The following is a 54526-nucleotide window of genomic DNA, read 5'->3' on the forward strand; positions in this document are numbered from 1 at the left end:
GCACGGATCTCCTTGAGGATCTCCTCGGCGATCGTTCGATCGCGTTCGGAGAGCGTTTCCTCCATCCCCTCGAAGTGCTTGCGGGCTTCGCCAATCGACATTCGGTTGACTGCCGTGATCGGGGTGTCGTCGACGAGCACGGAGCGCGATTGCGGCTTCAGGCGGGTTCCCTCACAGGCTGGACAGGTCGTCACGGCCATGTAATCCTCGATGTGTTCGCGCGTCGACTGCGATTCCGTCTCGACGTGACGGCGCTGGAGATTCGGGATGACGCCCTCGAACCGCTTTTCCTTGCGTCGAACGCCGTTTTTCGTTCGTCGCTCGAAGACGACCTGCTCGCGGGTACCATAGAGGAACTGATCGCGAACGTCCGGATCGAGCTCCTCGAAAGGCGTCTCGACGGAGACCCCAAAGTGCGCTGCCACGGAGTCGATCCGGGTGCGGTAGTACGACCGGTTGTACGACCATGCCTCGAAGACGTCCGTCAAGGGCTTCGAGGGGTCCTGGACGACCAGATCCTCGTCGACTTCCTTCGTCGAGCCGATACCTTCACACTCCGGGCAGGCGCCGTGCGGGGAGTTGAACGAGAACGATCGGGTCTCGATCTCCGAGAAGTCACTGTGACAGTGGCTGCACGCGAGCTCCTCGGAGAATTCAACGACGAGACGCTCCGTATCGTTCGCCTCGCCGTCCGATCCCGATTTCGACGTCCCGGCATCGCCGGTCGATCCGGCCAGATCGCCGGTCGATCGCGCCGTCGATCCGCCGAGGGCGTCGGCCGCGCCAGCGGGCGGATCGGGGACGATGACCTTGAGGACGCCGTCGGCCTCCTCCAGGGCGGTCTCGACGGAGTCGGTGATTCGTGATCGTTCCTCCTCGCGGACCGTGATCCGGTCGACGATGACGTCGATCGTGTGGTCGTAGTTCTCATCGAGTTCCGGATCGTCGAACGAGAGGTCGTACCGCTCGCCGTCGACCTCGACGCGGGCGTATCCCCGCGAGGTGAGGTCGGCAAAGAGGTCCTCGAAGGCGCCCTTCTGATCGCGGACGACCGGCGCTGCGATCTTCGCTCGCGTGCCTTCCGGGAGTCCCATGACTCGACGGACCATCTGCTGGGCGGACTGTTCGCCCACCTCGCGCCCACACTCCGGACAGTGCGGGGTTCCCACGCGGGCGTACAGGAGTCGGAGGTAGTCGTGTAGCTCCGTGACGGTCCCGACCGTCGAACGGGGGTTGTTGGCGGCGTTCTTCTGGTCGATCGAGATCGCAGGCGAAAGCCCCTCGACGCTTTCGACCTGCGGTTTGTCCATCTGGCCGAGAAAGTTGCGGGCGTACGCCGAAAGCGACTCGATGTATCGTCGCTGTCCTTCGGCGTAGACCGTTTCGAAGGCCAACGACGACTTGCCCGACCCCGAAAGCCCAGTGACGACGGTGAACTGCTCGCGCGGGATCCGGACGTCGAGATCCTTGAGGTTGTGCTCTTCGGCCCCTCGGACCTCGATGTAGTCTCTGCTCATCGTATACCCCTCGTTGCTTGCGCGCGCGGGAATACCCGTCGGTTGGTCCTCGCGTCGAGCCCCGAATGTTCGTCGCGTCGAGTCTCCGATCGTTCGTCGGGGGATGTCCTGGGGACTCACCGATTGACTCCGGCCGGAGTCACGATCGCTCGCTCACGGGCAGACGGTTGAACTCCCTGGAGAGTTGGGAGGCAACCTCCGAGACGATCGCGACCGCGAGCGGTCCGGCGATCACTCCGATCGGACCGATCGTGAGCACGCCGCCGACGAAGCCAATGAAATAGAGGCTCGCGGCGAGATCGGCCGTCTCGGCCGCCAGCCGCGGCCGGATCGCGATGTCCGGAAGCCACCCGATTAGAAGTCCCCCCACGAGGAGGATCGCGATCGCCGAAATCGTCTCGCCGGCAACGACGTGAGTCCCCGCCAGTATGGCCACGAGCAGGCTCGGCCCCAACACAGGGACGAACTGGAGGACGCCCGCGACCGTCGCAAGCGCGACTGGCGAGGGATACCCGAAGATGACGAAGATGGGAAGCGCGATCAGGAACGTCCCCACCCCGGTCGCCGCCTGGACGACGTAGATCCCGTACAGGGTCCGCTGTGCCCGCCGGTGAATGGCAGTGGCCAGATCACGATAGCTTGGTGGGACGAGCGCGATGATCGCCTTTCGGGTTCGCTGTTCGTAGTAGAGCACGGAGTACACGACGAACGTGAACAGCGCGAACTTGATGAGCAACACCGGCATCGCGGCGGCGATCAGGGTGGCCACGTCGATCAGCCAGCCCGTCGCCTCGGCTATCACTTCCTCGGTTACGAGCGTCACTGACCAGCCGGCGATCTCGATCGGGATCATCTCCGGCGCCTCGTTGAGGTATCCGATCACGGCATCCAAACGCAGGAACAACACGATCCCGAGCGGCGCAAGGAGGACGATCGTCCCGAGGAACCCGACGAGGGTGGCGACGATCGAGGCAATCCGTCGTGATGCACCGTGCTGACGGAGCGACCGGCGGACGGGTGAGAGCACATACGCGACGGTGATCGCGAAGAAAACCGTCGCTGCGACCTCCCACAGGAGGAGCATGGCGATCGTCGCGGCGACGACGAGCAACCCGCCGAGAATGGACCGTCTCTGTGTCATTGTTTCACACTGAACGTCGAGCTATTAGAAGAGTCGGTCGTTCGGCGGATCCTACTCCACCGACACGATGAGCGCCTCGACGTCCTCCTCGTAGGTCGTCGGGTCGGCGGATAGCGCCTCCGAGTCGACAAGCTCCTCTGCATCCGGTCCTCCCTCGGGAAGCCCCTCGTCGATCGCGGTCGTCAGGCGCTCGATGGGGTAGGTCCCTCCGGCGAGAAGCACGTCCCTTCCGTCATGCCAGACCGCCACGCGGCCCTCCATCTCGACCGTTCCCGTGACCTCCTCGGTGACACCGGGTGCGATCTCCACCGTGGACGCCGTCGAGAACGACGCGCGGTAGGTGTATACAGTCGCCTCGTGGCCGGTATCGATCTCGAGGGTTCCCTCGTTCGTTCGGCGGATGTCCTCCAGCCCCGCGCTGGCCAGTTGCCTGCGGAACGCCTTGTCGGCGGCGGTCTCAACTTGGGACATCACTCGATCGCGTCCGATGCCGAACGGAAGCCGGTCGAGTCCGGGACGGAGATCGACCCGCGTGGCAAACAGAACCACCGGCGAGCCGTCCGAATCGAACGTCTCGGCTACGGCCGCCGCGACGCCCCGATGCTCGTACGCCAGCGTGTGTTCGAGTGCCGTGACCGTAACCGGTCCCACTTCCCGTTCGAATATCGTCCCGCTCGATTCGTCGACGAGTTCCCACTCCTCGATTCGGTCGTCGGTCACCTCCGGCGGCGGTACCTCGCCGTCGCGTCCCCCCAGACAGCCCGCGAGACCGACGGTTCCGATCGCGCCGGTACTCGCAAGCAGCTTGCGTCGTGTTAGCTCCGACATCATCGGCCCGATTCGGAGGCGCAACGGATAGCCATGTCGGTCCCGAAAGTACCCCCCCCGGAGGCGTCAAGCGGGGCGCTCGGAGCCACGTGGCCTCTCATCGACCACCGAAACAACCGGATAACCGATCGTCGTTTCGATTGGGGACCCAACGAGGGCGCCGATGTTCCGATGAAGAATCCCACGAGGACGTCGATCATCGTTCGGTTTCCCACCGCAGCGAGTGTCGCAATGGCAACCGGAGCGGCAGTCGGTGGCTGGACGAAAACTGTTTCCACCCGCCCCGCCATGTTCCGCATATGCGAATCGCCGTGCCCAACAAGGGGCGTCTCCACGAGCCGACGATCGAGCTGTTGGAACGCGCTGGTCTCCACCTCGAACGGACGGCCGATAGACAGCTGTACGCCGATACCGTCGATCCGGACGTCTCAATCCTCTTTGCGCGTGCGGCGGACATTCCCGAGTACGTCCGCGACGGCGCGGCCGATCTGGGGATCACGGGGCTCGATCAGGCCGTCGAATCGGGTGCCGTCGTCGAACACGTCGAAGGGACCGACGCTGATGGTGCCGGAGACGGTCCCGGCGCGTCCGGAGACGAGGCCCTCGTGGACCTCCTCGATCTCGGGTACGGCTCCTGTCGGCTCGTGCTTGCGGCCCCGGAGGACGGCGAGATCGAGTCGGTCGCCGACCTGGAGGGCCGAACCGTCGCCACCGAGTTCCCGGCCATCACCCGGTCGTACTTCGAGACGGTCGGCGTCGATGCCGAGATCGTCACCGTCACCGGCGCCACGGAGCTGACTCCCCACGTCGAAATGGCCGATGCGATCGTCGATATCACCTCGACCGGAACGACCCTGAAGGTGAACCGGCTCGCGATCATCGACGAGGTGCTCGAGTCATCGGTCCGGCTGTTCGCCCGCCCCGACGTGGTCGACGACGGAAAGGTCCAACAGGTGACGACCGCCATCGAGTCCGTGCTCGCGGCCGAGGACAAACGCTATCTGATGATGAACGCGCCGACGGCGAACCTGGCTGCCGTCAAGGACGTTCTCCCCGGGCTCGGCGGGCCGACCGTGATGGACGTCGAGGCCGACGCGAACGGCGACGGGATGGTGGCCGTCCACGCCGTCGTCGACGAGGGCGACGTCTTCTCAACGATCACCGACCTGAAGTCGGTCGGCGCGAGCGGGATCCTCGTCACCGAGATCGAGCGACTCGTCGAGTAGCTCAGACCTCCTCCGTCTCGTTGCTCTCGGTCTTGTCGGCTTCGGTCTCGTCGGACTCGGTCTTGTCGGTCTCGTCGGACTCGGTCTTGTCGGACTCGCTATTGGACTCGGTCTCGTCGGATTCGTTCCTGTCGGCGTCGCTTCTACCGGTCACTAGCTCGGGAGCCAACACGGTGGGATGGATCCGCAACACGCCGGTTCGCTGTTTGACCCACCACGCGATCGCTACACACCCGACGAGGACGCCACACAGCCCGAGCAATCCTCCCTCGGGGCCGAACTGTCCGCCCGAAAGAAACGTTGGACCGGCCACCTGCGTCTCGATCACGGTTGCGGGGACCGAGAGCCCGGAGACCCCGAATCCGAAGACGGCCCCCTGCGTGAAGTTCCACGTGACGTGGACGCCGATCGGAATCGCGAGTTCACCGGTGAGCACGTACCCGAGCGCGAGGAACACGCCGGCCAGACCGATGATCGCCGTGGAGAGTGACGTCGCGTTCGGGTTCATGGCGTGGAGCACGCCGAAGACGCCCGAGGAAACGGCGACGGCAAGACCGACGGCGACCCGCTCCCCGACGAACCGCAACCCCTCCACGAGATTCGTGAGCAACCACCCGCGAATCAACAGTTCCTCGTAGATCCCGACCGCGAGAAACAAGACGAGAACGCTTGCGAACGCGCCCGCGAAGCCCCCGGTCGAGACGAACGTTCCACGTGGGACGTACCAACCCGCCGCCCACCCGACGAGGAAGATCGCCGTCTGGAGGAGCGCACCGAGTACGAGTCCGAAACCGCAGTCGATCCACCAGGCGCGATCGATGCGGAGGCCGTAGTCCCCGAACCGCCGTCGATCGATCGTTCGAGCGATGATCACACATCCGACGACCACGATCGCGAGGCTTCCGAGGCCGCTCACGACGAGCGCGGCCGTCCCGCTCGGTGCCGATACCGGGAGCCGTCCGACTCCAAGTGCCGTCCCGATCCCCAGGAGTCCGAAAACCACGATCGCAAGGACGACTCTGATCGGGAGGCGGGGACGCCGTTCCTCGCCGTTCCAGACGATGGACCGAAGCCAGGCGACCGGACGCATGGCCGTGATTCCCGCGCCAAAGGGTAAAAACCTGTACCCGATCGAGCGGTCGCCCTGGCTTCGCTCATTCCGGATGGTTCGGGTCGTCCGCTCACGTCGCCTGGCTCGACGCTCGCCTCCGGGATCCCCGTCCGGTCACGCCGGTCGGCTGGCGAGCAGAATCGCGATTCCGACGACGATCACGGTTATCAACACCGTGATCACGAAGTGGATGAACGTGATGAGCGCGGTCCCTCGCGGCGGCTGGCCGTAGGCCCGATGGATGGCGGCCCCGTCGAGCAGGAGCGCGACCGGGACCGTGAGTGCTGCGGGAAGCGTGAACGCGCCCCCGACGACGCCGACGGTTGCCGGGAGCGGCCCAACGAGGAGGGCCCGTTTCGGGTCGACGTCCCCGAGGACGTTTCTGGCAGCCAGATGGGCGGTGACCGACAGCCCGAGCGCGAAGAATACGAGCGTTCCGAGAACGGCGATCGATCCCGACCCCGACTGAAGAAGCATCACGTAGTTATTGGCGGCCGGAGGCTAAAGCACCCGCGTTCCTCGGCGGTTGGGATCGCGTGCCGTGACCGTCCGATCGTCCAGGGCCGTGACCGTCCGATCGTCCAGGGCCGTAACCGTCCGATCGTCCAGGGCCGTGACCGTCCGATCGTCCGGTCCGATCATTCGGTCCGATCACCCGAGTAGGCCGAGTTCCTCCAGCCGTTCGACGATGACGTCGACGGCAGCCTCGGCGTCGGAGGGTTCTTTCCCGCCGGTGATGACGAGCTTCCCCGACCCGAATAACAGCGCGACGACGTCCGGCTCGTCGAGCCGGTAGACGAGCCCCGGGAACTGTTCGGGTTCGTATTCGATATGCTCTAATCCCAATCCGATCGCGATCGCGTTCAGATTGAGATTCTCGCCCAGGTCCGCGGACGTGACGATGTTCTGGACGGTTATCTCCGGGTCTTCCTCTACCGGGATGTCGAGGGCTCGAAGCTCCTCGAAGACCATGTTCAGGCTCTCGTGGACCGCGCTCGTGGAGTTCGCCCCGGTACAGACTATCTTCCCCGATCGGAAGATGAGCGCGGCGGATTTCGGTGATTTCGTTCGATACACGAGTCCGGGAAACTGTTCGGGATCGTAGTCGGCGCCCGCCAGATCCATCGCCACGCTCTGGAGGTCCAACTCCTGGCCGATCCCCGTCGACGCAACGACGTTCTCGATGGTGATCGTATCCTTCGGATCGGTCATCAACGGTCTAACCGTCGGCGCTTTCCTTTATAAAGCTTCGTCGTCGAAGTTCATCGATCTGGTTCCTCATTAGCAGATGTATGGCCCGTTCCGGTGGACCGTGGCGGACGAGGGGGCTGTCCCGGTGGAAACGCTCTTGTATGTGTGGGCTGTTATCACGCAACGATGCCAGACACCAAATCGGGCCGCGAGAAGAAGGGGAAGGACAAACGCCACCAACTGGAGCACCGACTCGCGAAACGCGAACTCACCGCCGACGACGAACCCCCCGAACCGGAGGTGAGCGAGGTAGATATCCTCGCGGACGACGTCGAGGACGAGACCTGACGATTTCGAGATCGGACCGGCGCGTTTTTGTGATGAGTTTGCTCCGGTTAGTTCCATCTCGGACCGCCTGTCCCTCCCGTTGATCGCTGCAGTGCGTTGACAGTCGTAGTGATCAGTGCCCTCAGGCATGGTAGTCAGTATCATTCTTAAATCCGGGGGTGAACCGTCGCCCCACTGCAGCTCGATTCGTGATACATATTAACATGGTTTCGGGACGATCGGGCTTCCGTCGGCCGATCGATCCCCGATCTCTTCGCGATCGAACCGGATACAGTCTCCGACTGTTGACGAAGCCTTTATATAGAATCACAATCAATCTTCGCTCGTCTATGAGTCAACGAATGCAGCAGGGACAGCCGATGATTATCATGGGCGAGGATGCCCAACGCGTCAAGGACAAGGACGCACAGGAATACAACATCTCGGCGGCACGCGCCGTCGCCGAGGCGGTTCGGTCGACGCTGGGACCGAAGGGGATGGACAAGATGCTCGTCGACTCGATGGGCGACGTAACCATCACGAACGACGGGGTCACCATCCTCCAGCAGATGGACATCGACAATCCGACGGCGGAGATGATCGTTGAGGTCGCAGAGACCCAGGAGGACGAGGCAGGTGACGGCACGACGAGTGCTGTCGCGATCGCTGGCGAACTCCTCAAGAACGCCGAGGACCTTCTCGAGCAGGATATCCACCCGACGGCCGTCATTAAAGGGTTCAACCTTGCGAGCGAGTATGCCCGCGGAGAGATCGACGAGATCGCGGAAAGCGTTGACTCCGCGGACACCGACTTGCTTCGGTCCGTCGCAGAGACTTCGATGACGGGCAAGGGCGCCGAACTCGACAAGGACACCCTCGCGGACCTCGTCGTTCGCGCCGTCCAGGCTATCACCGTCGAGGCCGAGGACGGTTCGCACGTCGTCGACCTCCAGAACCTGAAGATCGAGACGCAGACGGGACGTCCCGCGAGCGCCTCCGAGCTTCTTTCGGGTGCGGTAATCGACAAGGATCCCGTCCAGGACGGAATGCCCACCGACTTCGAGTCGGCGAACGTCCTGCTTCTCAACGAGCCGATCGAGGTCGAGGAGGCCGACGTCGACACCTCCGTCTCGATCGAGGATCCCGACCAGCTCCAGCAGTTCCTCGATCAGGAAGAGGAGGAACTCCGCGGAAAGGTCGACCAGATCGTCGAATCGGGTGCCGACGTGGTCTTCTGTCAGAAGGGCATCGACGACCTCGCCCAGCATTACCTCTCCCGTGAGGGTATACTCGCAGTCCGTCGGACCAAGAAGTCCGATCTGACGTTCCTCAAGAACGTTCTCGATGCCCCCATCGTGACGGACCTCGATGACCTGTCCGCCAACGATCTCGCGACGGGATCGATCCGCCGCGACGCCGACGACGAGCTGTTCTACGTCGAAGGTGGAAACTCACACGGCGTCACGCTGCTGCTTCGCGGCTCGACCGACCACGTCGTCGACGAGCTCGAACGCGGAATCAACGACGCGATCGACGTCGTCTCGACGACGGTCGCCGACGGTCGAACTATCGCCGGCGGCGGCGCCATCGAGGTCGAACTGGCGAGCCGACTCCGTGATTACGCGGACTCCGTCGAGGGTCGCGAACAGCTCGCAGTCGAGTCGTTCGCTGACGCGCTCGAACTCGTCCCCCGCGTTCTCGCCGGGAACGCCGGCCTCGACTCCATCGATCTGCTCGTCGATCTGCGTGCAGCCCACGAGGCGGGCGACCAGCGCGCCGGCCTCGACGTCTTCACTGGCGACGTCGTCGACACCTTCGACGCCGGCGTCGTCGAGACCGCTCACGCCAAAGAGCAGGCGCTTTCCTCGGCCACCGAGGCCGCCAATCTCGTGCTCAAAATCGACGACATCATCGCAGCGGGCGATCTGTCAACCTCCGGCGGCGAGGAGGAAGGCGGCGCCCCCGGCGGCGGCATGGGCGGCATGGGTGGCGGCATGGGCGGCATGATGTAATTCGGTCGGTTACGAACTCAATCACGCCGCTCGTGTTCGGCTCTCGCTGAATCGTTCGATCGACCGACCCGACGCACACCTCGGCCCGATCGATCGACGATTTCGATCGATCTCCGTTTCTGTTCGACTTCCGTTCTCGTTCGATGCCACTCGACTTCCGTTCTCGTTCGATGCCACTCGACTTCCGTTCTCGTTCGATGCCACTCGACTTCCGTTCTCGTTCGATGCCACACTACTCACCGGCACGGCTACGCGTCGGAGCTGTCTTGCGTAACGGAACGGGGTTCCGAACGATCCCGTTGGCCCGGGCTCCTCAAGTAGCCGTCCGTCGAATATCTACATATGGACACGTTACTTCTGGACGCGACGGTCGTCGAGAAAAACGCACGGATGGACCCGTTGATCGGCGCGATGGAGGATGCCTTCGCCGCCTATGAGCGCGGTGACGTTCGGATGCCGGCGAAATCCTATATCGATCTCCCACAGTACGAGGGCGACTTTCGGTCGATGCCGGCATATCTCGACGCCGGCGACTGGGACGCGGCGGGGATCAAGTGGGTGAACGTCCACACACGCAATCCCTCGGAATACGGTCTTCCGACCGTGATGGGGACGATGATCTACTCCGACCCGGAGACGGCCGTTCCACTCGCGATCATGGACGGAACCGAGTTGACGAGGAATCGAACTGGCGCGGCCGCGGCGGTCGCGACGGACCATCTTGCGGTCGAGGATGCCCGATCCATGGGGATCGTCGGCGCGGGCGCACAGGCAGACACCCAACTCGAGGCGATCGCGACCGTACGCCCGATCGAGGAGGTGGTGGTCTCCGATCTCGATGAGGATCGCATCGAGCAGTTCATCGACGCCTTCGAGAATCAGTTTTCGGTCCGCGCCGGCACTCCGGCGGAGGCGGCCGCCTGCGACGTCTGTTCGACGGTTACGCCGGTCAAGGACCCGATCGTGACCCGCGAGATGGTCGGCGACCGGACCCATATCAACGCCATGGGCGCTGACGCCGCGGGCAAACACGAGCTTACCGACGACCTCCTCCTCGATGCGAAAGTCGTCATCGACGATTTCGAACAGTGTACCCACTCCGGGGAGATCAACGTCCCCTGGAGTGCGGGCATCCTCGATGAGGGGGACGTATACGGCGAGATCGGCGAGATCGTCGTGGGCAAAAAGCCGGGGCGAATCGAGGACGACGGGATCACGATCTTCGACTCGACGGGACTCGCGATCCAGGACGTCGCGGCAGCACACGTCGTCTACGAGGCTGCCCATGCGAACGACGACGGTCATTCGTTCGACCTGCTCGGACTCTCGGAGTGAGCGAAATCCCGCGTCGATCGGGAGCGGTGCCGGCCGTCCGCCTGAATCGTCTCCGGCGGAACGCGGAGGGCGTCTGACGTAAGAACTAATGCGGTCTCGGCGGCATTAGATGGTATGGGAATCATGAGTAAGATCCTCGGTGGCGGGGGCAACCGATCGGTCGACGACTACGTCGAACTTGATCTCGACGATTTCGGCGACGCCCACAGTGAGGCCGGGGTACAAGTCCACATCGCCGAGATAAGCGACAAAGGTGACGTCATCCCGATCAAGGACGCCGTTTACGACGGCGATTTCGTTCTTGCCGATATCACTCGTCACTCTACCTCCGATCGCACCGTCGAACACATTATCGATGAACTCCGTCAGGTCGCGGACGAGGTCGATGGCGATATCGTCCAGAAGGGCGACGACCAACTCATTTTGACGCCAACCGGGATCTCGATCTCCAGACAGAAGCTGGAATAACCGTCGTCGACCGCGGCGGATCGCACGATATTTCCCGGTAACCCGCGGATGAGTTACTGAATGTCGAAGCCAGTCCTACTCACCGGAGCGGGGGGACGGGTCGGACAGGCCATCCTCCGGGGAATCGGCACCGAGTACGACTGGCGACTCCTCGATCGTGAACCCCTGGCTGCAGAGCGGGTTCCCGACGACGTCGCCGACAGTGACCGCTACGTGGCCGACGTCACGGATTTCGATTCCGTCAGAGAGGCGATGGACGGCGTCGGAGCGGTGATCCATCTCGCTGGCGACCCGCGGACGGACGCTCCCTGGGACAGCGTGCTCCGAAACAACATCGACGGTACGCGGACGGTCCTCGAAGCGGCCGTCGACGCCGGCGTCGATCGCGTCGCGTTCGCCTCCTCGAACCACGCCGTCGGCCACTACGAGACCGACGACCGCACGCCCGGGATGTATCGGAGCGACGACGACTACCGTCTCGACGGGACCGAGTTCCCCCGCCCCTCGAACCTCTATGGCGTCTCGAAGGCGACCGGCGAGGTGCTGGGACGATACTACCACGACGAGTTCGGGATCGCCGTCGTCTGCGTTCGGATCGGCAATCTGACCCAAGACCACCCCCCACGCGAGTACGAACGCGGGCAGGCGATGTGGCTCTCCCACCGCGACTGTGCCCACCTCTTTGACCGGTGTCTGCATGCCGAGTTCGACTTCGAGATCGTCTACGGCATCTCCGACAACGACCGCAAGTACTACTCCCTCGAGCGCGCCCGCGAGGTGCTCGGTTACGATCCGCAGGATAACTCCGCGGAGTACACCTTCCAGGGCGAACCACGAGACGGCGGGGACGGCTGAGGCGCCCCGGATCGACGATTCGTCGTCGGTCTCACTCCTCGCTTTCGGCGTCGTCGCCGACCTCGTGGACGTGTCCACATTCGGGACAGCGCGTCTCCTCCCCGCGGACCCGCTGGCTTGACTCGCGGACCTCGCGCATCACGCTGGATATCCGCTCTTCGGCCTCGAGTTCGTCCTCGACGGCGAGATCGACCCCCTCGACTTCGAGAAGGAACTTCGCGATCTCCGTCACCTCGTACATCATCTCATCGACGTCCTCGGCGGTGAAGAAGCCGGACATCGCGCCGTACAGGAACGTCGCTCCCGCCTTCGTCACCTTCGTCTCGAAGGAATGACGCGCCTGGTTGACCGCCTGGGGCGTGTAGGTATCGGTCATGAACGGCACGAGTTCGGGGAGGTTCTCGCCGATCTTCGTCATCTCGACGCCCGTCTCGGTCCGAAAGTCCGCACAGAGTCTGGCGATCGCCCACTCGCGGGCAGTGATGTAGGTTCGATCGCGTAGAAATTCGTTGACCCGCTCGTACTGGGCGCCGTCCATCTTCTTGAACCGTTCGTACTTGCGCACATCCAGCGGGACGTCGGCCGATTCGGCTTCCTCGCTGGCCGTCTCCTCGTCGATCGTCTTCTCGCCAGTCGTCTTCCCCTCGGCTGCCTCCGTGTCCGTTATCTCTCCGGCAGTCGCTTCTCCGGCAGTCATCTCCCCGTCGGTCCCCGTCTCCGGATCAGGCGAGCCCTCTGAGTCGCCCGTCCCCTCGCGATCGACCGACTCCGACGTCCCGGACGCCGCACCCTGGTCCTCGCTCATACGTTCGTTAATCCGACCGGCGGGCAAAAGCGTTCCCCGTCCTCGGTCCGACTCCTCACTCCGGAATCGTCGTTCGTGGGGAGCCGGTTCGAAGCGACCGAAGCGTCGTCACGACGATCGCACCGGCGACGGCCACTGCGGCACCGAGCACCATCAGGAGGCCGGCCGTTTCCATGATCTCGATCCCCAGGTAGCTACCGATCTCGCCCACGGCGACTGCGAGCGCGCCGGCGAGCAACATTCCGCCGAAGTAGATCTTGATGCCCTCCGCATCGACGACGGCCGTCGCCGCGGACCCCAGTCGGGCTCCGAGCGCGCTGCCGAAAAGCAACGGGACGACGATCCCCAGATCGACGCCGCCACTTTGGCCGTAGAGGTAGCTCCCGATTCCGCCGGAGAAGACGATCTCGAAGAGGTCGGTTCCGACGGCGACGGGCACCGGGGCACCGATCGCGTAGATCATCGCGGGCATCCGGATGAACCCGCCGCCGACCCCGAGCAGCCCCGAGAGGAGCCCGGTCGAGAACGCGACGGCGGTGATCACCCACACCGAGACGGTGACGTCCCCGCGCAGAGTGACCATCGGCGGGATCCGGACGGTCTGCTGGATGCGCTTTGCGATCTCCGGAGGCTCGTGGCCCATGAGGGAACCGTCCTCCGTCTCCTCGCTCGATCCGTGGCCGACACTTCCGGAATCGTCGTCATCGTCGTCGGAAGAAAGGGCCTCCCGAGTGACCATCAGACCGATTCCGCCCAAAAGCAGGACGTAGGCGACGTTAATCACGCCCCCGGCAAGTCCGAGGGTCTCCAGGTAGAAGACCGTCATCCGACCGGTCTCGATCCCGATCGTCGTACCCACGATCATCAGTCCGCCCAATTTGTAGTCGACCTGACCGAGGTCGTGGTGTTTGAGGGTCGCGATCACCGCGGTCCCGAAGACGAAGGCCATTCCGCTTCCGACCGCCACGCTCGGCTTGTAGTCGAACATCAACAGTGCTGGCGTGACCAGGAACGACCCGCCCATGCCGAAGAATCCGAAGAGGATCCCCACGACGAGTCCGAATCCGACGAAAAGCGCCGCCATCTCGAGTGTCGTTCCGAGGATCATCATCTCACTTGCTACCAATCTCGTCACCTCCCACGAGCGCTTCCATTATAGCGGGGCCGAAGAGCCGTTCGAGCCCAGCGTAGCCGACGTACAGAACGATCGCTTCGAGGAGGATCGTCGCGATCAGCTTGGCTGCCTGCGGATCCCAGGTCGGCACCGAAAGTCCAGCCATTACTCCACATCCCCCGATTGACGAACGGTCGTTCGTAGTTCGTACATTTTTGCTCACTTCCACGTATCTGCCTAAGGAATATAACGGTTGTGGGTTGACAGTACAATACTATATCTCCGTAACTCCTCTCCAACCACCTATAACTGACCCATAAGTTTTCATGGCGGAACCAGTCCGTCGTCCATCATGATCGCTCCGTCAATACTCCCTCGTCGTAGCCGTGATCTCCCGTCCCACTCCGCGCCCCTTCAGGCGCCATTCAGTTGCTGCTCGGGTCTCACTCGTCGTATGAACCAGTCCGTCACTACTCGGTCGTCACTCACGAATCAGTCTATCTCCGCTCGGACGTCTCCGTTGCTTCCGTCGAGATCGATCTTCCGACGGAGCTGCACGGATCGGTGATTCCTCTCCCGGAGAATCGTCTCGTGTGCAAAAATGGCGTCGTTATTTTCGTTCGCTCCCGCCCGATTTACGGGTGGTTTACGCGGTATATTCGCCGATCAGCGATCGGAGTCGATCTTCCGGCTGGGCGCCGACGATCTCCTCAACCTGCTCGCCGTCCGCAAACAGCACGAGCGTCGGAACGCCACGGACGCCGTAGGCGCTTGCTAGGCTCTGGTTGGCATCAACGTCGACCTTTGCGACCGTCGCATTGGTATCGGCCGCTAGCGTTTCGACGATCGGTTCGAGCATCTGACACGGACCACACCAGTCGGCATAGAAGTCCGCGAGCACCACGCCACCCTCCTCGACGAGTTCATCGAGGGCGTCCTCGCTGCCGATGTGGACGGGTTCATCGCGGGATACTCCATTCGAATCGGATCCTGATCTCGTTGCCATCGTCGTCGGGTAGGCGGCCAGCGAAGTTAAGAGTTTTGGGTAATATGGACAATATAGGTGATCACGATCGCCGTTTTCCCACTCCCGATCAGCCACGCCACTCGTCCGTCGTACTCTCGGGAGATCGCTCAACAATCATGGTATCTTACCCGTCTACTGTGGTCATCACTGGACGTTCGATCGAGTACGTTCGGCCGATATCCGAGCGGATGGATTTGTTGCAGCCTTGTGCGATCTCTACACAAGCCTTTTAACCCCTCACGACGTACAAATCAATAGATATGCCAGATTCGATGTCGGAACAGCTCCAGCGGGACATGGAATGTGAGGGGCTCTTAGAGTGTTTTCATGGCCTCAAACAGCTCGACCAGGAGTGCTTTCGTGCGCTCGTCGACGCCGAGGAGCCCCTGACCGTCGACGAGGTTGCCGAGACGGTCGATCGGGAGCGATCGACGGCCTACCGTGCGATCCAGCGCCTGCTGCAGACGGGGTTCATTCAAAAGGACCAGGTAAATTACGACCAGGGCGGATACTATCACGTCTACTCGCCGACGGACCCCTCGAAGATCGCCGACGATCTCCAGCGGATGCTCAACGACTGGTACGCCAAGATGGGCCAACTCATCCAGGAGTTCGAAACGAAATACGAGGATATCGAGACTGCAGCACCCGTCGAAAGCTGATCGGCGATCGATCGCTTCGTCCCGTCTCGAACGTCTCCTCGTAGTCTCCGATTCAACGTCCCCGCTCCGACCGTCATCCCTTACCGATCAATGACTACAGATCCACACGCGGACGCCGCGACGCACCGTTCCAAACTGGTTGATCTCGCGTGTGAACTCCTTGCGGTCGATACTTCGAACCCGCCCGGTGCGACGCGTGCGATCGTCGAGGTGATCGAAGAACATCTCGCGGACGTCCCGGTCGAAACCGAACGTTTCGCGGTCGATCCAGCGAAGCCGAACCTCCTCGCCCGTCTTTCCGGTGCCGCCGACCGGACCTTCCTATTCGTCGGCCACCTCGATACGGTTCCTTTCGACGAGACGGAGTGGACACGCGATCCGCTCGGTGAGTACGTCGAGGCTTCTCCGGAGGGCCCGGAGGAGGATCGGATCTACGGACGCGGCGCGACCGACATGAAGGGGGCCATCGTGTCGATGCTGTTCGCGCTCCGTTCGTTCGCCCGCCCCGACCACGAACCGCCGGTCGATATTTCTTTCGCGTTCGTCAGTGACGAGGAGGTCGGCGGTGACGCGGGACTCCCCTCTCTTCTCGAACCCGATCGGATCGCCGACGGCTGGCTCGACGCCGACGCCTGTCTCATCGGCGAACCGACCGGCGATCGAACGCGCCACTCCGTGACCGTCGCCGACAGGGGAAGCATCTGGCTCACCCTCGATGCGACCGGCGACGCTGCCCACGGCTCGCGGCCCGTTCTCGGGGAGAACGCCATCGATCGGCTCTATGACGCCGTCACCGTCCTTCGAGAGCGGTTCGGCTCCCGCCAACTCGATGTCGACGCCACAATGGCTCCGATCCTCGAAGAGTCGGTGGCTTACTACGCGCCCACGATGGGCGCCGAAACCGCCCGCGATCTCTTTGAACGCCCCTCGATCAATCTCGGCACGATCGAGGGGGGCGATGCGATCAACACCGTTCCGGCCTCAGCGCGCGCGGAGATCGACGTTCGGCTCCTCGCCGGAGTTCACACGCCGACGATTCTCGAGGAGATCCGCGAGTGCGTCGGCGCCTGTGCGGGCGTCACGATCGCGGACGTCTCTTGGAGTATCGGTACCGCCGAGGCGATCGACGGACCGCTCCCCGAGGCCGTCGCATCAACCGCCGAGACGGTGACCGGCGAGCGCGTCTACCGACGGAGCGCGACTGGGGGAGGGGACGTGAAGACCCTCCGAAACGCCGGGATCTCCGCCGTCGATTTCGCGATCGGAACCGACACGGTACACGCCCCGGACGAGTTCATCCCCGTCGACGCTCTCGTCGAAAACGCGGAGATATACGCGCAGGTTCCCGCGGCATGGGCGGAGACGATCGAGGATTCGGCGTGAACGCCTTCCGTTTCGTTCGTCGTTTGGACGAATAGATATTGTGCAATACACACAAGATTAATACGCGGGGCGGGTGTAGCTTTGAACAATGGATGCAACGACGAAGTCGGTTGAGACGCCGGCCCTTTCCGAATCGCCGCTGATCGATTCGACGGGGGCGAACGACCGCCGATCGACCGACGGGATCGACCTTGCGATCCGGTCACGATCGCGGGTCTCGAACGTGGAGGGCCGATGACGCCGCTTGAACTCCGTGCCGACGTCCCCGCGCTTCACGAATCCGTCTATCTGAACTACGGGGCACACGGTCCAAGCCCGGAATACGTCGTGGAGGCGGCCGAATCGTTCCTTCACACCCACGAGTACGACGCGCCGACGCGAACCAATCCCTACGGTACGGCTGCCGAGGCGTTCGATCGGACCCGGGAGTCCGTCGCCGAGTACGTCGGAGCCGACCCCGCGGAGATCGCGCTCACCGAGAGCACGACCGCCGGGATCAACGCCATCGCGGGCGCGATCGACTGGCAGCCCGATGACGTCGTCGTTCGAACCGACCTCGAGCACCCCGCCGGAATTCTTCCTTGGCAGCGACTCGAACGGGAGGGTGTCGAGGTTCGCGTTGTCGCCACCGAGAACGGTCGAATCGATCTCGATGACTTCGCTGCGGCGGTCGCCGACGCTCGTCTCGTTTGTTTCTCCGCGATCACCTGGACACACGGGACTCGACTTCCGGTCGCCGATCTCGTCGCGATCGCTCAGGAGGCGGGCGCGTTCACGCTCGTCGATGCGGTTCAGGTACCCGGACAGGTCCCGATGGACGTCACGGAGTGGGGAGCCGACGCGGTCGCTGCGGCCGGCCACAAGTGGTTGCTCGGCCTCTGGGGCGGCGGATTCCTCTACGTCGATGACGACGTCGTCGAGACGCTTCATCCCCGCTCGCTCGGCTATCGAAGCGTGAAGACGCCGACCGCGGATCCCTACGAACTCGCCGCGGGTGCCCGTCGCTTCGAGGTCGGAACCGCGAACCCGGCCACACACGTCGCGCTTCGGGAGGCGATCGAGGTCAATACGGAGGTCGGTATCGATCGGATCGAGGACCGCGTTCTCCGGCTTGCGGGCCGGCTTGCTGACGGCATCCCCGCGGACCGACTGGTAAGTCCCGCAGACCCAGAGTCGGGACTCGTGACCATCGACGTCGACGACCCGGCCGCGACCGTCGAGCGACTCGCCGCCGAGGGGATCCGGGTGCGCGATCTCCCGTTCCCTGATGCGATCCGGGCATCCGTCCACGCGATCAACATCGAGAGCGACGTCGATCGACTACTCGACGCGCTGGAAGCGGAGTGGTGAATTGATGTCTTCGAGCGACGTCTCCGACGACGGTTCGGACGATGACACCGTTCGTGTCTGGCTCGTCGAACGAACCTACTCGGACGACGAGCAGAACATGGTCATCCTCGTCTATGCGACGATCGACGGGGATCGGTACTTCCGCAAGGAGCGCGCGCTGACGAGTTTCACCGACGTACGTGAGACGACTGCCGCGATAGTGGTCGATCCCGGGAACCTTGGCCGCGTCGAGGATCCCGCGCTTCGCGATCGTTATTCGGCCGAGGCGTCGCGAATGGCCGCCGACCACGACCCGGACGACGTCGTTTAACTCCGGACCGTTTCTTCCCGGTTCGAAACGTCACCTGATCGCGGGATCGCCGCCTCACACGAACGCCAGCGGCACCATCACCGCCACGCCAAGGACGATGCCGGCGAGGAGTTCACGTTTGCCACCGTGCGGGAGCGGCTCGCCGAGCGAAAGCGCTTCCGGGATGAACTCCGTGATGACGAGGTAGATCATCGCGCCGGCGGCGAAGCCAAACCCATAAGGGAGAAACTGACGGGCGATCCGCACGAACGCGAAGGCGATCACGGCGCCGATCGGCTGGGGGAGACTGGAGAAGACCGCCCACCAGACCATCCGCCACTTCGGTACCCCCATCGCCTTCAGCGGGATGGAGATCGCCGTTCCTTCGGGAATGTTGTGGATGGAGATCGCGATCGTCATGAACACGGCCAGGATCGGAACGGTGAACCCGGCGATCCCGATCCCGCCAACCAGCCCGAGATCGGCAAAGGAGACGCCGACGGCGATCCCTTCCGGGAAACTGTGAACGGTCAACACGCCGAGGATCAACACGAGCTTCTTGAAGTTGGCCTCCTCGTACTCACGCGGGTCGATCTCGGCGTCCCTCAACATCTTGTGAGCGCCCACGACGAGGACGACACCGGCGGCCATCCCGATCCCGATTTCGATGGGCGTTCCCTCCGCTAATCCCTCCTCGATCAGCCCGAATACCGACGCCGAGACCATGATCCCGGAGGCCAGCCCCCACAGAACCACGGTCCAACGGTTGCCGATCTCATCGAAGAAGAAAAACGGAAGCGCGCCGATTCCCGTCGCGAGCGCGGTGACGAAGCCCGCGATGAACACCAACACGAGATTCTCGAAAAGTGCCATCTATGCGATCGTTACCGAATCGGCGTTATAAGTCTCACCCCCGACGGTCGGGGGTCATCACACCAGCAGTTGGACGTCCGATTCCGCCATGTGCTGGAGTGCAGTCGCAGCCCCGACGCCGACGGTGACGTCGTCGTAGAAGTCGTCCTCCTCGTAGTCCATCAGATCGATCGTCATCTGACAGGCCTGGAGCTCGACGCCCTGTTCGAGGGAGACCTCGATGAGCTCTTCGACCGTCGCCGTCCCGTTCTCCTCGATCTTCTTTTTCATCATTCGGGTCGCCATCCGGTCCATTCCGGGCAGCGCGGCGAGCGCGTTCGGCATCGGCATGCTCGGGTTACCGACAGCAGACAGCTTCAGGTCCTTCGATTTCTCCTCGTGGAGGATGTCGAGTCCCCAGAACGTGTGAAACACCACGACGTCCCAGCCGAAGGCGGCTGCCGTGCTCGCGAGGATCAACGGCGGATAAGCCATATCGAACGTCCCCTTCGTCGCGATGATCGTCATCTTCTTCGTGTCGTCGTCGGACTCGCTTTCGAGGGTTGCGACCGTGTCCTCGAGCTCCTCGATCCGGGCCACGAGTTCGGCCTCGTTCATCGAGTCGGCATCCGACGACGACGCCGTGGTGTCCGTGCTCATTCTGCCGTCTTCTCCACGTAGTGTTTGTACACGTCGCCGTCCTCGACCTGTTCGAGGAGTTCGACGCCCGCCGTCCCGTCCGCCCACCCTTCGATGTCACTCAGGCTTCCGGCGTCGGTCGCAAGCACCTCAAGAACCTCGCCGACTGCGAGGTCGTCGATGGCGCCTTTCGTCTTGACGACCGGCATCGGGCACGATTCACCCTTTACGTCGAGCGTCTCCGTGATGTCGAATTCCGTGGTCATTGTTTAGACACTCCGTCGGTATATTGGAGCTACCACACAATATTGCTTGTGGTGATATAAAAATATCGATCCGTATAAGAACCACGCTTGATCGGTTCACGGTCGTCCGTCGATTCGGAGAGCCTCGTCCCCGTTTTCGTCCTGTTTGCGTTCCCATTCCCGTTTCCGTTCTGTTCCCGTTCAACTTCCGTCTACGTTCCCGTTTCCACTTCCGCTTCGTTTCTATCCCCGTTTTCGTTCCGTCTGCGTTCCTGTTCCCGTTTCGTTCCGTCTACGTTTCCCTTTCCGCCCGTTTTCGTTTCCGCCCTGTTTGGGCCGTCAGGTTCGCTTCGAGCCTCGATCGAACGGTCCTCCACGTCGAATACTCTTCGCGTCGGTTCTTCCGGACGTCGTCGCCAACGTGTTCGTCATCGCCGATCGAAGGATCCGCCGATCTCCTGTCTTGTGTATATGGCACATTACTATGCAAACTCTTATGTACATTCAGCCGGTATAAACGCACACGATATGGATCCAGATGATCTTGACTTCCCGACGCCCGACGCGGACGTCGAATCGATCGAACCGGACGAGTTGAAGGCGCGGATCGACGCCGGCGAGGACGTCACGCTGCTCGATACGCGGATGAGTTCGGATTACGAGGAATGGCGCATCGACGGCGAGAACGTCGAGTCGATCAACGTTCCGTACTTCCACTTCCTCGACGAGGAGATCGGCGATGACATCCTCGATCGTGTTCCCGACGACCGTGAGGTAACGGTGCTGTGTGCGAAAGGCGGTGCCAGTGAGTTCGTCGCTGGCGCGCTCGCCGACCGTCGCTACGACGTGAACCATCTCGAGGACGGGATGAACGGTTGGGCCCGGATCTACGAGGCCGTCGAGGTCACCGACTACGACGGCGCCGGCACCCTCATTCAGTACCAGCGACCCTCCTCGGGCTGTCTCGGGTACCTCGTCTACGACGGGGACGAGGCGGCTGTGATCGATCCCCTGCGCGCGTTCGCCGATCGATACCTTGAGGACGCGGAAGAACTCGGCGTCGAGTTGCGATACGCGTTTGACACGCACATCCACGCGGATCACATCTCGGGCGTGCGTGAACTCGACGACCGTGGCGTCGAGGGCGTGATTCCGGAAGCGGCAGTCGACCGCGGCGTCACCTATGCCGACGAGCTGACGACCGCCGCCGACGGCGACGAGTTCGCGGTCGGTGACGCCACGATCGAGGCCGTCTATACGCCCGGCCATACGACCGGCATGACCTCCTATCTGGTCGGTGGGGACTTCCTCGCCACCGGAGACGGACTGTTCATCGAGAGCGTCGCCCGTCCCGATCTGGAGGACGGCGACGACGGGGCCCCGGAGGCAGCACGAACCCTCTATGAATCCCTTCAGGAGCGGGTCCTGACGCTTCCCGACGAGACGCTCGTCGGCGGCGCCCACTTCAGCGATGCTGCCGTCCCCGCCGATGATGGGACCTATACCGCGCCGATCGGCGATCTCGAGGATCGGATGGAGGCTCTCTCGATGGACGAGGAGTCCTTCGTCGATCTGATCCTCTCGGACATGCCTCCGCGGCCGGCCAACTACGAGGAGATCATCGCGACCAACCTCGGACAGGAGACCGTCGACGACGAGAAGGCGTTCACCCTCGAACTCGGCCCGAACAACTGTGCGGCAAGCCAGGATTCCCTGGCTGTCGAGTAACGATATCGAATGAGTCTCGACCCACTCCTCGTTCAGACGGCCGCCGAGTTCTTCCCGAACGGGATCAGCCGCTATGCCATTGGCGGGCTGCTCGTCGGGCTCGGCACCGCGATCATCTATCTCGGAACCGGGATCAGTGCCGGCGCGAGCACGTTCCTCGAGTCCACGCTGTCGTACGTCTCCGCGCAGTCGCGTTTCGATCGATACGTCTCCTCGCGTGACTGGCGGCTCGTGTTCACGCTCGGGATCGTCCTCGGCGCCGGCGTCTACGCCGTCGTCTATCAAGGCGGCGCGTGGACGACCTCCGTCCAGCCGTGGCGGCTCCTGATCGGCGGGATCCTCGTCGGTATCGGTACGCGCGTTGGAAAGGGATGTACCTCCGGCCACGGCATCTGTGGTCTCGGATCGGCCTCCCGGACCTCGATCGTCGGCGTGATCACGTTTCTGATCGTCGCGATCGTCGTCGCACAACTGGTCGCGGCAATGGGGGTGGCTCCATAATGGCGGACGCACGATCCGGTGGCGAACGCCACCCCGCCTTCATGCCGCTGGTGCTCGTTGGCGGGTTGCTCTTCGGATTCGGGTTGGCCTACAGCCACATGGCCCGACCGGAAGTCGTTCTGAATTTCCTCCAGTTCGATGACTTCGGGCTGGTATTCGTGATGTTCGGCGGTGCCGCCGTTACGGGCGTCACGTTCCTACTTGCGCCGCGGCTGCTCGATCGGGCACCGCTCACCGGCGATCGGTTCGAGCGGCGTCTCAAGCCCTTCGACCGGAACGTCGTCCTCGGCGGCGCGATCTTCGGGGCCGGCTGGGGACTGTCGGGGATCTGTCCCGGCGCCGCCTACGCCAGCCTCGGCATCGGTAACGTGACGATCTTGTGGGCGATCGCCGGAATGTTCATCGGTGCGTACATACAGGGCCGCGTCCGGAGTCGCAAAACGACCACCAGTTCCGCTGCCACGAGCGCGGACTGATCCGTTCGGGTCCCATTCGTTTCTTCCATGGAGCCCTCCGTCATCCTGCTTTTCGTGGCTGCAGCCCTCGCGAGTCTGTTTATGGCGTGGGTGATCGGCGCTGGATCCAGCGGCGCGACGCCGTTCGCTCCCGCCGTCGGTGCCGACGCGATCTCGACCATGCGCGCCGCTTTCCTCGTCGGGATCCTCGGGTTTGCGGGCGCAGTCACGCAGGGAGCAAACGTCTCCGAGGCCGTCGGCCGCGGGCTCGTCGGCGGGATCACCCTCCCGGTCTCCGGCGTCATCGTCGTCCTCCTCGTCGGCGCCGGATTGATGGCGATCGGCATTCGGACCGGCTACCCGATCGCGACTGCGTTTACCATCACCGGATCCGTGATCGGGGTCGGTCTCGCGCTTGGCGGGACCCCCGTTCCGGAGAAATATCTACAGATCGGCGCCGTCTGGGTGTTGACCCCGCTGGCCGCCGGCGGGACGGCCTTCGCTATCGCGAGTCTCCTCCCGCGAGAGGACGTTCCTGAGCGATGGAGCGTGCCCCTCCTTGCGGGGCTCGTCGCGGCCGTCGTCGCAAACGTTTCCGTCGCATTTCTCGGTCCCGACGGGACATCGGGATCGATCGCCGGCTCCGTCACTCGAATCCTCGGAGTTCACGGGAGCGGGGTCTCGATCGTGGTCACGCTCGCCATCGCGGTCGCGGTCGCCGCGCTCGTCCGATCGGATCTCGACCGCGACGAGACGGCCGGACTCAGACGGGTCCTGCTCGCGTTGGGCTCCCTCGTGGCCTTTTCGGCGGGCGGCAGCCAGGTCGGTCTCGCCGTCGGACCGCTTTTACCCCTCCTCGATAGGGTCGAGATGGTTCCGTCGATAGCGGTCCTGATCGGCGGTGGATTCGGGATCCTCGTCGGTTCCTGGACCGGTGCTCCGCGGATGATCAAGTCGTTGGCGCGCGATTACTCCTCGCTTGGACCGCGGCGGTCGATCGCCGCCCTCGTCCCGTCGTTTCTGATCGCCCAGATTGCCGTCCTGCTCGGCGTCCCGATCTCGTTCAACGAGATCATCGTCAGCGCGATCATCGGCAGCGGGGCCGCCGTCGGCGGCCGCGCGGCGATCGATCCCCGGAAGATCGGAGTCACGATCGGCGCCTGGATCGCCTCACTCGGGATCGCTTTCGTGCTCGGCTACGCCATCGCGTGGGGTGCGCTTTAAGCGACCGTTGGCGGTCACGCTCCTCTCTCGCGGATATCGCGACGGGTCACCGCTCCTTTCGGGTGCGGACGTCGAGAACGTAGTGACGCGTCACCTCCTCGAGTGCGCCCGCGAACGACCCGCTTCGGGCGTCCCTGGACCCGTACACCTCACCCGCGACGCGGAGTCCGCACTCCGCCAGGACCGCTCTCACGTCCGGCGGGACCGATCCATCGCCCGCCAGATCGACGATCATGAGCCGGTCGTCGGAACTCGGCGCGAGGAACGCGTTCTCGACGACGTCACGTTCACGAAGGTCCGCGGCAATCCCACGCAACTCCTCGTCTCGGTCGACCATCTCGTTTGGATCGGTCGTCCCGCCGGGGGGAAATCACCGATCGCGAACGTGTTCGTTCGGCTCTCGTTTCGTTTTCACGCGAGATCACCTTAACTCGCCCTGACCCAATCGGTTTTACGGCGGAGGGACGAATTCCCCGTATGGGATTTCACACTTTCGACGCCGACCGCGCGGCGAAATTGGAGAAGTCGGCCGATCGATACCGATATCTCTCCCGTGAGGAACTGCTCGCAGCGATCGATCCCGACGCGGGCGACGTACTCGCCGATCTCGGAAGCGGGACGGGGTTTTTCACCGATGACGTCGCACCATTCGTCGACACGATCCACGCCGTCGACGTACAGTCCGAAATGCACGAGTTCTATCGACAAAAGGGAGTTCCGGATAACGTAGAACTTCTGACAAGTGACGTCGCCGGACTCCCCTTCGAGGCGGACGCCCTCTCGGGTGCTTTCTCGACGATGACCTACCACGAGTTCGCCGGTCCGGAGGCCATCGAGACGGTCGCCCGTGTCATCGAACCCGGCGGTCGGCTGGTGATCATCGACTGGGCCGCCGACGGCGACGGCGAGGCCGGCCCCCCGCTGGAGGAACGGTATTCCGCCACCGAGGCCGTGGACGCGCTCCGTGCGGACGACTTTGAGATCTCTCGGGTCGACGAGCGACCGGAAACCTTCCTTCTGATCGCGACTCAATAGGACCCGCGATTCGATCGTTCCGGCTCACGAGTGTCGTTCTCAGGATCCGGCATCGTCGTCTCAACCACCGTCTTCCCTGCCATCGCGGTCAGTGGAGCCATCGTTGCGATCGGGCCATCGCGCGGTCGCTATCAGCGCGATGACCGTTCGCCTCGTCGTCGCCCTCCGGATGACATTCGTCATTCATATCCGTATTGTTGTATCTTGCACAAACGCTAATATGACACGAACGACTATTATGTTTGTATGGTAACTATAGACATTGAATCCGAGGAGGGGCAACGTGAGGCGCTCCGCCGGATGATGCTGATCCGCGAGTTCGACGATACCGCAGGCGACCGATTCGCGGACGGGGATATCCCCGGTTTCGTCCACCTTTACATCGGCGAGGAAGCGGTCGGCGTCGGTGCCTGTTCCGCCCTGGAGCCGGACGACTACATCACGAGTACCCATCGCGGCCACGGTCACTGTATCGCGAAGGGGCTCGATCCGAAACACATGATGGCCGAGTTGTACGGCAAACGCGAGGGCTACTGCAACGGCAAGGGCGGATCGATGCACATCGCCGACGTTGACGCCGGGATGCTCGGCGCGAACGGGATCGTTGGGGCGGGCCCACCGCTTGCCACCGGCGCCGCGCTCTCGGTAGTTCAAAACGAAGAAGATCGGGTCGCACTGGCGTTCTTTGGTGACGGTGCCGTCGCACAAGGACAGGTCCACGAGTCGATCAACCTCGCCGCGACGTGGGACCTGCCGGCCGTCTTCCTCGTCGAGAACAACCAGTTCGGCGAGGGGACGCCCGTCGAGGAACAACACAACCTCGAGAACCTGAGCGAGACCGCGGAGGCTTACGACATCCCTGGATTCTCAGTCGACGGGATGGACATCACGGCGGTCTACGAGGCGGTCGAACGTGCCCGCGAACGAGCCGCCGCCGGCGAGGGGCCGACGTTTATCGAGGCGAACACCTACCGCTATCGCGGTCACTTCGAGGGCGACCATCAGCCGTATCGCGACGAGGAGGACGTCGACGAGTGGCGAAACAAATGCCCGATCGACACCTTCTCCAGCCGTCTCGTTGACGCCGGCGTGATGAGCGAATCGGACGTCGAGGAGCTGCGTGAGGAGGCGGCCGCGGAGATCGAGGCGGCAGTCGAGTTCGCCGAGAACGCCACCGATCCGGACCCAAGTGAGGCCTACGAGGACATGTTCGACGTTTCCGTTCCCGAGTTGCACATGCACGCCGACAGCGCCCGTGCCGACGGCGGCACCTCGGGAGGTGAGGACCGATGAGCGTCGATTCCGACGTCGGGAACGTCTCGAACACCGAGACGATGACCGTCCGCGAGGCGATCCGTGAGGCGATCCGCGAGGAGATGCAACGTGACGAGGACGTCTTCTTGATGGGTGAGGACGTCGGCGTCTTCGGCGGCGTCTTCGACGTCAGTGACGGCCTCTTAGAGGAGTTCGGTGAGGGCCGTATCCGTGATACGCCCATCAGCGAGGCCGGGTTCCTCGGCGCGGGGGTCGGCGCGGCCGCCGCCGGTTCGCGACCGATCGTCGAGATCATGTTCTCGGATTTCCTCGGCGTCTCGATGGAACAGACGATGAACCAGATGGCCAAGATGCGCTACATGTTCGGCGGGAAGACGGAGATGCCGATCACCGTCCGAACGACCGAAGGCGGCGGTATGAGCGCGGCCAGCCAGCACTCGGGAACGGTTCACACCTGGCTCGCTCACTTCCCCGGCCTGATCGCCGTCACACCGGGGACGCCGGCAGCCGCGAAGGGGCTTTTAAAAAGCGCCATCCGGTCCAACGACCCCGTGTTCTTCTTCGAGAACAAGATGATCTACGAGCAGTCCGGCGAGGTCCCGACCGATCCGGACTTCACGCTCCCCATCGGCGAGGCGAGCGTGGAACGTGAAGGCGAGGACGTGACCGTGATCGCGACCCAGCGACTCGTCGGCGAGTCGCTACAGGCGGCCGAGGAACTCGCAGGAGAGACGGACATCGAGGTGATCGACCTTCGGTCGCTGTACCCTCTCGATACGGACACGATCACCGACAGTCTCGCGAAGACCGGCCGCGTCGTGATCGCCGACGAGAGTCCGCTCTCGTACGGCGTCCACGCAGAGGTGATCTCGCGCCTCGTCGAACACGGCTTTTACACGCTGGATGCGCCGCCGGAGCGCGTGGGCGTCCCCGACACCCACATCCCGTTCAGCCAGCCGCTCGAGAACGAGGTACTGCCGGATGGCGACGACGTGATCGCGGCCGTCGAACGGTTGTCCTGAATGACGGAGGATGGCTCCGATTCCGGTCCGCTCCGGGCCTCATCGTCGGACGCACCGACGGTCGGACTGATCGTCAACCCGGCTGCCGGCCGTGACATCCGCCGTCTCACCGGCGGCGCGAGCGTCAGCGACAACTACGCCAAGCGTCAAACGGCCGAGTGCGTTCTTGCCGGGCTACAGCTTGCACCCGATCCGGTCGAGGCAGTCGTGATGCCCGATCGTGCCGACCTCGGCCAGCGGATCGTCGGCAACGTCGACGCGGACGGCGCGCTCGCGGAGGCCGGAATCGGCGTCTCCCTGCTGGAGATGGGGATCGAGGGTAGTGCGGCCGATACCCGAACTGCGGCCGCCCGGTTCCGGACGGATGCCGACGCGATCGTCGTGCTCGGCGGCGATGGCACCAACCGAGACGTCTCGACGGCGATCGGCGAGGTTCCGATGGTGAGCGTCTCGACCGGCACGAACAACGTCGTTCCGACGCCCGTCGATGGAACCGTCGCCGGCGCGGCGGCCGGCCTCGTTGCCTGCGGCGCAGCCGATCCGGATGCCGTGACGACGCGTCACGGAACCCTTCACGCGACCATTGCCGGCGGTGCGGGAGAGGGAACGGTCTCGGGGCTCGCGACGATGGGGCTGCTCGATCGGCCGTTCATCGGGACGCGTGCGATACTCGACGTCTCCGAGTTCATCGCCGGTGTCACCTCGCGGGCGTTTCCGACCGAGATCGGGCTCTCGGGGATCGCCGGTGCGATCGAGCCGTGCACTCCCGACGATCCGGGCGGCGTCGGCCTTCGATTTCGCGATGGCGCCTCGCCGCGAACCGTCCGTGCGATCACGGTCCCGGGCGTCGTCGAGACGGTGACGGTCGGGACCTGTCGGCGGATCGACGCCGGTGAACCATGGACGGTCACGGTCGATCGCGGAGTGATAACCGCCGACGGAGAGCGCGAGCGGGAGGTCTCCGATGCGGAGGTGACCTTCACGGTCGACGATGGTGGACCGCGGATCGTCGACGTCCAGGCGGCGTTTCGGGAGGCGACAGAATCGGGCGCGTTCCGCCTGGCGGACGTGGAATCGGTGCGGTGATCGCGACCGTCGAGGCACGTCGATGACGATCGGTATCCGGTGTCGACCGCTTGCGTTCTCCGATCAGTCCGCCCGCTTCCAGGAGACGTTCACCTCGATATCCTCGCCCAACAGTTCCGCGACGTGGCAGGTTCGCTCGCCACCGGTCACGATCCGAGAGAGCGCGTCGTCATCGACCTCCTCGACTCCCGAAAGGGACACCTCCAGATCGATCGACTCCACCGATCCCTCTTCCGGCGTGCTCGTTGCGGCCACCTCGACCTCCTCGATGGATATCTCGCGCATGTCCGCCTGCACGCCGATGCTCGCCGACAGACACGCCGAGAGCGCGCCGGTGAAGTAATCGACCGGCGTCGGATGGCGTCCCCCGCCGAACTCGGGCGTGACGTCGTAGGGCCACTCGTAGTCGCCGGCAGTGACAGTTCCGGACAGATCCGGATCGAGTCGTGCCGTCGCAGTCCGCTCCGGAAGCGTTCGGTCGCCACCCTCGTCCATCGCGGCGGCCTCCGGCGCGTCGCTTGGGGAGACACCGGACAGTAGTGGCCAGGGGTTTTCGAGGTGCTCGACGAGCGTGTCGAGGAACCGGGCGGCGTCGGCTCCGTCCACGATGCGGTGATCGAAGGAGAGATCGAGGGGGAGCACCTCACGGACGACGACCTCCCCGTCGCGGACGACGGGGCGTTCCGAGAGGGCGTTGACGCCGAGGATCGCCACCTGTGGCGGGTTGATAATCGGATCGAAGGACTCGACGCCGAGCAGTCCCAGATTCGAGATGGTAAACGTCCCCCCGGAGAGATCGTCCATGGTGAACGACCCCGACAGCGCGCGATCCGTCATCCGCCGACGCTCTTCGGCCAACTCGGTGATCGACCGTTCCTCGACGTTCTCGATGACGGGGGTGATGAGCCCGTCCTCGACGTCGACCGCGAGGGCGATGTTTCGGTCCTCGTACAGCCGATGGACCTCGTCCTCGAAGGTGGCATTGAACGCCGGATGGTCTTCGAGCGAGGCGGAGATCGCAGTCACCAACACGTCCGTGATCGAGACGTCGGTCCCATGGACGGCGGTGGCGGCCTTCGCCGCTTGCCGGAGCGATCCGGCCGCTGCGGTCCGATGTTCGGTGACGTGGACGGCGTTTCGGTAGCTCTCCCCGAGCCGGGAACTGATGGTTCGGCGCATCCCATCGAGCGGGCGCTCCTCGAGGACGGTCCGCCCGTCGGCTGCCTCGTCCGCGGGACCTTCGCCGGTTGCGTCCTCCTCCTCCGATTCGGCTGCGGCAGTTTCGACGTCCGACTCGGTGATCGCTCCGTTCGGACCCGAACCCGTCACCGTCGAGAGGTCGACACCGAGTTCCTCGGCGCGGTTGCGTGCCCGCGGGGAGACCCGCTTCGGTTCCTCGCCCGCACCGGAGGCCGTTGCCGTTTCCGTCGCTCCCGTCCCAACGTCGGCTGCCTCGGCTGCCCGTTCGACGTCGGCCTCCGTGACTGCGCCGTCGGGACCGCTCCCGGAGACGTCCGATAGATCGACGCCGAGTTCATCTGCCCGCTTGCGCGCACGCGGCGATACCCTGCCGCCTCCCGCCGATCCGGTCGTTCGTTCACCCTCCTCGCCCGAGTCGACCGCCGTGTCGGGTTCTTCGGAGTCGGCCGACGTCTCCTGCTCGGTCGTTTCCGTCGCCCCCACCGACCCCTCTTCGGACACGCCGGCCTCCGCGAGGAGACCGGCGATATCGGCGTCGGCCGCGGCGACGATCGCCATCGGGTCGCCCGGTGGTGCGGATTCGCCCTCGTCGAGGACGATTCGACGCAGGACTCCGTCCTCGCGGGCGTCGACCTCCGCGGTCGTCTTCTCGGATTCGATCTCGGCGATCGGATCCCCGGCTGACACTTCCTCACCCTCCTCGAGGAACCATTCGACGACCGTCCCTGCATCCATCTCGAGACCCAGTTTTGGAACCTTGACGACGTAACCCATACCGTATTTCTCGGGGTCGATCGTTATAATTGTGCTCGTGGATCGTTTGATGGTCCCGTCGCGAGTCGTTTGCGTGTCTCATCTGCTCTCCCGGGCACGGGTGCGGATCTCCGTGCCTGCGGTGTCGAAACTTCGCGACGACGACGAGAGGCATACCGTCCGATGTCGACGATGGTTGACCTCCTCGAGATCCTCACTGAATCGGACCGCGTCGTGACGACCGGGTGATCACGCCGGTCGATCTATAATCACGTGACGCGTTTGAGTAACGTACCCGAATTCGCTTATCCGGGTGTCCCGTATCGAAGATCTGTATGTCGATGACACGGAGATCGACCGGTCCATCGTTGATCGTCAATTCGACCTCGATTCACACACGCACGCGCCGGATACGGTTCGTTGGGACGGTCTGACATGGTCCCCGAGTCGATACTTGGAACTGACGTCCTGTTGTTCCTCGCGATCGGAGTGCTCGGCGGCGCTCACTGTATTGGAATGTGCGGGCCGCTCGTCACCATCTATGCGAGTCGAATGACCGACGCGCAACGAACGGACGGCGGCACGATTTCCGCGGACCGACACGACCCTCGTGGAAGCCACCTCTCGGTCCACGAGGTGCGCCAACACACGCTTTTCAATCTCGGACGGGCCGCGAGTTATACCCTTATCGGCGTCGGAATGGGGGCGTTAGGAAGCGTCGTGTTCATTGCGCTCGGGGAACTCACGGCCACGGCCAACGTGATTCGCGGTGTCGTCGGTATCGGGATCGGCGCACTCGTGATCGCGATCGGGGCGTACTACATCGCCGGACGGATCTCCTTCGGCGTCCGTCTTCCCGGTACCGAGCGCATCGTTCCAGCGTTGACGGCGTGGGTTGAGAGATTGGCGAGTGGCCCCGGAATCGTGGGCCTCGGTGCCGTCCATGGACTGTTACCCTGTCCGATCCTGTATCCGGCATATCTCTACGCGTTCGCCACCGGATCCCCGATCGCCGGTGGCGTGGCGCTTGGGTCGCTTGGCCTCGGGACGATCCCCGCAGTCTTCGCCTATGGAACCGTGATCCAACACGTGGGTGTTCGGCATCGACGCCGGCTCCATCAACTGCTTGGAGTCGTCTTCCTCCTGCTCGGATACGTCCTGCTTGCACACGGGTTGATGTCGATCGGCATCCACATCCCCCATCCGATGTTCCCCTTCTGGAACCCCCTCGAGATGCCCGGCGTCGGCGGTCACTGATCGGTTTCGACTCCGAGGCGACGCGAGATCACGCGTCGTCTCGGCTTTTCTCGACGACCGCTTCGACGTCTCCCGTCACGCGATCGAGATCGAGGGTCTCGCCCCGGTAGGCGCGCTCGACGATCCCTTCCGGGTTCACGAGCAGCGTGAGCACGCTGTGGGTGAAATCGTATCCAGGGACGCGAGGACTGTCGACGTCGCGCTCGAACCCGATTCCGAGTTGATCCTCGACGATCCGCTCTGCGGCCTCCGGCGACTGCGGCCGGAGATACCGCCAGTTGCCCGCCTCGAGATCCGCGCCGATCCGTGCGGCGTTCTCTCGGAGCATCTCGGCGTCGTCGCGATCGGGATCGAAGGTGATCGCCAGAAACAGGGTCTCGTTCGCGAGTCCCGATTCGTTGAGGATCGCTTGCGCGCTCGCCAGTCGGTTGAGAAGGATCCCGCATTCGGCCGGACAACTCGCGAAGAACGTCGTGAGGATCATCGTTTCATCCACGGACCCGGTATCGATTGCCGTTCCTGTGAGGGGATCCGGAAGCTGGAATGCCGGTAGCGGTTCCCCGTAGGCCGGGTACGCCAACTCGCCGCTTTCGGCTCGCTGGTCCTCCTGGGGATCGAGGACCACGTCGTCGGGGTGATCCTCGAACACTCCAGATAGACAGCCAGCCGTTGCCATTGTCGTCCCAGTCGCGATTCCTGATAGAACCGAACGCCGTCGCATATGCCGGTTTCGGGCCCTTGTGGCCATAACGGATCTGGTGCGTTCGACGAACGGATCCCATCATGCCGCGCGTTCCCGCTTCGTTCTCACCGCGAATTCGATTCCTCGAGGCTTCCGGGCGCATCGCTGTAAACGGCGTACAAAACGATCGCGGCGATCGACAGATCCAGCGTGTGGCTGATGAAGTGGTGAGCAGGCATCGGAACGATTCCGAACACGGTTCCTGCGCCCACGATCGACCGAGTCCAGAGTGCTCCCATCGCCACTGCGATCCATCGATACTGGGCGCGTCGGCGGCGTCGATAGGCGATCACGCTTACCAGAAAGAGCACGCCCGTTCCGATCGACGCGAGGACGATGACGACGAGGATCGGGAGCGCCCCCTCGATCCCCCACGTATCGGTCGGTGCCGTCGTCGCGAGAGTCACGTTCGCCTCTATGTCCGCCTCCCTAAGAAGACACCCGGTCGATCCTCGTCTTTTTGCGGCGGTGCTCGGGGCCGGTTGGATTCTCGCTCGATGGGAACGTTCGCCGAGGGTTTAACTCTGGGACGGAAACGATCGATACTCGATGTCGGAGACTAGAACACGGATCCGCCAGCACGTACGGGAGACGCCCGGTGTCCACTTTCGGCGGGTCGGTCGGGATCTCGATCTCGCAACCGGGCAGGTCCAATATCACCTTCGTCGACTCGTTCGCGACGATGAACTCGTTGCAGAGCCCGTCGGCGGGAAGACGCACTATTTCGTTCCGTCCTTCGATCCGTGGGAACGCCACGCGATCGCGTTCCTTCGTCGGGAGACGCCACGCGGGATCATCGTTCGGCTCTCCGCACACGGTCCCATGCGACCCGCTACCCTCGCAACGGATCTCGATCTCGCGGACAGCACGATCTCCTGGCACCTGTCGGCCCTTTCGGACCACGATGTCGTCCGAAAATCGGAGTCGACCCCGATGACGGTCTCGCTTTCACATCCCGATCGGACCGAGGAGCTGTTGGGAGAGGTCTCGCCGTCCCTTCCGGATCGCATCGTCGACCGCTTCATCCGGACGGTCGACGATCTGCTACAGTGAGTCGCCGGGCCATCTCCGTCAGTATTCGTACTGGCGTCCCTCCGACCGTCAGTATCCGTATTGGCGGACCTACTATTCACTCACCGTCCGCGTTTTCTCGCTCGTGTACCCGCCGTCGAAGCCGTTCGATGGCGTCGCCAACGCGACTGCCGTAGGCCACCACGGCGATCGATGTCGCGATCCCGGCGACCGTCCATCCGACCAGCCCTGCGATCGCTCGACCTGGTGAGATGAATCCCGATTCCGGAGCGAACGCCACCCCGATGACGTACTCCAGAACGAGACCGCGGAAGGCTCCGTTGGGCGTCATCGCCAGGAGATCCGGGAGCGCGCCGGCATCGGAACTGTCGCGTAGTACGTCCATCACGACGAGATCGCCGCCGAGCACTCCGCCAACGAGCACGAGCGTGGCGATGGCGATCGCTCCCCGTCGACTCCGAACCAGCGTTCCAGCAGCCATTGCGGCGGCGAGATATGTGACTCCGAGCAGCCAGACGAACGCCAGGAACCGCACGTAGACGATCGGCGAGTCGACGCCGGCGTGTGTGGCGTAGATCCCCGTCTCCGGACTGGCCGTGAGCCAGATGTAGCCTCCAAGGAGCGCGAACGGGCCGATCACGGCGAGTAACGCGAGGATTCGCCCGAGGAGAACGCCACAGACGTACGCGGGCACCGATACCGGATACGTTCGTATCACCGCTAGCTCCCCGCGTTCGGCATCGGCGAGCAACGCACGGTACCCGAGGACGACCGCCAACAGCGGAACGAGTACTTCCGTCGGAACGAGCAGATCGACGATCGCCGGAATGAATCCTGTTCGTCCCCCACCGCCGATGACGAGCACCCCACTCAACACGGCGAGGAGACCGATCGACAACAGCCAGTAGCCCGGCGTGCGAACGACCGTCGTGACCTCCCGCCGGAAGACGGTTCCGACCGCTCGCAGTCTGCGTGCCGTCACGGGCTCGACACCCCCGTGATGTGAACTGCCCGTTTCGGCTCCCGCTGATCCCCGTTTGCGTCCCCGTGAACCACGGATCGGTAGAGTTCGTCGATGGTCTCGACGTCGTATGACTCCCGAAGGTCCCGGATCGATCCCGCAGCGCCGATCGATCCGTGAACGAGACAGACGATGCGGTCCGCATACCGGTCGACGAGTTCGAGATCGTGTGAACTCATCACGATCGCGGTGTCCGAATCGGCGTGATCCGCGGCGAGTTCGAAGGCTCGCTCGCGCATTCCGGGATCCAGTCCGCTCGTGGGTTCGTCCAGAACGATGACGGGCGGGTCACCGATCGTCGCCTGTGCGATCCCGAGTAGCCGTCGCATCCCACCTGAAAGCGCCTCGACGCGACGATCGCCGGCGTCGGCCAACCCGACCCGTTCGAGGTGTTTCTCCGGGTCGTCTCCGACGAGTCGCGCGTAGAACGCGAGCGTCTCACGGGCGGTAAAGCCGTCGCGAAACGGGACTCGTTGCGGGAGATGGCCGATCGGTCGGTCGGCGTCCGGTCCGAGGTGGGTGATCGTCCCGTCGATCGGGGCCGTCTCACCGACGATGGTTCGAAGTAACGTCGACTTTCCGGAGCCGTTCGGTCCGATCACGGCGGTGATTCCGGGGTGAACGTCGAGTGAGACGTCCGATAACACCGGGATACCGCCGTAGGTTCGGGTTACGTTCTCGACTCGAAGTAGTGGCCGTTCGTCGTTCATTCATGTCCCTCCGTCTCGTTTCGCATCGACTCCTCATCGGTTTCGTTCGTCGCGTCCGTCTCGACGGTCGTCTCGCTTTCGCTTCCGAGAACGGTTTGGTTCGTCGCCAACGTCTCCTGCCAATCGACCTCGATCGGCTCGTTCGATTCGGTTGCCCGATCGATACGATCGGGGGAATACGGTGTCCGCGCGGGGATGGGATCGATCACGCTCCCCGCTCGTGCGCCCGGAACCGATCCCCGGAGCGCATCGAGGGCGCGCATCGCCGGCGATTCCGCAAGCGTCGTCGCGGCAGGTTCACGATGAAGTGCTGCATCCACCGGCGAGCTCGGTCTGTATGCGCGAGCGAGGGCGTCCGACTGCGGACCGGGATCCCCGCCCACCGTCCTGCCCGTTCGATCGGGTCGCTCGTAGGCACCCTCCCAGTAGTTTCCGTGATCGCCGTCCGCCCAGATCCGGAGCGGTCCCGCGCCGGCCGAGGCGTGTTGGTCGTTTCCGACGAAGTCGTTTCTCGCAAGCCGGCTCGATGGGATCACGGTCGTCGAGCGGATTCCCATCTCGTTGTCGGCAAGCACGTTGTACTCATAAACCGACTCTCGGGCGTTCGTCGTCAACCCGAGTTCGTTGTTTACGAGCGTGTTATATCCGATGTAACTGCGAATCCCGGACGGCTGGATCCCGCTTGGCGTCCGTCGAACGTCGTTCCCGACGATCGCGTTTCCTTCGGGACGCGTCATCACCGTGATCCCGCCGAACTCATGATCGCGGAACGTGTTATCGGCGATCAATGCGTCACTCGTGTACATCAGATGGATCCCGTAGCGGTCGTCCCGGAACGTACTGTTTCGGATCACCGAATCGTCCGCGCGATGAAGGTAGATACCGTCTCGACCGCCGGCGAACTCGCTTTCGCTCACCGTTATCCTCGAGTTCATCGCGGTGACTCCCATGAAGCCACCCTCCCAGGTCTCGGTTCCATTCACTCGGACACCCCGGATTACTGCATCCGATCCCTCCCGAAGGAGGATGCCGCTTGCCTCCGTCTCGATGGCCGTGTTCGTGACGACGAGTCCGGGGGACTCGACTGCCTTGATCCCGGCATCGCCGTAGCCGTACCCCAACTGGATGTTTCTGTCCCACTCCTCGTCACCCTCCGGTCGCTGGCTGACGGCGTCGTCGTCGCGCGTTCGGTTCCCCGTCCCCGAGATCCGAAGCCCGGAGATCGCGACGTTCGGCGATCGAACCGTAATCACCGATCCCGTCCCGTTCCCGCGAATAGTCGCCGCCTGCCCGTCGATCGTCACCGGCTTTTCGACCGTTACGGTCTCCTCGTAGGTTCCTTCGGGGACGACGACCGTCGTGTTCGGCTCGGCCAGCTCGACCGCTCGATCGATCGACTCCGCATCCGTTCCGACGACGACCGACGTGGGCCGGTCGGCTCGTCGCTTTCCGTTTTCGATCCGTTCGTCGCCCTGCGCCCAGCGTTCGGGAACCTCCCGCCGAACGGCGTTCGCAGTGTCCACGTCGAACGATTGATCCTGAAGATCGGTCCACTGGAGCACCTCGCCGCCGTACTCCGCGGTGAATGCCTCGGCAGCCGACCGATCGGCGAACGGAATCACGGTCTCGCCGGCTGACGTTCGGGCCCCGCTGTCGACGACGTAGACCGCCTCATCGACCGGCGTCCATTCCGGAGATTCGGCCGTCGTAAAGCGTCCCTCCTCGTCGATGTCCGGGGACGTTCCGTCGAACGTCTGTACGTACGCGACGGTCGGGTACCCGAGTTGCTGTTCGGTAAACTCGTCGTTCAGGGCCGCGACCATCGTCTCGATGCCCGCATAGCCAACCACGTACTGGAACTGCGAGTAGAACACCTGTGCTTTCGGGATCTCCCGTTCCTCGGCCATCGTTTCGTCGGTCTCCGCCGAGACACCAAGCTCCGCGGTTCGATCGTAGGCGACGGGATCCGGTGCAGCCGCTCCCACGTCCACCACGAAGGCCGCCACGACGACGATCATCACGATCGCGATCGCGATCCAGACGCCGGCGAGGACCGTTCGTGAGTACTCCGCAAACGGGTCGAACCTCGACACGTCGATGCCTAGCAGATCCGAACGGATAGCCGATCTGGTTCGTTCCTCGAACGACGATCGTGGATAATTACACACAATATTTATGTGTATATTACCAACGTGTGATCGTATGACCTCAGATCGGAGTCCGTCTTCTCGACGATCCGCGTTGGGACGGACGACCCTTCATCGACGTACGCTGGTCGGCGTTATCGCGAGTACCGGATTGGCCGGTTGTCTCGGTAGATTCTCCGAGGATCCCGAACCGATCGCGCTCACCGGGCAGCGTGAGTGTGACAACTGTGGCATGATCGTGTCCGATCATCCGGGTCCAGTCGGCCAGATCTACTTTTCGAACGACGACCCAGAGGGCGGCCGTCCGGGACAGTTCTGTAGTTCGACGTGCGCGTACACCTATCGGTTCGAGCAGGAGGATGCCGGCCGAACAGTGGAGGTGATGTATCTGACCGATTACTCGATCGTCGACCAGGAGGTACGCGAGGAGGGAGGTGACGTTCTCTTTTCGTCCCACGTCGAGGCGGACGCGTTCGCGGCGATCGATGGCTTGACCGTCGTCGCCGGAAGCGACGTCGTCGGCGCGATGGGCCCCGAACTCATTCCGTTTAGCGATGAGGACGACGTCGAGTCGTTCCAAGAGACGTACGGCGGGGAGGCGTTCGCGGCCACCGAAGTCGATCGCACCCTGTTGGAGGGACTCAAGTAGTCGTTCTTGGAAGCGAGAATGCCGGACGGATCGCCATCGGTATCACAAGCGTCGGATCGACGGTGGCAGCCGATATCACCGACGATGTCCTCATCGTACGAAATCGAGATTTGGAAAGAACCGAGACGTTGGATCCGGCCACTGCAGATAGCAGTCGAGAACGGAGTGTCTCCTTGGCAATTAACTGAAATTAGGCTCTAAGTCCCCTTCCTCAAGGAGTCGTTCGAGAATCGAAGATTTCTGGTGTGCGAACGAATCGCAGAGCGATTCGTTAACGCCTGTGGAGACTGCGCTCCCTGTGGATACGTCCGTATCTGCAAAGCGCGTCGTAGAAGCAGGAAGCCCCCCTCAAGGAGCGAACGGCGTCAGCCGTGAGCGAGTAGGGGTGGGGTAGTTCACTAGCGGTACTCGCACGTCGGTCCACGGATCCGTCGGCCAGTTTCAGCTCCCGATTCGCTCGATCAATCACCGATTCGTCCGATCAACCACCGATCCGACCACGATTTCGACCGGTGGATCGGCTGACGGCGACCATGAGGGCCGCGAGCATGAGTCCGAAGACGAGCGTGCTGATCCCGATCGGGGAGACGGAGATCGTCCCGCTGCCCAGAACGGTAATCCCAGCGACGGCCGCCCCGAGGACCACTGCGATCCCGAGCAGCACCGCTCCGATCAGCTTGATCGCCTTATCGAGTTTCGAGATCGATCGCTGCTGTGACATACAGGTAATTGTAGGACGTTCACTCTTAAAGCGACGACGGGGATTCCCAAAACGATGGAACGCCTATCCACCGGAAATACGGTCGAACGCCGATTCGGGGGTTCTACTCCCGGCCGCTCGCCTCGACGAGTTCCGATCCGGTCTTCCACTTGTCGAAAAAGGAAACGTACCAGTAGATCACGAGCAGCAACGCGAGGACGCCGATCAGGTACGGAACGATCGGCACACTCACGCCGAGGAACTCGAGCAGCGTCCGAAACTCATAGAGAGCGGCGCCGAGGACTGCAAGGCCCACCAACAACCCGCCGCGAGTCACGGAGAGGAGGTCCGGCATCACGACCACCCCGACGTTATCGCGTCGATCGCCTGACTCGCCGTCCGAGAGCCCATCTCGAGCATCATCGGATATGCATCGCCGCCGGGGCCGAAGAGCCCGCCACGGGAGATGATTGCGGCGATCGGCAACACGTACGCCAGGATCACGAGTAGGACTGCGATGCCGCCCCACAGACGAATGTTATCGAGCACGAGCGGTGCGTCGTCGGACCCGGAGATCGGCTCGGCGATCGTCACCCCGAGCCCATCGGTCCGGTCGTTCCCCATCGTTAACACGACGTTGCTGAGGAACATCATGGCGGAGATGAAGAGGATCGTTCCGCCGACGGCGATCTGGAGGTTCAACTCCTGGAAGCCGCCGAATGCGGTCCCGTAGTCGAACCCGGCGTACTCCGGCTCGGCCGTTCGTCGAGGCGTGCCAAGTAGCCCCTGTGCGTGCATCGCGTTGGACATGAGCGCCATCCCCGCGAACCATAAGACGACCTGGGCTAGGCCGATCGGTTTGCTGTAGATCGGTTTGTTCGTGATCTGAGGCCACAGCCAGTAGGTCACGGCCATGAACGTCAACGCGACCGCGGTGCCGACGGTGAGGTGGAAGTGACCTGGCACCCAGATCGTGTTGTGGATGAGGTAGTTGATGTTCATTCCGGCGTTCACCATTCCGGAGAAGCCGCCGGCGGCGAACATCAACCCGGCGAGCATCATTCCGGTGAAGGCCGGATCACGCCATGGCAGCACTCGCAGCCACCCGAACAGCCCGGTCCCGCCCCGAACTCGAGCGCCGTATTCCACGCTCGCCACCACGGTAAATGCGGTCAAGAGGCTCGGCAACAGGAGGAACATCGTGTTGGTCATCGCGACGAATTTGAACCCCTCAGCGATCCCGGGATCCAGGTACTGGTGGTGAATCCCGACCGGAGTCGACAACAACAGGAACAACACGAACACCACGCGCGCGAGCGGATCGCTGAAGAGCCGTCCGCCGGCGATCGACGGCAGGACGGTGTACCAAAGCAGGTACGCCGGCATCAACCAGAAGTAGACGACCGGGTGGCCGAAGAACCAGAACAGCGTCCGCGTCAACGTCGGGTTGACGGTGTCGATCAGCCCGAGTGACCACGGAAGCAGGAACACGAGAACGGAAATCGCGATCGCCGAGGTCGCGATATACCACATGATCATCGTCGTCAAGACCATGAACGCCTGCAACGGGATCCGCTCGTCCGGATGCTCGCGCCGCCAGGCGAGGAACGTCCGCCACCAGTCGAGCCCCGCAAGCCACGTTCCGACGAGGAAGACGGCAAGGCCGCCGTAGAACAGCGAATGCGCCTGCAATGGGGCGTAGAAGGTGAACAGCACATCGGCGCTCATGTCGACGGCGCTCGTGAAGCCGGCGAGGATCGTTATCCCCGTAAGCGTCATCCCGGTCGCCATCAGTCCGTACCACGCCCATGTGAATCGGCGGTCCACGAGAGGGCGATCGAGGCTCCGTACGAGCGCCCATGTGAACAGTCCAACGAGGAAGAAGATGGTGAAGCTCAACACCAAGAACACGCCGTGAGCCGTGAGGAACGTGTAGTAGTCGACCGAGCTGAACGGCCGCGCGATCCCGGTTCGATGGAGCGTCTGAATGATCCCGAACGTCGTTCCGATCGCGAACGCGAGGAACGCGCCGAGGAACGAGGCTCGAATGATCCGGGCCTCCTCGGGGAATCGATCGTAGAAGGTCGCCGTGGCGTCGGCGGCCTCACTCATCTCCATCACCGTCCTCGTTCGACGCGTCGAACTCCTCTTGGGGGACGACTTCCAGTTTCCCCTCCATGGTGTGGTGGGCCGCCCCACAGTACTCGTTACAGAGGATGCCGTACTCGGTCGGCTCGCCCGTCTCGACGGTTATCGTCGAGACCTCGCCGGGGATCACCATCGTGTTGGCGTTCGTTCCGACCACCTCGAAGCCGTGGGTGACGTCCCGTGAGGTCACCATTATCGTCACGGTGCTGTTCGCCGGAACCACGATCGGATCGGGACTAAACCCGAACTGGTAGGCGACCACGTACGCTTCGTATTCGTTCTCTCCGACTCGTTCGACGCGTGGCTCGGCGAAGCGATCGTCCTCGTCCAATGCGGTCGGATCGACGGTCGGCTGATCAGCGGCGACCATCGCGACGCCCGGTCCAACTGCGCCGTAGGTAACCGATCCGATCAAAAGCAGGATGAGCCCGAGTGCCAACCCCAACCAGATCTTTTCGTAGCTATGTACGTGCATGAATTATCCCACCACTATCAGGTCGTTTCCGAGGAACTCCACGAAGTAGATGAATACCCACATTATCACGAGGATCGCGAAGTACATCAGGATCAACGCGAGGGTTCCCTTCGGATCGAACGACTTCGGGTCCTCGGCCAGCGCGCTCCCTTCCGACTGGTCGGTTTCGGCCGTTCCCATGAACGGGAGTTACCGGACCGATCTACTTATATTGGGAGGTCGGTCCCGCCGAGTGGGATCGCCCCCTGTTTATTTACGATCGCAAGACGGATGACTGTTTATGGACCTACCCGTTCACCGAGTCGCTCTCGTGGGACTCCTCGCGATTCCCGCCGCGATCGTCTTCGCCCTCTCCCGGGGAGAGCCGGTGATCGCGATCGCAGTCGTCAACGTGCTCATCATCGTCGGGAGCCTCCTTCGAGCGATGTCCGGCGAGACCGGATCACACGCCGCGGCGGCGTAAGTCATCCCCCTCACTCGAATGCCCTGTTCGCTCTGTGATCTTCCCACGCCCGAGGATCCCGTCACCGATCCGGACGTCGACGGCGAGTTCTGCTGTCGCGGCTGTCTCGAGGTCACCAGGTCGCTCGGCGGGCTCGAGGAACTGGAGGCGGCCGCGGAGGATGCCGATGCGGTCGTCGCTGCTGGCACCGATCCGGGCGGTGTGCCCGGTGCAGCTGGCCGAGAGAGCGCCACCGGGACGATCGATGACCTCGAGACCACTTACCTCCACGTCGACGGGATGCACTGTGCGACGTGTGAGCGATTCCTCGAGTTGACGGCGGCGAACGCGGAGGGAGTCGAAGTGGCCACCGCGAGTTACGCGACCGACACCGTCCGCGTCGATCACGATCCCGATCGGATCGATCCGGATGGCCTCAAACGAACCCTCTCGACGGCGGGCTACGAGGCCACCGATCGTGCCGATCGATCGCCACACGGCGACGATATCGATGTCGTCCGATTCCTCGTCGGTGGTGGTCTCTTCGGGATGATGACGATGCTGTGGTACGTGCTGTTTCTGTATCCGACCTACTTCGGCTACGAGCCGCTCGTCGATCTCGGTGGCGTTACCGGGTTATATCTGTTCGCCCAGATCTGGGTGTTCTCGTCAGTCGTCCTGTTTTATACCGGCTTCCCGATCCTTCGGGGAGCCTACGTGAGCCTCAGGTCCGGCCGGCCGAACATGGATCTCCTCATCTCGCTCGCCGCGGTCAGCTCCTACGGATACAGCACCCTCGCGATGCTGCTCGGTCGAACCGACCTGTACTTCGACGTGACGATCGCCGTGATCCTCGTCGTGACCGCGGGGGGGCAATACGAGACGCGGATCAAACGACGGGCGACCGGTCTGCTTTCGGAGTTGACGGCCGCGGTGGAGGATACCGCTCGGCTAGCCTCCGGCGAGGAGGTCGCCGTCGCCGATATCGAACCGGGAGCCAGACTTCGCGTGCTCCCCGGCGAGCGGATTCCGCTCGACGGAACCGTGATCGAGGGGACGGCTGCCGTCGACGAGGCCCTCGTCACCGGCGAGTCGATCCCCGACACGAAACGTCCCGGTGATGAGGTGCGCGGCGGGACGATCGTCGCCGACGCGCCGATCGTGATGGCGGTTGGCGACGAGGCCTCGAGCACGCTCGATCGACTCGTCGAATTGCTGTGGGACGTCCAGAGCTCTCGGTCGGGCGTACAGCGACTCGTCGACCGGCTCGCGACCGTCTTCGTCCCGCTCGTCGTCGCCATCGCCGTCGTCGTTGGCCTCCTCAGGCTGGCAACCGGATCGTCACCGACTGCCGCGGCGCTCATCGCGCTTTCGGTCCTCATCGTCTCGTGTCCCTGTGCGTTCGGGCTTGCGACCCCGCTTGCCGTCGCTTCCGGCATTCGTCAGGCAGCCGAGCGAGGGATCGTCATCGTCTCCGATGCCCTCTTCGAGGAGGCGACGTCGATCGAGACGATCGTCGTCGACAAGACCGGGACGCTCACCGACGGCCAGATGCGAGTGATCGACGTCGAAACGGCGGCTACCGTCCCCACGGACCGGCTACTCCGTCGGGCGACCGCGCTCGAACGTGCCTCTCCCCACCCGATCGCCAGGGCGATCGTCGAGAATGCGGACGATCTTCGATCCGACGGCGGTCGTGTCGACGCGACGTCGATTTCCCGGACTGATTCGGCCGATTCGGCTGATCCGGTCGATGCGGATGCGGAATCCGAACGGTTCACTGTCTCTGATCCCACGGTTCACGATCGTGGCGTCGTCGGATCCATCGACGGGGTGGAACATCGGGTCGGTCATCCATCGCTGTTCGACGACTGGACGATCCCCGATCGTCTCGATTCCGTCACCACAGCCGTCCGAACGCGGGGAAACGTTCCCGTCCTCGTCGGCTGGGATGGTGTCGTTCGCGGGATCATCGCGGTCGGCGACGACGTTCGTGACGGCTGGGAATCGTTCGTCTCCGATCTCCACGACCGGGATATGGAGGTCGTCCTCCTTACGGGCGATAGCGTCGAATCCGCCGCGCGATTCGAGGACCATCCGCACGTCGATCGGGTCTTCGCCGGCGTTCCACCGGCTGCGAAAGCGGAGACCGTCTCCCGTCTCGCCGCAACCCGTTCCGTGGCAATGGTCGGCGACGGGAGCAACGATGCGCCGGCGCTCGCGGCGGCGACGGTCGGGATCGCGGTCGCTAGCGGGACCGACCTCGCGCTGGAGGCCGCCGACGCGATCGTGATGGACGACCGTCTCGCCGCGATTCCGGAACTGTTCGAGGTCACTACCGGCACCAACCGTCGGATCAAGACCAACCTCGCGTGGGCGCTCGTCTACAACGCGGTCGCGATCCCGCTTGCGGTCGCCGGGCTGTTGAACCCCCTTCTCGCCGCGATCGCGATGGGATCGAGCAGCCTCCTCGTCGTCGCCAACTCCTCGCGGTCGATACTCGATGATCGCTGATCTGTAGCCGATCGATATCGATTCCCCGTCCGTGACGAGCGCGGATCGGTGTCGCCGACGAACACGTTTTTTATATCGGGGATCGAGATGAGGCGTATGAAGGTACTTCTAGGGATTGGCGGCAGCGAGGATTCGTTCCGTGCCCTCGAACGGACGGTCGATCGGGCCAGGGCCGCGGGCGACGATATCGTGGTCGCGGTAGTGGAGAATCCCGACACCGATCGCTCCCACGAGGAGGTGACCGAACGCGTCCGGTCGGTCGTCGATGAGGCGGATATCGAGGTCGAGGTTCGCCATATCGAAGGCGACCCCGGAAGCCAGATCGTCGAGATCGCCGAACGTGAGGGATTCGACCAGATCGTCCTCGGTGGCGGACACACCAGTCCGATGGGCAAGATAACTCTCGGGAACATCGCCGAGTTCGTGCTGTTGAACGCTAAAACCACCGTCACCCTGGTTCGATGATGCCATCGCGTTTTCCCGATGAGGTCGCAGGCGAGTTCCAACCCCCACCGATCGATTTCGAGGACGGGGAGGATCGCCACATCCAGATCCGTGTTTACGACGAATCCGGGGCGGAATACGAGGCGCTCGTCGAGATGTACGACGCCTTCGATCCCGCTGATAGAGCACAGGGAATCCCGCCGACCCGTCCCGAGGAGATCCGGCGGTGGCTCGATTCGATCCTTGACGAGGACTGTTACAACGTCATCGCCTGGCACAACGATGCCGTCGCCGGACACGCCACCCTGGTTCCGGCCGACGACGCCCACTACGAACTCGCTATCTTCGTCCACCAGGACTACCAGGAGGCCGGTATCGGAACTCGACTCATCCGCTCTCTGCTCGGGCACGGACAGGAATCCGGCGTCGAGACGGTCTGGTTGACCGTCGAACGGTGGAACCGTGCGGCCGTCGGACTCTACGAGAAGATCGGATTTGAGACCTCCGACGCCGAAAGCTTCGAGATCGAGATGGTGCTTCGGTTGAACGAGACCGACGGATCGGGATCGGCGGCGTCGGATGAGAACGGCTGAGCCGGAACGCGGATCGTTTCGAACGTGGGCGATCGGATTTGAAACAGGCCGATCGGATTTGAAACAGGCCGATCGGATTTGAAACAGGCCGATCGGATTTGAAACAGGCCGATCCGATTTCGAAAACGGGGCGGACTCAGACCGACAATACCGGCTGGCTCGCGTACAACAGGACGTACTCGGCCGCCTTCTCCAGCACCTCGCCGGGGTCGCCCGAGACCGGCTCGCGGGGGACCACGAGGAAGTCGGCATCCACCGCCTCCGCGGTGTCGAGGATCACGCTTCCGGGATGGGTCGTCTTCACTCTCGTCGAGAAGCCGTAGGCGATCGAGCTGGTGACGTCGACGCCTTCGGCGTTGGCTTGATCAAAGATCGTCTCGGTGAATGCCTCCGTGTCCTCGGCGATCACCGATTCGTCCACAGCGTCGGTCTCGATCGCGCGAGTGACGTCCTCCCCGAGGAGATACACGGCGTGGACCGTCGCGTCGTACTCCTTCGCGACAGCGATCGCGTACTCGACCGCCTGCTGTGACTCGTCGCTGCCGTCCACGGGTGCCAACACCAGGTCGATGTCGAGGGTCGCCATACGTCATCGGTCGGCATCGGCGGTTAAAAAGCCCCCTGTCCGATGGAGCGTCCCTTTTAAGCACCGCGCCGGCGAACGCCCGGTATGTTCGATACGATCGTCATCGCCACCGACGGCTCCGACAGCGTGCGTCGCGCCGTCGATGTCGCCCTGGATCTCGCCGAGCGGTTCGACTCCACGGTCCACGCGCTGTACGTGATTGACAGCGGCGAGGTCGAATCGTCTCCCAAGGAGGTCCGAGACGACCTTCGCGAGGCGCTCAACGAGCGCGGCCAGTCGGCGCTGACAGACGTCGAACGACGATCGGAACTCGCGGTGGAAACCGCCGTTCGTGAGGGACGTCCCGCCGGGGAAATCTCCACGTATGCTCGCGAGGTCGACGCCGATGTCGTCGCCACCGGGACGCGGGGTCGTCACGGGGAAAACCGATTCCTGATCGGGTCGGTTGCCGAACGCGTCGTGCGTACCTGTCCGGTTCCCGTTCTCACGGTTCGACAACTCTCCGAGGAGTGAGGATCGAGGCTCCCCGCCGCATCCGACAACGGCGGAGTTTTCCACTTCGCGGCCGGAGGGAAGGACATGGACGACGAACTCATCGATGACGGGTCGATCCCGCTGTCCCGCCGCACCCGGCTCCCGGGCAAGGGGTTCTTTTATCCGGATTCGCTCGACGACGACCGTGCCGAACGACGCACGCGGGAGGCAGTCGAGGGCGCGGACGCCGTGGTCATCGCCGATTCCGACGCCGATGGACTCGCGTGTGTCGCGATGATCCGCGAACGCTACGATGCCGCTCTCGACGTGGCAAGCTTCGAAGCTGACATCGAGGATCGCCTTCCGGACGACCTCACCGACTCGGATGCGGGCGCCGATTCGACGAGCGATCGCGCGGACGACTCGGCGGACGAGTCCCCCGAGGACACCCCTGGTTCGGACGATGGGGATGGCGCTCACGAGGATACCTCCAATTCCGATGATACGGACGATCCCCACGGCCGCTCCTCGGTCGCGCTCGTGGCGGCCGGCCCCTACTCGCTCGATACGGCGTTCGAACGCGTCGCGGAGTACGCCGACTCCGGGATCGACCTGTACGTCTGTGATCTCTGTCCTGACGAATTCGAGTGGATTGAGGCGCCACTCGTCGATCTCCTTGAGATCTCCGAAACCGCCCGCTGGTTCGACCACCATCAGTGGGATGACGCCGCACTCGAGGCGGTCCGTGGAGCCGGCGTCGACCTCGTCGTCGGTGACTCCGAGGAGGAGTGTACGGCCGACGTCGCCCTTCGGTCGCTCGATCACGACTTCGCCGATCGGTGGCAGGAACTCGCCGCAGTCACCCGCGATCACGACCTGTGGCTCAAGGAGGACTCGCGCTCTGACGATCTGGCCGATTACGCCTACTGGACGTCGCCCGAGGAGTACGTCACCATGGTCGGGTCCTACGGTGCGGACCTTCCCGAACCCGTCGGGCATTTTCTCGAACACCGTCGGGTCGAAAAGCAAAACCGAATCGAGGCGGCCGTCGAGCGGGCGACGTTCCATGCCGTCGGCGGATGGTCGGTCGCAGTTACCTACGGTCGGTGTTCACAGAACGAGGTCGCCGAAACGCTCCGAGAGCAGGGAGCCGACGCCGCCGTGATCGTCAAACCGGCGGGATCGGCGTCGATCCGCGGCTCGGAGGACTTCGAGCGTGCACACGAGGTGGCCCGGAGGGTGAACGGCGGCGGGCATCCGAAGGCGGCCGGCTGTAAACCCGATATCTACGACGACATGCTCGATTACGCCTACCACTGGACGACGGAGGGACAAGCCGCACGAAAGCTGATCGTCAATGCCTTCGAGGCCGTCGCCGAAGAAGCCGCGGCGCCGGACGACGCCGGTTCGGACGGTTCGGAGACGGAGGACGCCGCATAAATCGACGACGATCGGTGGTCTCGCCCCTCCTGCTCTCCTCATTCCTTTCCGTTTTCGCTGTACTCTCACCGGTGGTTTTCACCCTCTCACTCGCCAGTGAGTTTCACCCTCTCACTCGCCGGCGATCCATTTCCGGGAGAAGTTCTCCCCGCACGAACAATGCGCGTACGCGTGGATCACGTCACCTTCGGCATAGAGGCCGCCGACGTCCTCGTTTTGCCCCTCCGCGAACGCGAAGACGAACTCGACCTCGTGGGTCGTTTCGTCGTCCTCGCCCTCCGCCGGACAGGTCGCGCCGTCGAGCGTCTCGTCTATCTCTCCGGTCGTCTCCATCGCCTCTTTCGTGAATTCCATTACGTCCATTCCGGTACCTGCTTCGAATGCCGATCGGCCACGTTCGCCGTCAGCAACCACTACGACGCCGTTTTCGCGCTCGTCACCGACGTTTCGAAGCCGCGAGTCGGCATCCAGGGCGGTGTCGCTTACGAACAACACGACGTCATCGAGCCGCTCGCCGGCAAGGAACTCCTCCAGATCGCTCATACCTGACGTGGACGGTCCCGACCTAAAAGGGGTGCGTCCTCGGAACGCTCCGCTCCAGCCTTCGCGTCCGAGCGTTCATACACGATTACGACCCAGTCGCCACATCGTTTAGGTATCGCCGCGGGACGGACTGCGATAGTGTGGCGCGACGTCCCGCGTCAGGTCCAGCGCCACCTGTTCGCCATCACCCGTCTCGTCCGATCGCCTCACAGCCGATCGGTTCGATCCTCAGAGTCGCGTCTGAAGCGTCTCGGCAGTCTGCTCTCCGATCCCATCGACGTCGGTGAGGTCATCCATCGACGCCGATCGCACTCCCTCGACCGATCCGAACCGACGCAGCAGCCGCGTCCGCGTTTCGGGTCCGACACCGGGAATCTCATCGAGCACCGTCGAGACGTCGTCGCGAATCGACTGATGGTACTGGACGGCGAATCGATGCGCTTCGTCACGGACGCGCTGGAGCAGCCGAAGCTCCGGCGCGTCGCTGGGCCAATCGCGAGGTCCATCGAGGGTGATCACGATCTCGTCGGCCTTTGCGAGTCCGACGATCGGAACCTCCCAGCCCGCCGCCGTGATCGCCTCGATCGCCGCTTGAAGCTGCCCCTCGCCACCGTCGACGAGCAGCAAATCCGGGTCCGATCGGTCGTCGCGACCGTCGATCGCCCGATCGGCTCGCCATCGAACCAGATCCCGCATGTTGGCGTAGTCGTCGTTGCGATCGGGAAGCTTCTTGCGACGATACGCGCTCGTCTCCGCCGATCCCTCGACGAAGCGGACGTTCGATCCGACCACCGCTCGTCCACCGGCGTGGCTCACGTCGAACCCCTCGATGCGCTCCGGGCGATCGATCCCGAGCCGGTCTGCCAGCGCCGAGAGCTCGTCCGTCCGGCCAGTTCGCCGTCGAGCGTTCTTCAACGCGAGATCGACGAGCTTCGCTTCGCGTCCGGCGCCTGGAACTTGGACGGAGACTCCCTCTCCCTCGAGCCAGCGAACCACGTCGTCGTCCGTCGGTCGTTCGGATAACAGGATCGCATCTGGAAGCTCTCGCTCCGCGTAATACTGCGTGAGGAACGCCGACAATACCGCAGCCGGGGAGGCTACCGTCCCGTGTTCGTCATCCGGATCGTTCCATCCATCACGACTGTCCCCATCATCCGCGGCATCGCCCTCGTTCGATTCGATCGTCGGCGAGTCAAGCCGATGCCGGCTCCGATCGACGAGCTGTCCGTGCGAGCTGTGAAGCCGAGCGACGCGTGCGGTCTCCCCTTCGACTGTCGCTGCGAGCACGTCCATCGTTTGGTCGTCCGAGCGTGTGGAAACGGCCTCTTCACCTCCGCCGTGGAACGCCTCGATCGCATCCAGCTCGTCCCGGAGGTGCGCGGCTCGTTCGAAGTTCTCCCGTTTTGCGGCTGCGTTCATCTCCTCCCGGATCGGATCTGCCAGTATACCCGTCTCACCGTCGAAAAATCGGCGAACGGTATCGACGTCGTCGACGTATCCCTCGGTATCGATCTCGCCAGTACACGGTGCCGAGCACAGCCCCATCTCGTGGTCGAGACACGGGCGATCGCGATTGCGATACTTGTGCTCCGAACAGCTTCGCAGTCCGTAGATCTCCCGGATCGCCTTACAGACCGTTTCGACTCGCCCCCTGTCGGTGTAGGGCCCGTAAGCTACGGATCCCTCTTCGGGATCTCGGGTGATCGCCATCCGTGGCACCTCGTGGTCGGTCAACTCGACGAGCGGGTAGGACTTGTCGTCGGTCAACCGCACGTTGTACCGGGGTTGGTGACGCTTGATCAGGTTTGCTTCCAGCAGGAGCGCCTGCGTCTCAGTGTCGGTGACGGCGAAGTCGATCGCATCAGCCCGCTTGACCATGCCGCGGATTCGGGCCGAACGTGGGTCCGCATACGACCGAACGCGGGTCCGGAGATCGACGGCCTTTCCGACGTACAACGTCGTCTCTCCGGAGACGAACTGGTAGACGCCCGGTTCGGTCGGGAGATCGGCCGCATGTTTGCGAACGTCTCCGGTCTCCATCGCGTTCGACTTGGACGCTGACGGGCTTGAACCGTACGGTGTCCGAGTTCGGGCTGTGAGCGACTCCGATCGCCGCCGATCGCTCGGAACAGACAGACACAGTTATGCGGATCCCTCCGTTACGGCCGGACATGACTGACCGTCACACGACGTCTAACGGGGGCGTACGATGCGAGTAGTGACGAAGTTCGGTGGAACCAGCCTCGGAAGCGGCGACCGGATCGGTCGGGCCGCCGACTCGATCGCGAAGGCCGTCGAGGATGGCCACGAGATCGCCGTCGTTGCCAGCGCGATGGGATCGACGACCGACGAACTTCTCGATGAGATCACCTTCGAGGCTGACGAGGCCGACCGGGCGGAGATCGTCTCGATGGGCGAACGAACGAGCGTCCGAATGCTCAAGGCCGCACTCGCCGCCCGCGGCGTCGAGTCGGTTTTTCTCGAACCGGGACACGACGACTGGCCGGTCATTACGAACGAGATCGGCGAACTCGACGTGGAGGCGACTCGCGAACGCGCCGAAAAGCTCGCCGACGAGTTGGACGAGGTCGTCCCGGTTATCACGGGCTTTCTCGCACAGGATCACCTCGGTAACGTCACCACGCTCGGTCGCGGCGGCTCGGATACCACCGCGGTAATGCTCGGCAACTACATGGATGCCGACGAGGTCGTCATCGTCACCGACGTCGAGGGCGTGATGACCGGTGATCCACGTGTCGTCGAAGGAGCCAGAAACGTCGGTCGGATCACGGTCGATGAGCTTCGAAACCTCTCGTTCCGGGGCGCGGAAGTCGTCGCGCCGAGTGCGTTGTCGTACAAGAGCGAGGATATGAACGTCCGCGTCGTCCACTACCAACACGGCGACCTTCTCGACGGGGGCACGCGGATCGAAGGACAGTTCGAAAATCTGATCGACATGCAAGAACAGCCGCTCGCGTGTCTCACCGTCGCCGGACGGGCGATCCGAAACCGGCCGGGGATACTCGCGGATCTGTCCGATGCCCTCCAGACGGAGGACATCAATATCGACGCCGTCGCCTCCGGGATGGACTCCATAACGTTCTACGTCGACCGCGAACGATCAGAGACGGCCGAGACGCTGCTCCATGAGCGGGTCGTCGATGATGACACTCTCTCGTCGGTAACGGTCCACGATCCGATCGCCGTCATCCGGCTGACCGGCGGCGAGCTTCCGAACCGACCCGGAATCATCAAGGAGATCGTCTCCCCGCTTGCGGCCGCCGGGATCAACATCGTCGATCTGATCACGAGCGCGACGTCGGTCGCCCTGTTCGTCGCCTGGGAGGATCGCGAGGAGGCCCTGAGGATCGTCCAAGAGGAGTTCGATCAGTAAGCGTCGATCGCCCGGCCGTCATCTTCCCTCACGCAGTCGCGTCCCGATCCGATCCGGAAGGTCGGCTTCACGGACGGCGTCAACGACCGCCTCCACGTCGTAGTCGACCCGCCGCTCCTCGACGGTCATCGCGTCGAGATCGACGATCGCGTAGGCAGCCCGCGGATCGCCGTCCCGCGGTTGCCCGATGCTACCGGGATTGAGGACGATACCCTCCTCGTAGATCTCGTGTGATTGCACGTGGGTGTGGCCAAGAACCAACACGTCGGGGACGTCACCCGTGGAGCCGGCCTCCGCGAGCAGTCGGGGAGCGAACTCCCCAGGGCGAGTATACCGGTCGGGGTCGGTCGGATGACCGTGTGCGAGGTGAACCCGCCCGCTGACCGTCCGCCGTTCCGGCGGGAGCCCCTCGAGCCACTCGATCTGCGCGTCCGAGAGATGTCGTTTCGCGTAGCGCACGCCGGCGCCCGCGAGGCTATTGAATCCGAACGTGGTGCCTCCGACAACCGCGCGATCGTGATTCCCAGCGATCGTCGTCGCGCCGAGTTCGCGGATCCGATCGACGCACTCGCCCGGCCAGGGATTGTATCCGACGATGTCGCCCGCACACACCGTTCGGTCGACGTCGGGCATATCCTCGAGGACGGCTTCGAGCGCGACCCGGTTTGCATGGACGTCCGAGATCACTCCGAGACGCATCGTTGAAGGATATCCGTTGCCGGACGGTTAGCTCTTCGGTGGCTGCCCGTTCGTTGATCAGTCCCCGTTTTCGAGGGCGAGCGTGACCTCGTCGTCAGCCACCGCCGCCGCGGCCGCACAGACGGGGTGTTCGAACTCCGCGGAGAGGACTTCTCGTGCAGCCGTCCCCGCGCTCGTCGCTTCGAGGTCGTGGGCCTCCGGTGAATCGATCTCGTAGGTCGCGACCATCGTCGGCTCTGAGACCGTCTCGACGAGCAGTGCGTCGCGACGGACGGTCCCGATGAGGGCGCTTTCGGGAGCGATCACGCCGGCGATCCGGGGCGTGTCGTAGTCGTCCTTCTCATAATCGAGCGCGAGCAGGGGTGTCGCGAGCGCATCACGTGCCGGATACCCGGTTTCGAGTTTCTCCGCGATCGGGTCGACATGTGAACCGTTTCCGATCACGGCTCGCCGGTCACCGGTCGGCGTTTCGACTGGACGCACGCAGTTGTAGGAGACGTACGGGTTGTCGGTCGGCTCGGCGTCCTCGGTTGGAACCACCGTGAGCGTGCCGTTTCGATCGACGACCTTGCGGTTCGGGAACGATCGCGAGGAGACGCGGTAGGCACCGATACCCGGGGCGACGACGACGAATCGTCCAACGTACATACTCCTCGCTGGTGACTTCTCCGATATGTCTATGTCGGTTCGTATCGCTCCGTGTCGGTCCGGTTCGGAACACTCATAACGCTCGACGGGATACCAATGAGTGCCGATAGAGTCCATTGGGGTAGTGGCCAATCCTGTTGCCTTCTGGGGGCAACGACCCTGGTTCGAATCCAGGATGGACTACTTTTTGCGCCCTCACTTCTCGACGTCCAACAGCGCGACGCGTTCCTCGATCACGTCCGTGAGCGTGCCGTCCGTCGCCGCCAGTTCCCGATCGGTGACGTCGTAGAACGATCGAACCCGATCCGTATCGGTCCGCTCAGCGAGCCGGTCGACCGATCCCCCCGGCTTGCAGACGGTTGCGTCGACGAACAAAGCCCTAACCCGGTCGATGGCCGCCTCGATGTCGCCATCCCGTCCGTCATTTGCGGTCTTCCCGATCCGGTTCGCATCGTTGTTTGCCGGCGCGTACACGACCGCGATCGCCGGCGTTTCTCCCTCGTCTACTCCCATCTCCAGTGCATCGTCGATCTGGCGTCTGCCCGCGGCGTACAACAGCGTCTCGACCGCCCGGTCCCGGGCCACCTCCTCGCCGCGTTCGACGGCTCGCTCGGCGCGTGCGACCGCACGCTCGAGATGGGTCGTCGAGACGACGTAGCGTGCGTCGAACACCTGAACGACCGTCCCGGTCGTCTCCCGGATCGAGCGCACCGTTCGAAGGAACGCATCGAGATCGTCGATCGACGTCGTGCCGACGACGAATCTCGGACCGACGATCGGTCGTTCGGCGTCGTCCTCGGACGCGTCGCTTCCCTCGTCCGCGGCCCGCTCCCCATCTGACGACTCGGTCATCGGAAGTCACCCAGGTTCGACTGCCCGTCGCCCTCCTCACCGGAGGTCCCCGCGGTCGCCGCCGCCGAGGCGGATGCGTCCGCTCGAACGCCCTCCATCGACGGGTCCTCGCGGCCCGCATTCTCCAGGATCGTCTCGGCAGTCCGTTCGCGGCCGCGAAGGGCTCCCAGCACGACCGACTTGTCCACCGTCCGCAGGTCGCTACGCGATTCGATTCCCGCTTCGTAGAGCCGTCTCGCCCGTTTTCGGCCGACCTCGCGGACGCCGGCCAGATCCAGAAGCTCCTCGCGGACGCCGTACTCGATGCGTTTCCTCGCCGCCCGGATCTGGCCGACGCCGTCGATCCCGATCTCGCCGGCG

At 63.6% G+C, this 54526-nt stretch carries 62 protein-coding genes and 1 tRNA gene (2 of these 63 cut by a window edge); 30 read left to right on the plus strand and 33 right to left on the minus strand.

Features of this window, described 5'->3' with window-relative positions; translation table 11 throughout:
- The 3 genes from uvrA to ACERIT_RS05645 all read right to left on the minus strand — a co-directional run.
- Positions 1-1517, minus strand: the 5' portion of a protein-coding gene (gene uvrA / locus ACERIT_RS05635) for an excinuclease ABC subunit UvrA (protein WP_373673859.1). Its footprint begins 1489 nt before the window's first position; only the first 1517 of its 3006 coding nucleotides appear in the window; the start codon lies at positions 1515-1517; its stop codon lies beyond the left edge, outside the window.
- A gap of 139 nt (positions 1518-1656) precedes the next feature.
- Positions 1657-2658 carry an AI-2E family transporter gene (locus ACERIT_RS05640; RefSeq protein ID WP_373673860.1) on the minus strand — a complete coding sequence of 334 codons (1002 nt, stop codon included), beginning with the start codon at positions 2656-2658 and terminating at the stop codon, positions 1657-1659.
- A 51-nt stretch (positions 2659-2709) separates the two neighbouring features.
- Positions 2710-3489: a hypothetical protein gene (locus ACERIT_RS05645; protein ID WP_373673861.1), complete on the minus strand. Its 780-nt coding sequence runs from the start codon at positions 3487-3489 to the stop codon at positions 2710-2712.
- Between the two features lie 296 nt (positions 3490-3785).
- Here ACERIT_RS05645 and hisG point away from each other — a divergent pair, with 296 nt between their 5' ends.
- Complete coding sequence (hisG, locus tag ACERIT_RS05650; RefSeq protein ID WP_373673862.1) at positions 3786-4712, plus strand: ATP phosphoribosyltransferase; 927 nt, start codon at positions 3786-3788, stop codon at positions 4710-4712.
- A 1-nt stretch (position 4713) separates the two neighbouring features.
- On the opposite strand, the gene ACERIT_RS05655 is transcribed toward hisG, so the two are convergent.
- The 4 genes from ACERIT_RS05655 to ACERIT_RS05670 all read right to left on the minus strand — a co-directional run bounded on the left by ACERIT_RS05655 (position 4714) and on the right by ACERIT_RS05670 (position 7035).
- Entirely contained in the window at positions 4714-5802 is a 1089-nt protein-coding gene (locus tag ACERIT_RS05655) for a type II CAAX prenyl endopeptidase Rce1 family protein (protein WP_373673863.1), read from the minus strand.
- 135 nt (positions 5803-5937) lie between these two features.
- The gene (locus ACERIT_RS05660) at positions 5938-6300 is read right to left on the minus strand and encodes a hypothetical protein (RefSeq protein WP_373673864.1); all 363 of its coding nucleotides are present in this window, start codon (positions 6298-6300) and stop codon (positions 5938-5940) included.
- A 24-nt stretch (positions 6301-6324) separates the two neighbouring features.
- Positions 6325-6465 (minus strand): hypothetical protein, encoded by a 141-nt coding sequence (locus ACERIT_RS05665; protein ID WP_373673865.1) that lies wholly within the window; start codon positions 6463-6465, stop codon positions 6325-6327.
- A gap of 9 nt (positions 6466-6474) precedes the next feature.
- Positions 6475-7035, minus strand: coding sequence for a TATA-box-binding protein (locus tag ACERIT_RS05670; RefSeq protein WP_373673866.1), 561 nt, complete (start codon positions 7033-7035; stop codon positions 6475-6477).
- Between the two features lie 165 nt (positions 7036-7200).
- Here ACERIT_RS05670 and ACERIT_RS05675 point away from each other — a divergent pair, with 165 nt between their 5' ends.
- The 5 genes from ACERIT_RS05675 to azf all read left to right on the plus strand — a co-directional run bounded on the left by ACERIT_RS05675 (position 7201) and on the right by azf (position 12011).
- Positions 7201-7362 (plus strand): hypothetical protein, encoded by a 162-nt coding sequence (locus ACERIT_RS05675; protein ID WP_373673867.1) that lies wholly within the window; start codon positions 7201-7203, stop codon positions 7360-7362.
- A gap of 341 nt (positions 7363-7703) precedes the next feature.
- Positions 7704-9353 carry a thermosome subunit beta gene (gene thsB / locus ACERIT_RS05680; protein ID WP_373673929.1) on the plus strand — a complete coding sequence of 550 codons (1650 nt, stop codon included), beginning with the start codon at positions 7704-7706 and terminating at the stop codon, positions 9351-9353.
- A gap of 342 nt (positions 9354-9695) precedes the next feature.
- Positions 9696-10688, plus strand: a complete 993-nt coding sequence (locus tag ACERIT_RS05685) for an ornithine cyclodeaminase family protein (protein ID WP_373673868.1) — start codon at positions 9696-9698, stop codon at positions 10686-10688.
- Between the two features lie 114 nt (positions 10689-10802).
- Positions 10803-11156, plus strand: coding sequence for a cell division protein SepF (gene sepF, locus ACERIT_RS05690; RefSeq protein ID WP_373673869.1), 354 nt, complete (start codon positions 10803-10805; stop codon positions 11154-11156).
- Between the two features lie 60 nt (positions 11157-11216).
- On the plus strand, positions 11217-12011 hold the full coding sequence (gene azf, locus ACERIT_RS05695) for an NAD-dependent glucose-6-phosphate dehydrogenase Azf (protein WP_373673870.1): 795 nt from the start codon (positions 11217-11219) through the stop codon (positions 12009-12011).
- Between the two features lie 31 nt (positions 12012-12042).
- Here azf and ACERIT_RS05700 read toward each other — a convergent pair whose 3' ends face one another.
- From ACERIT_RS05700 to trxA, 4 genes are all read right to left on the minus strand, one after another.
- Positions 12043-12816, minus strand: coding sequence for a DUF5806 family protein (locus tag ACERIT_RS05700; protein WP_373673871.1), 774 nt, complete (start codon positions 12814-12816; stop codon positions 12043-12045).
- 55 nt (positions 12817-12871) lie between these two features.
- On the minus strand, positions 12872-13927 hold the full coding sequence (locus ACERIT_RS05705) for a sulfite exporter TauE/SafE family protein (protein ID WP_373673930.1): 1056 nt from the start codon (positions 13925-13927) through the stop codon (positions 12872-12874).
- Between the two features lies 1 nt (position 13928).
- Positions 13929-14096: a hypothetical protein gene (locus ACERIT_RS05710; RefSeq protein ID WP_373673872.1), complete on the minus strand. Its 168-nt coding sequence runs from the start codon at positions 14094-14096 to the stop codon at positions 13929-13931.
- Positions 14097-14576: 480 nt separating this feature from the next.
- Complete coding sequence (gene trxA / locus ACERIT_RS05715; protein ID WP_373673873.1) at positions 14577-14936, minus strand: thioredoxin; 360 nt, start codon at positions 14934-14936, stop codon at positions 14577-14579.
- Between the two features lie 281 nt (positions 14937-15217).
- Here trxA and ACERIT_RS05720 point away from each other — a divergent pair, with 281 nt between their 5' ends.
- The 5 genes from ACERIT_RS05720 (at position 15218) to ACERIT_RS05740 (ending at position 18662) form a co-directional block, all read left to right on the plus strand.
- Positions 15218-15619, plus strand: a complete 402-nt coding sequence (locus ACERIT_RS05720) for a helix-turn-helix domain-containing protein (RefSeq protein ID WP_373673874.1) — start codon at positions 15218-15220, stop codon at positions 15617-15619.
- Positions 15620-15709: 90 nt separating this feature from the next.
- The gene (locus ACERIT_RS05725) at positions 15710-17002 is read left to right on the plus strand and encodes a M20 family metallopeptidase (RefSeq protein WP_373673875.1); all 1293 of its coding nucleotides are present in this window, start codon (positions 15710-15712) and stop codon (positions 17000-17002) included.
- An 88-nt stretch (positions 17003-17090) separates the two neighbouring features.
- Positions 17091-17240: a hypothetical protein gene (locus ACERIT_RS05730; protein WP_373673876.1), complete on the plus strand. Its 150-nt coding sequence runs from the start codon at positions 17091-17093 to the stop codon at positions 17238-17240.
- On the plus strand, positions 17237-18352 hold the full coding sequence (locus tag ACERIT_RS05735; protein ID WP_373673877.1) for an aminotransferase class V-fold PLP-dependent enzyme: 1116 nt from the start codon (positions 17237-17239) through the stop codon (positions 18350-18352). The genes ACERIT_RS05730 and ACERIT_RS05735 overlap by 4 nt, the downstream gene beginning before the upstream one ends.
- 4 nt (positions 18353-18356) lie before the next feature.
- Complete coding sequence (locus ACERIT_RS05740) at positions 18357-18662, plus strand: hypothetical protein (protein ID WP_373673878.1); 306 nt, start codon at positions 18357-18359, stop codon at positions 18660-18662.
- 54 nt (positions 18663-18716) lie between these two features.
- Here ACERIT_RS05740 and ACERIT_RS05745 read toward each other — a convergent pair whose 3' ends face one another.
- The 3 genes from ACERIT_RS05745 to ACERIT_RS05755 are packed head-to-tail and all read right to left on the minus strand — an operon-like array spanning position 18717 to position 20398.
- Positions 18717-19514: a ZIP family metal transporter gene (locus ACERIT_RS05745; protein WP_373673879.1), complete on the minus strand. Its 798-nt coding sequence runs from the start codon at positions 19512-19514 to the stop codon at positions 18717-18719.
- Between the two features lie 57 nt (positions 19515-19571).
- Positions 19572-20153, minus strand: coding sequence for a DsrE/DsrF/DrsH-like family protein (locus tag ACERIT_RS05750; protein WP_373673881.1), 582 nt, complete (start codon positions 20151-20153; stop codon positions 19572-19574).
- Entirely contained in the window at positions 20150-20398 is a 249-nt protein-coding gene (locus ACERIT_RS05755; protein WP_373673882.1) for a sulfurtransferase TusA family protein, read from the minus strand. The genes ACERIT_RS05750 and ACERIT_RS05755 overlap by 4 nt, the downstream gene beginning before the upstream one ends.
- A gap of 507 nt (positions 20399-20905) precedes the next feature.
- Between ACERIT_RS05755 and ACERIT_RS05760 the strand changes: the two genes are divergently transcribed.
- The 4 genes from ACERIT_RS05760 to ACERIT_RS05775 are packed head-to-tail and all read left to right on the plus strand — an operon-like array spanning position 20906 to position 24285.
- A complete protein-coding gene (locus tag ACERIT_RS05760; RefSeq protein ID WP_373673883.1) occupies positions 20906-22105 on the plus strand; it encodes an MBL fold metallo-hydrolase in 1200 nt (399 codons plus the stop codon).
- 9 nt (positions 22106-22114) lie between these two features.
- Entirely contained in the window at positions 22115-22606 is a 492-nt protein-coding gene (locus ACERIT_RS05765) for a YeeE/YedE family protein (protein ID WP_373673884.1), read from the plus strand.
- Positions 22606-23082, plus strand: a complete 477-nt coding sequence (locus tag ACERIT_RS05770; RefSeq protein ID WP_373673885.1) for a YeeE/YedE family protein — start codon at positions 22606-22608, stop codon at positions 23080-23082. Before ACERIT_RS05765 ends, ACERIT_RS05770 begins: the two co-directional genes overlap by 1 nt.
- A 27-nt stretch (positions 23083-23109) precedes the next feature.
- Entirely contained in the window at positions 23110-24285 is a 1176-nt protein-coding gene (locus ACERIT_RS05775) for an anion permease (protein ID WP_373673886.1), read from the plus strand.
- A 46-nt stretch (positions 24286-24331) separates the two neighbouring features.
- Here the strand turns inward: ACERIT_RS05775 and ACERIT_RS05780 are convergent, their stop codons facing one another.
- Positions 24332-24622: a hypothetical protein gene (locus ACERIT_RS05780; protein WP_373673887.1), complete on the minus strand. Its 291-nt coding sequence runs from the start codon at positions 24620-24622 to the stop codon at positions 24332-24334.
- A 140-nt stretch (positions 24623-24762) separates the two neighbouring features.
- On the opposite strand from ACERIT_RS05780, the gene ACERIT_RS05785 reads away from it, so the two are divergent.
- The 4 genes from ACERIT_RS05785 to ACERIT_RS05800 all read left to right on the plus strand — a co-directional run bounded on the left by ACERIT_RS05785 (position 24763) and on the right by ACERIT_RS05800 (position 28703).
- A complete protein-coding gene (locus ACERIT_RS05785) occupies positions 24763-25320 on the plus strand; it encodes a class I SAM-dependent methyltransferase (RefSeq protein WP_373673888.1) in 558 nt (185 codons plus the stop codon).
- A gap of 246 nt (positions 25321-25566) precedes the next feature.
- Entirely contained in the window at positions 25567-26613 is a 1047-nt protein-coding gene (locus ACERIT_RS05790) for a thiamine pyrophosphate-dependent dehydrogenase E1 component subunit alpha (protein ID WP_373673889.1), read from the plus strand.
- Positions 26610-27617 carry an alpha-ketoacid dehydrogenase subunit beta gene (locus ACERIT_RS05795; RefSeq protein ID WP_373673890.1) on the plus strand — a complete coding sequence of 336 codons (1008 nt, stop codon included), beginning with the start codon at positions 26610-26612 and terminating at the stop codon, positions 27615-27617. The genes ACERIT_RS05790 and ACERIT_RS05795 overlap by 4 nt, the downstream gene beginning before the upstream one ends.
- Positions 27618-28703, plus strand: coding sequence for an NAD(+)/NADH kinase (locus tag ACERIT_RS05800; protein WP_373673891.1), 1086 nt, complete (start codon positions 27618-27620; stop codon positions 28701-28703). It abuts the gene before it with no gap.
- 63 nt (positions 28704-28766) lie between these two features.
- On the opposite strand, the gene ACERIT_RS05805 is transcribed toward ACERIT_RS05800, so the two are convergent.
- Positions 28767-30677: a 2-oxo acid dehydrogenase subunit E2 gene (locus ACERIT_RS05805; RefSeq protein ID WP_373673892.1), complete on the minus strand. Its 1911-nt coding sequence runs from the start codon at positions 30675-30677 to the stop codon at positions 28767-28769.
- 414 nt (positions 30678-31091) lie between these two features.
- On the opposite strand from ACERIT_RS05805, the gene ACERIT_RS05810 reads away from it, so the two are divergent.
- Complete coding sequence (locus tag ACERIT_RS05810; protein ID WP_373673893.1) at positions 31092-31913, plus strand: sulfite exporter TauE/SafE family protein; 822 nt, start codon at positions 31092-31094, stop codon at positions 31911-31913.
- Between the two features lie 28 nt (positions 31914-31941).
- On the opposite strand, the gene ACERIT_RS05815 is transcribed toward ACERIT_RS05810, so the two are convergent.
- Together ACERIT_RS05815 and ACERIT_RS05820 are read right to left on the minus strand one after the other, a co-directional pair.
- Positions 31942-32634 carry an SCO family protein gene (locus ACERIT_RS05815; protein ID WP_373673894.1) on the minus strand — a complete coding sequence of 231 codons (693 nt, stop codon included), beginning with the start codon at positions 32632-32634 and terminating at the stop codon, positions 31942-31944.
- A gap of 86 nt (positions 32635-32720) precedes the next feature.
- A complete protein-coding gene (locus ACERIT_RS05820) occupies positions 32721-33062 on the minus strand; it encodes a hypothetical protein (RefSeq protein WP_373673895.1) in 342 nt (113 codons plus the stop codon).
- A 142-nt stretch (positions 33063-33204) separates the two neighbouring features.
- Between ACERIT_RS05820 and ACERIT_RS05825 the strand changes: the two genes are divergently transcribed.
- Positions 33205-33708, plus strand: a complete 504-nt coding sequence (locus tag ACERIT_RS05825; protein WP_373673896.1) for a winged helix-turn-helix transcriptional regulator — start codon at positions 33205-33207, stop codon at positions 33706-33708.
- A 76-nt stretch (positions 33709-33784) separates the two neighbouring features.
- On the opposite strand, the gene ACERIT_RS05830 is transcribed toward ACERIT_RS05825, so the two are convergent.
- Genes ACERIT_RS05830 through ACERIT_RS05840 form a run of 3 tightly spaced genes read right to left on the minus strand, consistent with a single transcriptional unit; the run spans position 33785 to position 37511 of the window.
- Complete coding sequence (locus ACERIT_RS05830) at positions 33785-34669, minus strand: ABC transporter permease (RefSeq protein WP_373673897.1); 885 nt, start codon at positions 34667-34669, stop codon at positions 33785-33787.
- Positions 34666-35418, minus strand: coding sequence for an ABC transporter ATP-binding protein (locus tag ACERIT_RS05835; RefSeq protein ID WP_373673898.1), 753 nt, complete (start codon positions 35416-35418; stop codon positions 34666-34668). Before ACERIT_RS05835 ends, ACERIT_RS05830 begins: the two co-directional genes overlap by 4 nt.
- On the minus strand, positions 35415-37511 hold the full coding sequence (locus tag ACERIT_RS05840) for a NosD domain-containing protein (protein ID WP_373673899.1): 2097 nt from the start codon (positions 37509-37511) through the stop codon (positions 35415-35417). The genes ACERIT_RS05835 and ACERIT_RS05840 overlap by 4 nt, the downstream gene beginning before the upstream one ends.
- A gap of 109 nt (positions 37512-37620) precedes the next feature.
- Between ACERIT_RS05840 and ACERIT_RS05845 the strand changes: the two genes are divergently transcribed.
- Entirely contained in the window at positions 37621-38214 is a 594-nt protein-coding gene (locus ACERIT_RS05845; RefSeq protein WP_373673900.1) for a nitrous oxide reductase accessory protein NosL, read from the plus strand.
- A 481-nt stretch (positions 38215-38695) separates the two neighbouring features.
- Here ACERIT_RS05845 and ACERIT_RS05850 read toward each other — a convergent pair whose 3' ends face one another.
- From ACERIT_RS05850 to ACERIT_RS05870, 5 genes are all read right to left on the minus strand, one after another.
- On the minus strand, positions 38696-38935 hold the full coding sequence (locus tag ACERIT_RS05850; RefSeq protein WP_373673901.1) for a hypothetical protein: 240 nt from the start codon (positions 38933-38935) through the stop codon (positions 38696-38698).
- A 103-nt stretch (positions 38936-39038) separates the two neighbouring features.
- The gene (locus ACERIT_RS05855) at positions 39039-39269 is read right to left on the minus strand and encodes a CbaC protein (RefSeq protein WP_373673902.1); all 231 of its coding nucleotides are present in this window, start codon (positions 39267-39269) and stop codon (positions 39039-39041) included.
- Complete coding sequence (locus ACERIT_RS05860; protein WP_373673903.1) at positions 39269-41026, minus strand: b(o/a)3-type cytochrome-c oxidase subunit 1; 1758 nt, start codon at positions 41024-41026, stop codon at positions 39269-39271. The genes ACERIT_RS05855 and ACERIT_RS05860 overlap by 1 nt, the downstream gene beginning before the upstream one ends.
- A complete protein-coding gene (locus tag ACERIT_RS05865) occupies positions 41019-41537 on the minus strand; it encodes a cytochrome c oxidase subunit II (protein WP_373673904.1) in 519 nt (172 codons plus the stop codon). The genes ACERIT_RS05860 and ACERIT_RS05865 overlap by 8 nt, the downstream gene beginning before the upstream one ends.
- A 3-nt stretch (positions 41538-41540) precedes the next feature.
- Positions 41541-41717, minus strand: coding sequence for a hypothetical protein (locus ACERIT_RS05870; protein WP_373673905.1), 177 nt, complete (start codon positions 41715-41717; stop codon positions 41541-41543).
- Between the two features lie 100 nt (positions 41718-41817).
- Between ACERIT_RS05870 and ACERIT_RS05875 the strand changes: the two genes are divergently transcribed.
- The 4 genes from ACERIT_RS05875 (at position 41818) to ACERIT_RS05890 (ending at position 45530) form a co-directional block, all read left to right on the plus strand.
- A complete protein-coding gene (locus ACERIT_RS05875) occupies positions 41818-42000 on the plus strand; it encodes a hypothetical protein (protein WP_373673906.1) in 183 nt (60 codons plus the stop codon).
- A gap of 18 nt (positions 42001-42018) precedes the next feature.
- Entirely contained in the window at positions 42019-44493 is a 2475-nt protein-coding gene (locus ACERIT_RS05880) for a heavy metal translocating P-type ATPase (RefSeq protein WP_373673907.1), read from the plus strand.
- 96 nt (positions 44494-44589) lie between these two features.
- The gene (locus ACERIT_RS05885; RefSeq protein WP_373673908.1) at positions 44590-44958 is read left to right on the plus strand and encodes a universal stress protein; all 369 of its coding nucleotides are present in this window, start codon (positions 44590-44592) and stop codon (positions 44956-44958) included.
- The gene (locus tag ACERIT_RS05890; RefSeq protein ID WP_373673909.1) at positions 44955-45530 is read left to right on the plus strand and encodes an N-acetyltransferase family protein; all 576 of its coding nucleotides are present in this window, start codon (positions 44955-44957) and stop codon (positions 45528-45530) included. Before ACERIT_RS05885 ends, ACERIT_RS05890 begins: the two co-directional genes overlap by 4 nt.
- 136 nt (positions 45531-45666) lie before the next feature.
- On the opposite strand, the gene ACERIT_RS05895 is transcribed toward ACERIT_RS05890, so the two are convergent.
- Positions 45667-46116 (minus strand): universal stress protein, encoded by a 450-nt coding sequence (locus tag ACERIT_RS05895; RefSeq protein ID WP_373673910.1) that lies wholly within the window; start codon positions 46114-46116, stop codon positions 45667-45669.
- Between the two features lie 84 nt (positions 46117-46200).
- Here ACERIT_RS05895 and ACERIT_RS05900 point away from each other — a divergent pair, with 84 nt between their 5' ends.
- Positions 46201-46629, plus strand: a complete 429-nt coding sequence (locus ACERIT_RS05900) for a universal stress protein (protein WP_373673911.1) — start codon at positions 46201-46203, stop codon at positions 46627-46629.
- A 66-nt stretch (positions 46630-46695) separates the two neighbouring features.
- Positions 46696-48030: a DHH family phosphoesterase gene (locus tag ACERIT_RS05905; protein WP_373673912.1), complete on the plus strand. Its 1335-nt coding sequence runs from the start codon at positions 46696-46698 to the stop codon at positions 48028-48030.
- Positions 48031-48141: 111 nt separating this feature from the next.
- Here ACERIT_RS05905 and ACERIT_RS05910 read toward each other — a convergent pair whose 3' ends face one another.
- Both ACERIT_RS05910 and ACERIT_RS05915 read right to left on the minus strand, forming a co-directional pair.
- Positions 48142-48573, minus strand: a complete 432-nt coding sequence (locus ACERIT_RS05910; RefSeq protein ID WP_373673913.1) for a DUF5807 family protein — start codon at positions 48571-48573, stop codon at positions 48142-48144.
- Between the two features lie 228 nt (positions 48574-48801).
- Complete coding sequence (locus ACERIT_RS05915) at positions 48802-50613, minus strand: excinuclease ABC subunit C (protein WP_373673914.1); 1812 nt, start codon at positions 50611-50613, stop codon at positions 48802-48804.
- Positions 50614-50782: 169 nt separating this feature from the next.
- On the opposite strand from ACERIT_RS05915, the gene ACERIT_RS05920 reads away from it, so the two are divergent.
- On the plus strand, positions 50783-51967 hold the full coding sequence (locus tag ACERIT_RS05920; RefSeq protein WP_373673915.1) for an aspartate kinase: 1185 nt from the start codon (positions 50783-50785) through the stop codon (positions 51965-51967).
- 18 nt (positions 51968-51985) lie between these two features.
- On the opposite strand, the gene ACERIT_RS05925 is transcribed toward ACERIT_RS05920, so the two are convergent.
- The gene (locus ACERIT_RS05925) at positions 51986-52666 is read right to left on the minus strand and encodes a metallophosphoesterase (RefSeq protein WP_373673916.1); all 681 of its coding nucleotides are present in this window, start codon (positions 52664-52666) and stop codon (positions 51986-51988) included.
- Between the two features lie 57 nt (positions 52667-52723).
- Positions 52724-53314: an IMP cyclohydrolase gene (locus ACERIT_RS05930; protein ID WP_373673917.1), complete on the minus strand. Its 591-nt coding sequence runs from the start codon at positions 53312-53314 to the stop codon at positions 52724-52726.
- Between the two features lie 110 nt (positions 53315-53424).
- Between ACERIT_RS05930 and ACERIT_RS05935 the strand changes: the two genes are divergently transcribed.
- Positions 53425-53497: transfer RNA gene (locus ACERIT_RS05935), tRNA-Gln, on the plus strand.
- A gap of 12 nt (positions 53498-53509) precedes the next feature.
- On the opposite strand, the gene cgi121 is transcribed toward ACERIT_RS05935, so the two are convergent.
- Both cgi121 and ACERIT_RS05945 read right to left on the minus strand, forming a co-directional pair.
- Positions 53510-54166 carry a KEOPS complex subunit Cgi121 gene (gene cgi121, locus ACERIT_RS05940; protein WP_373673918.1) on the minus strand — a complete coding sequence of 219 codons (657 nt, stop codon included), beginning with the start codon at positions 54164-54166 and terminating at the stop codon, positions 53510-53512.
- On the minus strand, positions 54163-54526 hold the final stretch of the coding sequence (locus tag ACERIT_RS05945; RefSeq protein WP_373673919.1) for an ATP-dependent DNA helicase. It continues 2138 nt past the right edge of the window; the window shows 364 of its 2502 coding nt (coding positions 2139-2502); its start codon lies off the right edge, out of view; the stop codon is at positions 54163-54165. Before ACERIT_RS05945 ends, cgi121 begins: the two co-directional genes overlap by 4 nt.

Origin of the sequence: Halopenitus sp. H-Gu1, assembly GCF_041821145.1 — an archaeon.
Classification (GTDB): domain Archaea; phylum Halobacteriota; class Halobacteria; order Halobacteriales; family Haloferacaceae; genus Halopenitus.

Bases quoted from the DNA above. Each gene is read 5' to 3' on its own strand.
- ACERIT_RS05735 (WP_373673877.1), top strand. From the start codon at position 17,237: ATGACGCCGCTTGAACTCCGTGCCGACGTCCCCGCGCTTCACGAATCC.
- ACERIT_RS05685 (WP_373673868.1), top strand. From the start codon at position 9,696: ATGGACACGTTACTTCTGGACGCGACGGTCGTCGAGAAAAACGCACGG.
- ACERIT_RS05670 (WP_373673866.1), bottom strand. From the start codon at position 7,035: ATGACCGATCCGAAGGATACGATCACCATCGAGAACGTCGTTGCGTCG.
- ACERIT_RS05710 (WP_373673872.1), bottom strand. From the start codon at position 14,096: ATGGCTGGACTTTCGGTGCCGACCTGGGATCCGCAGGCAGCCAAGCTG.
- ACERIT_RS05845 (WP_373673900.1), top strand. From the start codon at position 37,621: ATGACCTCAGATCGGAGTCCGTCTTCTCGACGATCCGCGTTGGGACGG.
- ACERIT_RS05910 (WP_373673913.1), bottom strand. From the start codon at position 48,573: ATGAGCGATCTGGAGGAGTTCCTTGCCGGCGAGCGGCTCGATGACGTC.
- ACERIT_RS05825 (WP_373673896.1), top strand. From the start codon at position 33,205: ATGTCGGAGACTAGAACACGGATCCGCCAGCACGTACGGGAGACGCCC.
- ACERIT_RS05790 (WP_373673889.1), top strand. From the start codon at position 25,567: ATGGTAACTATAGACATTGAATCCGAGGAGGGGCAACGTGAGGCGCTC.
- ACERIT_RS05640 (WP_373673860.1), bottom strand. From the start codon at position 2,658: ATGACACAGAGACGGTCCATTCTCGGCGGGTTGCTCGTCGTCGCCGCG.
- cgi121 (WP_373673918.1), bottom strand. From the start codon at position 54,166: ATGACCGAGTCGTCAGATGGGGAGCGGGCCGCGGACGAGGGAAGCGAC.
- ACERIT_RS05920 (WP_373673915.1), top strand. From the start codon at position 50,783: ATGCGAGTAGTGACGAAGTTCGGTGGAACCAGCCTCGGAAGCGGCGAC.
- ACERIT_RS05705 (WP_373673930.1), bottom strand. From the start codon at position 13,927: ATGATGATCCTCGGAACGACACTCGAGATGGCGGCGCTTTTCGTCGGA.
- ACERIT_RS05655 (WP_373673863.1), bottom strand. From the start codon at position 5,802: ATGCGTCCGGTCGCCTGGCTTCGGTCCATCGTCTGGAACGGCGAGGAA.
- ACERIT_RS05645 (WP_373673861.1), bottom strand. From the start codon at position 3,489: ATGATGTCGGAGCTAACACGACGCAAGCTGCTTGCGAGTACCGGCGCG.
- ACERIT_RS05800 (WP_373673891.1), top strand. From the start codon at position 27,618: ATGACGGAGGATGGCTCCGATTCCGGTCCGCTCCGGGCCTCATCGTCG.
- ACERIT_RS05660 (WP_373673864.1), bottom strand. From the start codon at position 6,300: ATGCTTCTTCAGTCGGGGTCGGGATCGATCGCCGTTCTCGGAACGCTC.
- ACERIT_RS05755 (WP_373673882.1), bottom strand. From the start codon at position 20,398: ATGACCACGGAATTCGACATCACGGAGACGCTCGACGTAAAGGGTGAA.
- ACERIT_RS05880 (WP_373673907.1), top strand. From the start codon at position 42,019: ATGCCCTGTTCGCTCTGTGATCTTCCCACGCCCGAGGATCCCGTCACC.
- ACERIT_RS05795 (WP_373673890.1), top strand. From the start codon at position 26,610: ATGAGCGTCGATTCCGACGTCGGGAACGTCTCGAACACCGAGACGATG.
- ACERIT_RS05785 (WP_373673888.1), top strand. From the start codon at position 24,763: ATGGGATTTCACACTTTCGACGCCGACCGCGCGGCGAAATTGGAGAAG.
- ACERIT_RS05925 (WP_373673916.1), bottom strand. From the start codon at position 52,666: ATGCGTCTCGGAGTGATCTCGGACGTCCATGCAAACCGGGTCGCGCTC.
- ACERIT_RS05775 (WP_373673886.1), top strand. From the start codon at position 23,110: ATGGAGCCCTCCGTCATCCTGCTTTTCGTGGCTGCAGCCCTCGCGAGT.
- ACERIT_RS05900 (WP_373673911.1), top strand. From the start codon at position 46,201: ATGTTCGATACGATCGTCATCGCCACCGACGGCTCCGACAGCGTGCGT.
- ACERIT_RS05720 (WP_373673874.1), top strand. From the start codon at position 15,218: ATGCCAGATTCGATGTCGGAACAGCTCCAGCGGGACATGGAATGTGAG.
- ACERIT_RS05895 (WP_373673910.1), bottom strand. From the start codon at position 46,116: ATGGCGACCCTCGACATCGACCTGGTGTTGGCACCCGTGGACGGCAGC.
- trxA (WP_373673873.1), bottom strand. From the start codon at position 14,936: ATGGCAACGAGATCAGGATCCGATTCGAATGGAGTATCCCGCGATGAA.
- ACERIT_RS05810 (WP_373673893.1), top strand. From the start codon at position 31,092: ATGGTCCCCGAGTCGATACTTGGAACTGACGTCCTGTTGTTCCTCGCG.
- ACERIT_RS05905 (WP_373673912.1), top strand. From the start codon at position 46,696: ATGGACGACGAACTCATCGATGACGGGTCGATCCCGCTGTCCCGCCGC.
- ACERIT_RS05765 (WP_373673884.1), top strand. From the start codon at position 22,115: ATGAGTCTCGACCCACTCCTCGTTCAGACGGCCGCCGAGTTCTTCCCG.
- ACERIT_RS05700 (WP_373673871.1), bottom strand. From the start codon at position 12,816: ATGAGCGAGGACCAGGGTGCGGCGTCCGGGACGTCGGAGTCGGTCGAT.
- ACERIT_RS05665 (WP_373673865.1), bottom strand. From the start codon at position 6,465: ATGATCGGACCGGACGATCGGACGGTCACGGCCCTGGACGATCGGACG.
- ACERIT_RS05860 (WP_373673903.1), bottom strand. From the start codon at position 41,026: ATGAGTGAGGCCGCCGACGCCACGGCGACCTTCTACGATCGATTCCCC.
- ACERIT_RS05730 (WP_373673876.1), top strand. From the start codon at position 17,091: ATGGATGCAACGACGAAGTCGGTTGAGACGCCGGCCCTTTCCGAATCG.
- ACERIT_RS05780 (WP_373673887.1), bottom strand. From the start codon at position 24,622: ATGGTCGACCGAGACGAGGAGTTGCGTGGGATTGCCGCGGACCTTCGT.
- ACERIT_RS05725 (WP_373673875.1), top strand. From the start codon at position 15,710: ATGACTACAGATCCACACGCGGACGCCGCGACGCACCGTTCCAAACTG.
- ACERIT_RS05855 (WP_373673902.1), bottom strand. From the start codon at position 39,269: ATGCCGGACCTCCTCTCCGTGACTCGCGGCGGGTTGTTGGTGGGCCTT.
- ACERIT_RS05875 (WP_373673906.1), top strand. From the start codon at position 41,818: ATGGACCTACCCGTTCACCGAGTCGCTCTCGTGGGACTCCTCGCGATT.
- ACERIT_RS05865 (WP_373673904.1), bottom strand. From the start codon at position 41,537: ATGCACGTACATAGCTACGAAAAGATCTGGTTGGGGTTGGCACTCGGG.
- ACERIT_RS05815 (WP_373673894.1), bottom strand. From the start codon at position 32,634: ATGCGACGGCGTTCGGTTCTATCAGGAATCGCGACTGGGACGACAATG.
- hisG (WP_373673862.1), top strand. From the start codon at position 3,786: ATGCGAATCGCCGTGCCCAACAAGGGGCGTCTCCACGAGCCGACGATC.
- ACERIT_RS05870 (WP_373673905.1), bottom strand. From the start codon at position 41,717: ATGGGAACGGCCGAAACCGACCAGTCGGAAGGGAGCGCGCTGGCCGAG.
- ACERIT_RS05850 (WP_373673901.1), bottom strand. From the start codon at position 38,935: ATGTCACAGCAGCGATCGATCTCGAAACTCGATAAGGCGATCAAGCTG.
- sepF (WP_373673869.1), top strand. From the start codon at position 10,803: ATGGGAATCATGAGTAAGATCCTCGGTGGCGGGGGCAACCGATCGGTC.
- thsB (WP_373673929.1), top strand. From the start codon at position 7,704: ATGCAGCAGGGACAGCCGATGATTATCATGGGCGAGGATGCCCAACGC.
- ACERIT_RS05770 (WP_373673885.1), top strand. From the start codon at position 22,606: ATGGCGGACGCACGATCCGGTGGCGAACGCCACCCCGCCTTCATGCCG.
- ACERIT_RS05675 (WP_373673867.1), top strand. From the start codon at position 7,201: ATGCCAGACACCAAATCGGGCCGCGAGAAGAAGGGGAAGGACAAACGC.
- ACERIT_RS05760 (WP_373673883.1), top strand. From the start codon at position 20,906: ATGGATCCAGATGATCTTGACTTCCCGACGCCCGACGCGGACGTCGAA.
- azf (WP_373673870.1), top strand. From the start codon at position 11,217: ATGTCGAAGCCAGTCCTACTCACCGGAGCGGGGGGACGGGTCGGACAG.
- ACERIT_RS05930 (WP_373673917.1), bottom strand. From the start codon at position 53,314: ATGTACGTTGGACGATTCGTCGTCGTCGCCCCGGGTATCGGTGCCTAC.
- ACERIT_RS05890 (WP_373673909.1), top strand. From the start codon at position 44,955: ATGATGCCATCGCGTTTTCCCGATGAGGTCGCAGGCGAGTTCCAACCC.
- ACERIT_RS05750 (WP_373673881.1), bottom strand. From the start codon at position 20,153: ATGAGCACGGACACCACGGCGTCGTCGTCGGATGCCGACTCGATGAAC.
- ACERIT_RS05835 (WP_373673898.1), bottom strand. From the start codon at position 35,418: ATGAACGACGAACGGCCACTACTTCGAGTCGAGAACGTAACCCGAACC.
- ACERIT_RS05740 (WP_373673878.1), top strand. From the start codon at position 18,357: ATGTCTTCGAGCGACGTCTCCGACGACGGTTCGGACGATGACACCGTT.
- ACERIT_RS05885 (WP_373673908.1), top strand. From the start codon at position 44,590: ATGAAGGTACTTCTAGGGATTGGCGGCAGCGAGGATTCGTTCCGTGCC.
- ACERIT_RS05915 (WP_373673914.1), bottom strand. From the start codon at position 50,613: ATGGAGACCGGAGACGTTCGCAAACATGCGGCCGATCTCCCGACCGAA.
- ACERIT_RS05805 (WP_373673892.1), bottom strand. From the start codon at position 30,677: ATGGGTTACGTCGTCAAGGTTCCAAAACTGGGTCTCGAGATGGATGCA.
- ACERIT_RS05745 (WP_373673879.1), bottom strand. From the start codon at position 19,514: ATGGCACTTTTCGAGAATCTCGTGTTGGTGTTCATCGCGGGCTTCGTC.